Source organism: Stenotrophomonas ginsengisoli, from assembly GCF_001431485.1.
Classification (GTDB): domain Bacteria; phylum Pseudomonadota; class Gammaproteobacteria; order Xanthomonadales; family Xanthomonadaceae; genus Stenotrophomonas; species Stenotrophomonas ginsengisoli.
In genome coordinates this window covers 113,760-171,430 of the sequence record NZ_LDJM01000018.1, presented here as the reverse complement: position 1 = coordinate 171,430, position 57,671 = coordinate 113,760, and the positions used below count along the sequence as shown (strand labels likewise).

General features: G+C 64.7%; 42 protein-coding genes and 6 tRNA genes (2 of these 48 cut by a window edge). 29 read left to right on the top strand and 19 right to left on the bottom strand.

Features of this window, described 5'->3' with window-relative positions:
• The 4 genes from pstA to rnt form a co-directional block, all read left to right on the top strand.
• On the top strand, positions 1-215 hold the final stretch of the coding sequence (gene pstA, locus ABB30_RS07945) for a phosphate ABC transporter permease PstA (protein ID WP_057637762.1). It extends 643 nt beyond the left edge of the window; 215 of the gene's 858 nt are visible here — the last part of the coding sequence; its start codon lies beyond the left edge, outside the window; the stop codon is at positions 213-215.
• Positions 216-232: 17 nt separating this feature from the next.
• Positions 233-1,063 (top strand): phosphate ABC transporter ATP-binding protein PstB, encoded by an 831-nt coding sequence (gene pstB / locus ABB30_RS07940; RefSeq protein ID WP_057637761.1) that lies wholly within the window; start codon positions 233-235, stop codon positions 1,061-1,063.
• A gap of 173 nt (positions 1,064-1,236) precedes the next feature.
• Positions 1,237-1,950: a phosphate signaling complex protein PhoU gene (gene phoU, locus ABB30_RS07935; protein WP_057637760.1), complete on the top strand. Its 714-nt coding sequence runs from the start codon at positions 1,237-1,239 to the stop codon at positions 1,948-1,950.
• 76 nt (positions 1,951-2,026) lie between these two features.
• Positions 2,027-2,677, top strand: a complete 651-nt coding sequence (gene rnt / locus ABB30_RS07930; protein ID WP_425477385.1) for a ribonuclease T — start codon at positions 2,027-2,029, stop codon at positions 2,675-2,677.
• A gap of 90 nt (positions 2,678-2,767) precedes the next feature.
• On the opposite strand, the gene ABB30_RS07925 is transcribed toward rnt, so the two are convergent.
• The 3 genes from ABB30_RS07925 to ABB30_RS07915 form a co-directional block, all read right to left on the bottom strand.
• The gene (locus tag ABB30_RS07925; protein WP_245626453.1) at positions 2,768-5,650 is read right to left on the bottom strand and encodes a ligand-binding sensor domain-containing diguanylate cyclase; all 2,883 of its coding nucleotides are present in this window, start codon (positions 5,648-5,650) and stop codon (positions 2,768-2,770) included.
• Positions 5,651-5,931: 281 nt separating this feature from the next.
• On the bottom strand, positions 5,932-7,311 hold the full coding sequence (locus ABB30_RS07920; RefSeq protein ID WP_057637757.1) for an ATP-binding protein: 1,380 nt from the start codon (positions 7,309-7,311) through the stop codon (positions 5,932-5,934).
• A complete protein-coding gene (locus tag ABB30_RS07915; protein ID WP_057637756.1) occupies positions 7,308-8,030 on the bottom strand; it encodes a response regulator in 723 nt (240 codons plus the stop codon). Before ABB30_RS07915 ends, ABB30_RS07920 begins: the two co-directional genes overlap by 4 nt.
• Before the next feature lie 198 nt (positions 8,031-8,228).
• Between ABB30_RS07915 and ABB30_RS07910 the strand changes: the two genes are divergently transcribed.
• The 9 genes from ABB30_RS07910 to ABB30_RS16200 all read left to right on the top strand — a co-directional run bounded on the left by ABB30_RS07910 (position 8,229) and on the right by ABB30_RS16200 (position 19,736).
• On the top strand, positions 8,229-9,623 hold the full coding sequence (locus tag ABB30_RS07910; RefSeq protein ID WP_425477384.1) for an efflux RND transporter periplasmic adaptor subunit: 1,395 nt from the start codon (positions 8,229-8,231) through the stop codon (positions 9,621-9,623).
• Positions 9,620-11,575 (top strand): MacB family efflux pump subunit, encoded by a 1,956-nt coding sequence (locus tag ABB30_RS07905; protein WP_057637755.1) that lies wholly within the window; start codon positions 9,620-9,622, stop codon positions 11,573-11,575. The genes ABB30_RS07910 and ABB30_RS07905 overlap by 4 nt, the downstream gene beginning before the upstream one ends.
• An 8-nt stretch (positions 11,576-11,583) precedes the next feature.
• Positions 11,584-12,993, top strand: coding sequence for a TolC family protein (locus ABB30_RS07900; protein WP_083489762.1), 1,410 nt, complete (start codon positions 11,584-11,586; stop codon positions 12,991-12,993).
• A 102-nt stretch (positions 12,994-13,095) separates the two neighbouring features.
• On the top strand, positions 13,096-15,801 hold the full coding sequence (locus ABB30_RS07895) for a UvrD-helicase domain-containing protein (protein WP_057637753.1): 2,706 nt from the start codon (positions 13,096-13,098) through the stop codon (positions 15,799-15,801).
• A gap of 139 nt (positions 15,802-15,940) precedes the next feature.
• A complete protein-coding gene (locus ABB30_RS07890) occupies positions 15,941-16,546 on the top strand; it encodes a hypothetical protein (RefSeq protein WP_152980638.1) in 606 nt (201 codons plus the stop codon).
• Entirely contained in the window at positions 16,546-16,713 is a 168-nt protein-coding gene (locus ABB30_RS16500) for a hypothetical protein (protein WP_161808846.1), read from the top strand. Before ABB30_RS07890 ends, ABB30_RS16500 begins: the two co-directional genes overlap by 1 nt.
• 140 nt (positions 16,714-16,853) lie before the next feature.
• Entirely contained in the window at positions 16,854-17,459 is a 606-nt protein-coding gene (locus ABB30_RS07885; protein WP_057637751.1) for a hypothetical protein, read from the top strand.
• Positions 17,460-17,766: 307 nt separating this feature from the next.
• Positions 17,767-18,372 carry a hypothetical protein gene (locus tag ABB30_RS07880; protein WP_152980637.1) on the top strand — a complete coding sequence of 202 codons (606 nt, stop codon included), beginning with the start codon at positions 17,767-17,769 and terminating at the stop codon, positions 18,370-18,372.
• Complete coding sequence (locus ABB30_RS16200) at positions 18,372-19,736, top strand: XVIPCD domain-containing protein (protein WP_152980636.1); 1,365 nt, start codon at positions 18,372-18,374, stop codon at positions 19,734-19,736. The genes ABB30_RS07880 and ABB30_RS16200 overlap by 1 nt, the downstream gene beginning before the upstream one ends.
• Positions 19,737-19,942: 206 nt before the next feature.
• Here ABB30_RS16200 and ABB30_RS07865 read toward each other — a convergent pair whose 3' ends face one another.
• From ABB30_RS07865 to rnr, 4 genes are all read right to left on the bottom strand, one after another.
• A complete protein-coding gene (locus ABB30_RS07865) occupies positions 19,943-21,001 on the bottom strand; it encodes a 6-phosphofructokinase (protein ID WP_057637747.1) in 1,059 nt (352 codons plus the stop codon).
• A 115-nt stretch (positions 21,002-21,116) separates the two neighbouring features.
• On the bottom strand, positions 21,117-22,265 hold the full coding sequence (locus ABB30_RS07860) for a P1 family peptidase (protein WP_211263468.1): 1,149 nt from the start codon (positions 22,263-22,265) through the stop codon (positions 21,117-21,119).
• A gap of 189 nt (positions 22,266-22,454) precedes the next feature.
• The gene (gene rlmB / locus ABB30_RS07855) at positions 22,455-23,198 is read right to left on the bottom strand and encodes a 23S rRNA (guanosine(2251)-2'-O)-methyltransferase RlmB (RefSeq protein ID WP_057637745.1); all 744 of its coding nucleotides are present in this window, start codon (positions 23,196-23,198) and stop codon (positions 22,455-22,457) included.
• 116 nt (positions 23,199-23,314) lie between these two features.
• Complete coding sequence (rnr, locus tag ABB30_RS07850) at positions 23,315-25,891, bottom strand: ribonuclease R (protein WP_083489757.1); 2,577 nt, start codon at positions 25,889-25,891, stop codon at positions 23,315-23,317.
• A gap of 119 nt (positions 25,892-26,010) precedes the next feature.
• On the opposite strand from rnr, the gene ABB30_RS07845 reads away from it, so the two are divergent.
• From ABB30_RS07845 to parC, 8 genes are all read left to right on the top strand, one after another.
• A tRNA-Leu gene (locus ABB30_RS07845) sits at positions 26,011-26,097 on the top strand.
• A gap of 150 nt (positions 26,098-26,247) precedes the next feature.
• Positions 26,248-26,334 (top strand) — tRNA-Leu (locus ABB30_RS07840).
• Between the two features lie 138 nt (positions 26,335-26,472).
• Positions 26,473-26,559 (top strand) — tRNA-Leu (locus ABB30_RS07835).
• Between the two features lie 138 nt (positions 26,560-26,697).
• Positions 26,698-26,784: transfer RNA gene (locus tag ABB30_RS07830), tRNA-Leu, on the top strand.
• A gap of 155 nt (positions 26,785-26,939) precedes the next feature.
• A tRNA-Leu gene (locus ABB30_RS07825) sits at positions 26,940-27,026 on the top strand.
• Positions 27,027-27,192: 166 nt separating this feature from the next.
• Positions 27,193-27,279 (top strand) — tRNA-Leu (locus tag ABB30_RS07820).
• Between the two features lie 109 nt (positions 27,280-27,388).
• Entirely contained in the window at positions 27,389-29,257 is a 1,869-nt protein-coding gene (locus tag ABB30_RS07815; protein ID WP_057637789.1) for a chorismate-binding protein, read from the top strand.
• A 110-nt stretch (positions 29,258-29,367) separates the two neighbouring features.
• Complete coding sequence (parC, locus tag ABB30_RS07810) at positions 29,368-31,611, top strand: DNA topoisomerase IV subunit A (protein ID WP_057637744.1); 2,244 nt, start codon at positions 29,368-29,370, stop codon at positions 31,609-31,611.
• A gap of 400 nt (positions 31,612-32,011) precedes the next feature.
• On the opposite strand, the gene ABB30_RS16195 is transcribed toward parC, so the two are convergent.
• The 4 genes from ABB30_RS16195 to ABB30_RS07795 form a co-directional block, all read right to left on the bottom strand.
• Positions 32,012-32,947, bottom strand: coding sequence for a hypothetical protein (locus ABB30_RS16195; RefSeq protein ID WP_152980635.1), 936 nt, complete (start codon positions 32,945-32,947; stop codon positions 32,012-32,014).
• Positions 32,944-33,822 (bottom strand): hypothetical protein, encoded by an 879-nt coding sequence (locus tag ABB30_RS07800; protein WP_152980634.1) that lies wholly within the window; start codon positions 33,820-33,822, stop codon positions 32,944-32,946. Before ABB30_RS07800 ends, ABB30_RS16195 begins: the two co-directional genes overlap by 4 nt.
• Before the next feature lie 120 nt (positions 33,823-33,942).
• The gene (locus ABB30_RS16190; protein WP_152980633.1) at positions 33,943-34,800 is read right to left on the bottom strand and encodes a hypothetical protein; all 858 of its coding nucleotides are present in this window, start codon (positions 34,798-34,800) and stop codon (positions 33,943-33,945) included.
• A gap of 164 nt (positions 34,801-34,964) precedes the next feature.
• Positions 34,965-35,453 carry a ferritin-like domain-containing protein gene (locus tag ABB30_RS07795; protein WP_057637741.1) on the bottom strand — a complete coding sequence of 163 codons (489 nt, stop codon included), beginning with the start codon at positions 35,451-35,453 and terminating at the stop codon, positions 34,965-34,967.
• A 159-nt stretch (positions 35,454-35,612) separates the two neighbouring features.
• Here ABB30_RS07795 and ABB30_RS07790 point away from each other — a divergent pair, with 159 nt between their 5' ends.
• Together ABB30_RS07790 and ABB30_RS07785 are read left to right on the top strand one after the other, a co-directional pair.
• Complete coding sequence (locus tag ABB30_RS07790; protein WP_057637788.1) at positions 35,613-37,967, top strand: penicillin acylase family protein; 2,355 nt, start codon at positions 35,613-35,615, stop codon at positions 37,965-37,967.
• A 136-nt stretch (positions 37,968-38,103) separates the two neighbouring features.
• On the top strand, positions 38,104-39,222 hold the full coding sequence (locus tag ABB30_RS07785; RefSeq protein ID WP_057637740.1) for an alkene reductase: 1,119 nt from the start codon (positions 38,104-38,106) through the stop codon (positions 39,220-39,222).
• 82 nt (positions 39,223-39,304) lie between these two features.
• On the opposite strand, the gene asnB is transcribed toward ABB30_RS07785, so the two are convergent.
• From asnB to map, 8 genes are all read right to left on the bottom strand, one after another.
• Positions 39,305-41,002 carry an asparagine synthase B gene (asnB, locus tag ABB30_RS07780; protein WP_057637739.1) on the bottom strand — a complete coding sequence of 566 codons (1,698 nt, stop codon included), beginning with the start codon at positions 41,000-41,002 and terminating at the stop codon, positions 39,305-39,307.
• A gap of 355 nt (positions 41,003-41,357) precedes the next feature.
• Positions 41,358-43,316 carry a UvrD-helicase domain-containing protein gene (locus ABB30_RS07775; protein ID WP_057637738.1) on the bottom strand — a complete coding sequence of 653 codons (1,959 nt, stop codon included), beginning with the start codon at positions 43,314-43,316 and terminating at the stop codon, positions 41,358-41,360.
• Complete coding sequence (locus ABB30_RS07770; RefSeq protein ID WP_275452398.1) at positions 43,313-45,583, bottom strand: AAA family ATPase; 2,271 nt, start codon at positions 45,581-45,583, stop codon at positions 43,313-43,315. Before ABB30_RS07770 ends, ABB30_RS07775 begins: the two co-directional genes overlap by 4 nt.
• Before the next feature lie 134 nt (positions 45,584-45,717).
• Entirely contained in the window at positions 45,718-46,845 is a 1,128-nt protein-coding gene (gene dapE, locus ABB30_RS07765; RefSeq protein WP_057637736.1) for a succinyl-diaminopimelate desuccinylase, read from the bottom strand.
• 1 nt (position 46,846) lies between these two features.
• Positions 46,847-47,206 (bottom strand): Spx/MgsR family RNA polymerase-binding regulatory protein, encoded by a 360-nt coding sequence (locus ABB30_RS07760; protein ID WP_057637735.1) that lies wholly within the window; start codon positions 47,204-47,206, stop codon positions 46,847-46,849.
• A 50-nt stretch (positions 47,207-47,256) separates the two neighbouring features.
• Positions 47,257-48,456, bottom strand: a complete 1,200-nt coding sequence (gene dapD, locus ABB30_RS07755; RefSeq protein WP_057637787.1) for a 2,3,4,5-tetrahydropyridine-2,6-dicarboxylate N-succinyltransferase — start codon at positions 48,454-48,456, stop codon at positions 47,257-47,259.
• 248 nt (positions 48,457-48,704) lie between these two features.
• Positions 48,705-51,326, bottom strand: coding sequence for a [protein-PII] uridylyltransferase (glnD, locus tag ABB30_RS07750; RefSeq protein WP_057637734.1), 2,622 nt, complete (start codon positions 51,324-51,326; stop codon positions 48,705-48,707).
• On the bottom strand, positions 51,323-52,099 hold the full coding sequence (gene map, locus ABB30_RS07745) for a type I methionyl aminopeptidase (RefSeq protein ID WP_057637733.1): 777 nt from the start codon (positions 52,097-52,099) through the stop codon (positions 51,323-51,325). The genes glnD and map overlap by 4 nt, the downstream gene beginning before the upstream one ends.
• A gap of 321 nt (positions 52,100-52,420) precedes the next feature.
• Here map and rpsB point away from each other — a divergent pair, with 321 nt between their 5' ends.
• The 6 genes from rpsB to uppS all read left to right on the top strand — a co-directional run.
• Positions 52,421-53,224, top strand: a complete 804-nt coding sequence (gene rpsB / locus ABB30_RS07740) for a 30S ribosomal protein S2 (RefSeq protein ID WP_057637732.1) — start codon at positions 52,421-52,423, stop codon at positions 53,222-53,224.
• A 139-nt stretch (positions 53,225-53,363) separates the two neighbouring features.
• Entirely contained in the window at positions 53,364-54,248 is an 885-nt protein-coding gene (tsf, locus tag ABB30_RS07735) for a translation elongation factor Ts (RefSeq protein WP_057637731.1), read from the top strand.
• 143 nt (positions 54,249-54,391) lie between these two features.
• Positions 54,392-55,906, top strand: a complete 1,515-nt coding sequence (locus tag ABB30_RS07730) for a GGDEF domain-containing protein (protein ID WP_057637730.1) — start codon at positions 54,392-54,394, stop codon at positions 55,904-55,906.
• A gap of 110 nt (positions 55,907-56,016) precedes the next feature.
• On the top strand, positions 56,017-56,745 hold the full coding sequence (gene pyrH, locus ABB30_RS07725) for a UMP kinase (RefSeq protein WP_057637729.1): 729 nt from the start codon (positions 56,017-56,019) through the stop codon (positions 56,743-56,745).
• Positions 56,746-56,826: 81 nt separating this feature from the next.
• Complete coding sequence (gene frr / locus ABB30_RS07720) at positions 56,827-57,381, top strand: ribosome recycling factor (protein WP_057637728.1); 555 nt, start codon at positions 56,827-56,829, stop codon at positions 57,379-57,381.
• 14 nt (positions 57,382-57,395) lie between these two features.
• Positions 57,396-57,671, top strand: partial view of a polyprenyl diphosphate synthase gene (uppS, locus tag ABB30_RS07715; protein ID WP_057637727.1) — the 5' portion only. The gene runs 471 nt beyond the window's last position; 276 of the gene's 747 nt are visible here — the first part of the coding sequence; the start codon lies at positions 57,396-57,398; its stop codon lies off the right edge, out of view.

Sequence of the window (57,671 nt, the reverse complement as noted above, 5' to 3'; positions counted from 1 at the left end):
TGCTGTTCACCGCCTTCGGCAACCAGTACTGGAACAGCGATGTGTTCGCACCGATGGCCTCGGTGCCGGTGGTGATGAACCAGTTCGCCGGCAGCCCGTATGAATCCTGGCAGGTACTGGCCTGGGCCGGCGCCCTGGTGCTGACCCTGTTCGTCCTGCTGATCAGCCTGACCGCCCGTGGCCTGCTGCTGCGCAACCGCATCTCCAACGATTGAATCCTCTCGAGCCCACCATGACCACCACTTCCCACAGTGTGCCGATGCAGCGCATCAACGTCCCCACCGGCAACGGCATTGTCCTGCCTGACGCACCGGTCAAACTGGCCGCGCGTGAGCTGAACTTCTACTACAACGGCTTCCATGCCCTGAAGGACATCAACCTGGAAGTGCCGGAAAAGCGCGTCACCGCGCTGATCGGCCCGTCCGGCTGCGGCAAGTCCACCCTGCTGCGCACCTTCAACCGCATCTACAACCTGTACCCCAAGCTGGAAGCCCGCGGGCAGGTGCTGCTGGACGGTGAGAACATCCTCTCGCCCAAGTACCCGATGAGCCGCCTGCGCTCCAAGGTGGGCATGGTGTTCCAGAAGCCGGTGCCGTTCCCGATGACCATCTTCGAGAACGTGGCCTACGGCATCCGCCATCATGAAAAGCTCTCCAAGGGCGAGATGGCCGACCGCGTCGAGCATGCCCTGCGTCAGGGCGCATTGTGGGACGAGGTCAAGGACAAGCTGGGCCAGAGCGCGCTGGGCCTGTCCGGCGGCCAGCAGCAGCGCCTGTGCATTGCGCGCGCGGTGGCATTGAAGCCGGACGTGCTGCTGCTGGACGAGCCGACCTCGGCGCTGGATCCGATCTCCACCAGCCGCATCGAGCAGCTGGTGGAAGAGCTGAAGAAGGACTACACCATCGTCATCGTCACCCACAACATGCAGCAGGCCGCCCGTGTGTCCGACTACACCGCCTTCATGTACCTGGGCGACCTGATCGAGCATGACCGCACCGAAGTGATCTTCTCCCAGCCGTCCAAGCAGCAGACCGAGGACTACATCACCGGCCGCTTTGGATGAGATACCGCGTTTGACCGATGCCCCGCCGGCATCGGTCGCGGTAGCGAACGCCTGACCATGGATGGTCAGGCCGGCAGTTCCGGAGCCGAGGCTGCTACGCCACGGATGGCAACCCCCATCGTCGAGTGCATGCGCCCCCTGCGCCATTCAACCATCAGACCAACGAGCACGCCATGACCCAGCCCAACGACCATATCGTCAAGAGCTTCGATGACGAACTGCAGCGCCTGACCGCCGAAATCTCCCGCATGGGCCGCATGGCCGTGGCCCAGCTGGAATCGGCCATGGATGTGATCGAACGTTTCGACCCGGCCGCGGCCGAACGCATCATTGCCAATGATGTGGAGATCGACGCCCTGGAGCAGTCCATTGCCCATGACGTGATGCGTCTGGCCCTGCGTGGACCGATGGCCCGCGACCTGCGCGAGATCCTGGTCGGGGTGCGGGTACCGGCGGAAATCGAACGCATCGGCGACCATGCCGCCAACGTGGCCAAGCGCTCGCGTGTGCTGGCGCAGATGCCGCCGGCCCACCAGCCCACCCCGCCGCAGATCGCCGGCCTGCGCGCGGTGGGCAAGCTGGCTGCCAGCCAGGTGCTGCGTGCCATCCAGGCCTACGAGGCCCGCGATGTGGATGCGGCCATGGCCATGCGCGAGGATGATGCCCGCCTGGATGCGCAGTACACCGCCCTGTTCCGCGAGCTGCTGACCTACATGATGGAGGATGCACGCAACATCACCGCCTGCACCCACCTGTTGTTCATGGCCAAGAACCTGGAGCGCGTGGGCGACCATGCCACCAACATTGCCGAGAACCTGTGGTTCCTGGTCCACGGTGACACCCCGTTGCCGGCACGCGAGAAGGCCGACCGCACCAGCGGCAATTGAGCTGTCCCGCCACGCACCGGCCTGCCGGTGCCGGTGCGCGCTGCGGCGGCCCAGCCAGTGACGGCTCTGTTAGGCTATGGCAATGGATACTCCCACTGATTGCGCGCCGCAGGCCCCTGCGTTCGCGCCGATGTCCCGCCGTTTCCGTGGCTACCTGCCGGTGGTCGTGGATGTGGAGACCGGCGGTTTTGACAGCACCCGCCACGCCCTGCTCGAACTGGCCGCCGTGCCGCTGGATCTGGACGATGCCGGCCGTCTGGTCCCCGGCAATACCCATGCCGCGCATGTGATTCCGGCCGAAGGCACCGAGATTGATCCCAAGTCACTGGAAGTGACCGGCATCCGTCTGGACCATCCGTTCCGTCTGGCCAAGGCCGAGAAGGAAGCGCTGGAACACGTGTTCGCGCCGATCCGCGCAGCCTTGAAGAAGCACAACTGCCAGCGCGCGATCCTGGTTGGGCACAACGCCCATTTCGACCTGGGTTTCATCAATGCGGCGGTGGCCCGCAGCGGCCACAAGCGCAACCCGTTCCACCCCTTCAGCGTGTTCGACACCGTGACCCTGGCCGGGGTGGCCTTCGGCCAGACGGTGCTGGCCCGCTCGGTGGCCGCAGCCGGCATCGAATGGGATGCCAGCTGCGCCCACAGCGCGGTGTATGACACCGAAAAGACCGCCGAACTGTTCTGCCACATTGCCAACCAGTGGCCGCGTCAGGATCACGCCTGACCCATTGGTTGCACAGGTGAGGCAATGAAAAAAGCAGGCCGATGGCCTGCTTTTTTCATGCTGGCGGGGCAACGGTGCAAGCGCGCCGGCTCATTCCACGCAAGTCACATCGCGCCCGCTGCTCTTGGCGCTGTACAGCGCGTGGTCGGCACGCCGGTACAGGTCGGTGGCCTGCTTGTCATCTGCCTGGGCCTGGACCAGGCCGGCACTGAAGGTCACGCTCAGGCCCTGCACACCGCCCCAGTCCTGACGGGCATGGAACAGCGCCTGCAGGCGGCTGCACAGCTGCTCGGCTTCCACCGCGGTGGTGTCATCCAGCAACAAGGCAAACTCCTCCCCGCCCAGACGGGCCGGCAGGTCACCATCACGACAGGCCTGCTGCAGCAGCTTGCCGACCTCGGTCAGCACACGGTCGCCGACGCTGTGGCTGAAACGGTCATTGACCGTCTTGAAGTGATCAATATCCAGCACCACCAGGCACAAGGGATGCCCACTGCGCTGGTGGCGGGAGAACTCGCGTGCCAGGGCCTCATCGAACACACGGCGGTTGGGCAGTCCGGTCAGCGCATCCTGACGCGCCTGGCGCTGGAAGGCCTCGGACTGTTCGCGCAGGCGGTCCAGCAGGCGGGTCTTTTCCTGGTTGGCGGCCAGCAGGCTTTCGGCCTGCAGCTGCAGGTCATAGGTGCGTTGGTCCACCAGCCGTGCCAGGCGCTGGCTGCGCGCCTTGTAGCGGTAGACGCCGTAGCGGTACAGGCCGGCCCACAGCAACAGCAGGGCCAGCACCGCACCGAACCACACCCACGGGCTCTGCCACCACAGCGGGGCAACAGTGAAGTGCAGCTCGGCCACCTGCAGGCTCCAGCGCCCGCCCGGATGCATCGAGGACACCTGCAGGGTGTAACGCCCCGGCGGCAAGCTGATGTATTCCACGCTGCGCTGGCGCCCGCGTTCGATCCACTCCTCGTCCAGGCCAACCAGACGGGTGCGGTAACGGATCCGGTCGCTGATCAGGTAGCTCAGGCCGACATAACTGATCGACACCCGCGCCCCGCCCGGTACTTCCACCCGGCTGTTGCGCCAGTCCTGCAGCTGGCCGTTGACCCGCACCTGTTCGAGCATCGGCCGCGGCGAGGGGCGCTCGCGCAGCTGGCGCAGGTGTTGCGGATCGACCACGCTCAGGCCACCGGCGGTGACCACCCAGTAACGTCCGCGATGGTCGAGCATCGAACCCGGCCCGCTGCTGCCGTTGGCCTGGGAATTGCTCATGCCGTCAATCTCGGCATAGCGCTCCACCCCGTCCAGCTGGGAGCGCCGGCCATCGGCCACCTCATTGAGGCTGACCATGTCGGTGCGCAGCACGCCCCGGTTGGAAGACAGCCAGACATTGCCCAGGCGGTCCGGTACGAGCTGGAACACCGCATCCACCGGCAGCCCCTGCTCCAGCCCGACATGGCCCAGCTTGCCGTCCTGGTAGCGGTACAGGCCGCGATCGGTACTGATCCACATCGCCTTGCCGATGCTCTGCAGACCCAGCACGGTGCGTGCCCCGCCCAGCTGGCTCAGCTCCACCCGCTCCACCCGATCGGGATGGACAATACGCACCCCTTCGGTACTGCCCACCCACAACTGGCCTTCATGCTGGCCCAGGGCGGTGACCAGTTCCTGCTTGGGCAGACCGTGGATTTCCGGACGCTCCACCTTGCCGTCGCGGATGCGCAGCAGGCCGCCCTGGGTGCCGACCCACAACCAGTTGTTGGCATCCACCACCAGCGCGCGCACATTGCCCGAAGACAACTGCTGGACCTGGTCAAACCGGGTCAGGCGGCCATCGCGGCCGATGCCGATCACCCCATCGGCAAACGTACCGACCCAGATCGTGCCGTCGCGGCCCTCGGCCAGGCTCAGCACCGACACCACGTTCTCGTTGCCACGGGCCAGGTCGATGCTGTGGATGCTGCCGTCGGCGTCCATCCGGTCCAGGCCCTGGGCACTGCCGATCCAGATCCGCCGCTGGCTGTCTTCCAGCACACTGCGCACGTAGTCGCCACTGAGCCCGTCACTGATGCCGTAACTGGTGAACAAGGCCTCGCGCAGACGGAACAGGCCACCGTTGGCGCCCACCCAGATGCTGCCTTCGTTGTCCTCGAACAGGCTCAGGATGCGCCCGCCGGGCAGCTTCTTGCCTTCAGGCATGCGTTCCAGCCCGCCCGGGCCCAGACGCATCAGGCCATCGCTTTCGGTACCCAGCCAGATCAGGCCCTTGCTGTCGATCAGCATCGAAGTCAGGAAGGTCTGCGCATCCAGGCTGTAATGCAGCACCGGCTTGCCATCGCGCATGCGGTACAGGCTGTTGCCCACCACCAGCCAGAGCACCCCGTCCGGTGCAAGGTAAGGCCAGGAAGGTGCCCGTGGCAGGCCGAAACTGGCCGGCGCACGCTGCAGCACGCCCTGGCCATCACGCAGCAGGATGCCGTCCATGCTGCCCATCCAGACCTGGCCGATGCTGTCCACCACCAGGCCCGGATAGGTCAGCAGCACCGACAGGTCATCCGGCGGCGGGGTGAAGTTGAAACGCCCCCCCGGGTCCAGATGGCCCAGGCCCTTGCCTTCGTGCTGCAGCCACAGCCGGCCCTGTGCATCACTGGCCATGGCCTGGACCAGCACGCCCGGTGCGGGCAGTTCGCGCGGGAAATGCTGCCAATGGCCGCGGGTATCGTAGCGGCTCAGGTTGCCGCGGGAATCACTGATCCACAGCGACCCCTGGCGGTCCACATGCAGCGAGCCGACCGCATTGTCGAGCAGGCCCGGGGTGCTGCCACGATCAAAGGTGGTGAACTCCTGGCCGTTGTAGCGCACCAGGCCTTCCCAGGTCGCCAGCCAGATCAATCCATCGGGGGTCTGCACGATCTTGCGCAGCGAGTTGTGCGGCAAGCCTTCGCGGGTGGTCCAGATGTCCACCGCGTAATCGCGCATTGGCCGGATCACCGGCAGGATCGCGCCCGCCGTCGAGCCGGCGTCGTACCCGTCTGCCGCTGGCTGCGTCTGCGCAGGTGGTGTCTGCGCCGGCAGCAGCGGTGCCGCCAGCAGGCTGATCAGCAGGCAAATGCAGGCCAGCGTTGGATGCCACGCGCCGGCCCGTTGCATACAGGCTCGACCATCAGGTACTGGCTTGACCACAATCCCTCTGACCCCGCGCGTTCACAAGCGCTGATTTTAGGCATATCCGGCAGGCCATGCCCACCTTGTGCCGCAGCTCAGGCCCAACGCACAACCGCTTCCAGCCCGCCTTCGGGGTGGTTGTGCAGGCTCAGCTGCGCCCCGTCCCGGTCAGCCAGCGCCTTGGCAATGGCCAGGCCCAGTCCTGCTCCGCCGGTATCGCGTGATCGCGAATCCTCCAGCCGGACGAACGGATCAAACACACTGTCCATCGCCGACTCGGGAATCCCGGGGCCGGCATCGCGCACATGCACACTGACCCGGCCCTGCTCGAACCGGGCCTGGACCCGGGCCGATCCGCCATATTTGAGTGCGTTGTCGATCAGGTTGGAAAACAGCCTGCGCATGGCCATCGGGCGCAGCGCCAGCACCTGGCCGCAGCCCCCCTCGAAGGTCACGTCCGCACCGGCCTCCACGGCATCCTCGACCAGGCTTTCCAGCAGCGAGTCCAGCTCCAGCGGTACCGGCTTCTCGCTGCCATGTTCACTGCGGGCCAGGTCCAGGCCTTCGCGGATCAAGGCCTGCATCGCGGCCAGGTCGGCGATCAGGCGGGTCCTGAGGCCTTCGTCATCGACATTTTCAAGACGCAGGCGCAAGCGGGTCAGCGGGGTCTGCAGGTCATGGGTGATGGCGGCCAGCATTTGCGTGCGCTGGGCCAGGTGATGCTTGAGCTGCTGCTGCATGGCATTGAAGGCCTGGGCGGCATGGCGCACCTCGCTGGGCCCGGTTTCGGCCATCGGGGTGCGGTCAAGATCACGCCCCAGGCCGGTGGCGGCGGCGGCCAGACCGCGCAGCGGTGCACTGGCCATGCGCGCCACCCCATAGGCCAGGCCGGCCAGGGCCAGTACCAGCAACACGATGTAGGCAGGGTCCGATGCGGTCAGGCGGTCACGCAGCACCGGGGTGCTTTCCATGGTCAGGCGCATCTGGGTGCCATCGGACAGGTCAACGCTGATCACCCGGCAGCGCGGCGGACCTGGCTCGCCACTGTGGCCACCGCGCGGATGCATGCGTGGCGGCCTGGGCCGATCATTGTCCGGCAGCAGGTCACGCAGCTCGGCCAGGCAGGTGCCGAAGCTGGCGACCTCGACCCGGGCCGTGGCCAGGGGGCCACTACGCTGGGCCAACAGGGCCATCAGCGCCTGGTCCTGACGCACCACCCGCACCTGTTCCGGGGCACGCCGCACCCCGGTGCTGGCCGCCAGCAGGCGTTCGCGGATCTCCGGGTTGCTGTCCAGCAGCTGCACAAAGCCCTGCAGGCGGTCAGCAGCGCGCACCAGTTGCTGGCGCTCGAACTCCTGCTGCCGGCTGGCATTGGCCAGCGCCGCCACCACGATCGCCGACCCGCCCATGCCCAGCAGCAGGATCACGAACAGGCGCCCGGCCATCGAGCCGAAGAACTGGCGCAGACGCCTCATTGGCTGGTCACGGCAAGCGAGAGCACATAGCCTTCGTTGCGCACGGTCTTGATCAGGCTGCCGCCGGTATCACCGAGCTTGGCGCGCAGGCGGCTGACCTGCAGGTCGATGGCCCGCTCCTGGGCATCGAACGGTTTGCCGCTGGACAGGGTCACCAGCTGCTCGCGCGACAGCACCCGCTGGGCATGCTCGACAAACACCTTGAGCAGGCGGAACTCGGCACCGGAGAGCATCAGCACGCGTCCATCGGCCGCCACCAGATGGCGCTGTTCCAGATCGAACAACCAGTCACCGAAACCGGCCCGACGCAGCGGTGGCGGCTCCAGGTTGACCGGCAAGGCCTCGGTGCGGCGCAATACATTGCGGATGCGTGCCAGCAGTTCGCGCGGCTCGAACGGCTTGGCCAGGTAATCATCGGCCCCCATTTCCAGGCCCAGCACGCGGTCGATGGGCTCGGCCCGGGCGGTGAGCATGATCACCGGCAGGCTGGAGTGCGCACGCAGGTCCCGGCACAGGGTCAGGCCGTCCTCGCGCGGCAGGTTCAGATCCAGCACCACCAGGTCGATGCGCTCGTTGTGCAGCTGCTGGCGCATCTGCACGCCATCGGCGGCAGTGAAGACCTGATAGCCGGCACGGCCGAGCTGTTCGGCCAGCAGGGTACGGATGTCCAGGTCGTCATCGACGACCAGGAGGCGATGGGGCGTGGTGTCCTGGCTCATGCGGCCATCATCGCTGCTTGTGGCGTGTTGCGCACGTACCGGGATGTGGCAAAACCTGTCCACAGCCCCTGTAGACACATAGCGATACATTGGCCTGGGCCGTGGACACATCGCGATACACGGCAAGGCTTGCCGCCGCCGGCAGGGCTGGCACACTGGCCACATCGCCGCAGCCTGCGGCCATGACGAGTTGCCATTGTGAAGCTGCCCCTGCCCAAGTCCCGCTCTGCCCGTGTCGCCCTGGCCGTTGCCGTGATCGCTGCCATCGGTGGTGGCTACTACTGGTTCACCCGCGGCGAGGCGGCTCCGCAACTGGCCACCGCTGCGGTGGTCCGCGGCGATCTGGAACAGACGGTGGATGCCACCGGTGTGATCGATGCCTACCAGCTGGTCAACGTCGGTGCCCAGGCCTCTGGCCAGATCAAGAAGCTTTATGTGGAACTGGGCGACGAGGTCAAGGCCGGCGACCTGATCGCCGAGATCGACTCGACCACCCAGACCAACAGCCTGACCAATGCCGAAGCGGCGATGGAAAACATCCAGGCCCAGCGTTCGGTGCAGCTGGCCAACCTGCGCGAGGCCGAACTGGCCTTTGACCGGCAAAAGATGATGTATGCCGAACAGGCCAGCTCCAAGGCCGAGTACGACAGCGCCGAAGCCAAGCTGGCCACCACCCGCGCCCAGATCCGGGCCCTGGATGCCCAGGTCAAGCAGCGTCAGGCCGAGCTGCAGACCGCCCGCGCCAACCTGGGCTACACCCGCATCACCGCGCCTATCGACGGCACCGTGGTCGCCGTGGTGGCCGAGGAAGGCCGTACCGTCAACGCCAACCAGTCCGCGCCGACCATCGTCAAACTGGCCAAGCTGGACACGGTCACCGTCAATGCCGAGATCTCCGAGGCCGACGTGGTCAAGGTCAAGCCGGGCATGCCGGTCTACTTCACCATCCTGGGCAACAGCGAGCACAAGTACCACGCCACCCTGCGCGTGGTGAACCCGGCCCCGGCCTCGATCGCCAACGAATCCAGCAGCAGCGCCAGCAGCTCCAGTTCCAGCTCGGCGGTGTACTACAACGCCCTGTTCGACGTGGAAAACCCCGACGGCACCCTGCGCATCGACATGACCGCCCAGGTCTCGGTGCTGCTGCAGCAGGCCAAGGACGCGCTGCTGATCCCATCGGTGGCACTGGGCCCGAAGATGGGCGAAGGCCGTGGCCAGCACCAGGCCGGCGCAGCGGCCGACAACAGCGCCGGCGACGATGCGTCCGCACAGGGCCAACGCCCGGCCGATGGCCAAGGTCGCCAGGCCTCTGGCCGTGGCCCGCGTCCGGACGGAGCGCCCGGCGGCCAGCGCCCGGCCCGTCGCGATGACTGCACCGCCTACATGGTGCGGGTGGTCGGCGCCGATGGTCAGCCCGCGCCCAAGCCGGTATGCATTGGCTTGAACAACGGCTCGATGGCCCAGGTCGTGGATGGACTGGCCGAAGGTGACAAGGTCGTGGTCGGCGAAGTCACCGATGCCGAGCGCGCCGCCGCCGGCTCGCGCAACAACATGCGTGGCGGCCCGATGATGATGGGTGGCCCGCGTCGATGAACCAGCCACTGCTGCAGTTGCGCGACCTGCGTCGCGAGTTCCCGGCCGGCGAGGACACCATCGCCGTGCTCAAGGACGTCAACCTGGACATTGCCGCCGGCGAAATGGTGGCCATCGTCGGCCAGTCCGGCTCGGGCAAGTCCACCCTGATGAACATCCTGGGCTGTCTGGACCGCCCCACCAGCGGTTCCTACCAGGTGGCCGGGCGCGAGACCGGGCGCATGGCGCCTGACGAGCTGGCCCAGCTTCGCCGCGAGCATTTCGGCTTCATCTTCCAGCGCTATCACCTGCTCGGCGACCTGGATGCCCTGGGCAACGTGGCCGTGCCGGCGGTGTATGCCGGCACACCCGGCCCGGCCCGCAGCGAACGCGCCCAGGCCCTGCTGCAGCGCCTGGGCCTGGGCGAGCGCATGGGCCACAAGCCTGGCCAGCTCTCCGGTGGCCAGCAGCAGCGCGTGTCCATTGCCCGTGCCCTGATGAACGGTGGCGAGGTGATCCTGGCCGATGAACCCACCGGCGCGCTGGACACCGCCTCGGGCGAGGAAGTGATGAAGATCCTCGGCGAGCTGCATGCCGAGGGCCACACCATCATCATCGTCACCCACGACATGCAGGTGGCCCAGCACTGCCAGCGCATCATCGAGATCCGCGATGGCGTGATCATTGCCGACCGCCGCAATGAGCAGATCCCGGCAACCCCGACAACGCCCAGGCCGGCGCGCGCCAGCAATGGTGGCAATGCCTTCCAGGCCGCCCGCGACCGCTTCACCGAAGCCTTCCGCATGGCCGTGCTGGCCATGAACGCGCACCGCCTGCGTACCTTCCTGACCATGCTGGGCATCATCATCGGCATCGCCTCGGTGGTGTCGGTGGTGGCCATGGGCAATGGCTCGCAGCAGCAGATCATGCAGAACATCGCCGCACTGGGCACCAACACCATCGATGTCTACCCAGGCCGTGGCTTTGGCGACATGCGCTCGGGACGGGTGCAATCGCTCAAGGCCTCCGATGCCCAGGCCCTGGCCGAGCAGAGCTATGTGGACAGCGCCACGCCGTCGGTGTCCTCCTCGGTCACGGCACGGGTCGGCAACAAGGCCGCCAATGCCCAGGTCAATGGCGTGGGCGAGCAGTTCTTCCGGGTCAAGGGTGTCAACCTGGTCTCCGGCCGCCTGTTCGATGCCGATGACGTCAAGTCACTGGCCCAGGTCGCGGTGATCGACGAGAACACCCGCAACCAGCTGTTCGGCAGCGTGGATCCGATTGGCCAGGTGGTGTTGCTGGGCAATGTGCCGGCGCGCGTGATCGGCATCGCCAAGCGCCAGTCGATGGGTTTTGGTGGCAGCACCAACCTCAGCGTCTGGGCCCCGCACACCACGGTGATGGCGCGGATGCTCGGCCAGAGCCACATCAACTCGATCACCGTGCGGGTCAAGGACGACACCCCGATGCCGGCCGCGCAGGCGGCCATCAGCAAGCTGTTGCTGATGCGTCACAACGGCAACGAGGACTTCTTCCTCAACAACACCGCCGAGATCCGCGAAACCATCGAATCCACCAGCAAGACCATGACCCTGCTGATCGGCGCGATTGCCGCCATCGCCCTGATCGTCGGCGGCATCGGGGTGATGAACATCATGCTGGTCTCGGTAACCGAGCGTACCCGCGAGATCGGCGTGCGCATGGCCGTGGGCGCACGCCAGAGTGACATCCGCCAGCAGTTCCTGATCGAGGCGGTGCTGGTGTGCCTGCTCGGCGGCCTGCTCGGCATCGCTCTGGCCCTGGCCATCGGCTGGGCCTTCAGTGCCTTCGGCGCCAGCTTCAACCTGATCTTCTCCACCGGCTCGATCGTGGCGGCCTTTGCCTGCTCGACCCTGATCGGCATCGCCTTCGGTTTCCTGCCGGCCCGCAATGCGGCCCAGCTGGACCCGGTCGATGCCCTGGCCCGCGAATGATGACTGCCATGACCACTTACCGTTCCCTGCTCCTGCCCGCCGCCCTGGCCGCCATCCTGACCGGCTGTGCCACCCCCGGCGCCAACCCGGCCGCCGACATTCGCGTGCCCACCGGCTGGGGCCAGCACACCACCCCGACCGAGCAGCAATCGCTGCAGGTCACCGCGCCGGCCACCGAGATTGCCGCCGATGCGTGGTGGACCGGTTTCAACGATGCCGGGCTCAACGCCCTGATCGACCAGGTCCTGGCCAGCAACAACGACTGGGCCGTGGCCGGCCTGCGCCTGCAGCGCGCCCGCCTGCAGGCTGGCCTGGCCAGTGCTGACCTGTGGCCCAGTGCCAATGGCTCGGTCGGGGTTTCGGGCAACCGCCGGATCGACAGCAGCGATGACTGGAGCGAGAACTACAGCGCCAGTGTGTCCATCGGCTGGGAGCTGGACCTGTGGGGCAAGCTGCGCGGCCAGCGCGACATCGCCCGCTGGGAAGCACAAGCCACCGCGGCCGATCTGCAGAACACCGCCCTGCTGCTGGTCGGCCAGGCCAGTGAGCTGTACTGGCAGCTGGGCTACCTCAACCTGGCCATCAGCAGCGGCCAGGCCAACCTGGAACGCCTGCAGCGCATCAACGACCTGGTCGGCGTGCAGTACCGTGCCGGCGCGGTGTCGATGCTGGAAGTCCGCCAGGCCGCACAGAACCTGGAAGCACAGAAAAGCGCCCAGTCGCAGCTGGAACAGCAGCGGGTGGAGGCACGCAATGCCCTGACCGTGCTGCTCGATGGCCAGCCCTGGCCGGTCGAACGCGAGCCGCAGAACCTGGACGGCTACAGCGTGCCGGCCATCGACGCCGGGCTGCCGGCACAGCTGCTGGCCCGGCGCCCGGACCTGCGTGCGGCCGAACTGCGCCTGCGCCAGTCGCTGCAGAACATCCAGGTCACGGCCACCAGCTATTACCCGTCCTTGAGCCTGAGCGGCTCGGTGGGCGGCTCCAGTACAGACCTGGCCGATGTACTGTCCAACCCGGTAGCCAGCCTCGGTGCCGGCCTGAGCCTGCCGTTTCTGAAGTTCCGGCAGATGCAGCTGAACATTGAATCGGCCGATCTGGCCTACCAGATTGCCGCCAACCAGTTCCGCAGCACGCTGTACAGCGCCCTGGCCGAGGCCGACAACGCCCTGTCGGCACGCGAAAAGCTGGCCATCCAGCTGGCTGCCAGCCAGGCCTCCTACGCGCATGCGCTGGAGATCGAGCGTCTGTACGAGGTGCGCTACCGCGCCGGTGCCACCGACCTGCGCAACTGGCTGGACGCCCAGCAGACCCGGCGCAGTGCCGAGCTGGCCCTGGCCCAGGCCCGGCGCAGCGTGCTGGTCAACCAGGTCAGCCTGTACAAGGCCCTGGGCGGTTCGGCCAGCAACCAACCCTGAGCCACAGCCGCGCACTTGCCAACAAAGGCCCCATCACTTGATGGGGCCTTTTTGCTGGCCGCTGGCCTAAGATGCCTGCTGTCTTTTGTTTGGTCGTGCTGGATGCAACACCGCTGGCTTCCCACTGCCCTTGGCCTGCGCCTGCACCGCTGCGCGCCCTGGTCGCTGCATCTGGATGATGCCCACCTCACCGCCATCACCCCCACCGCCCGCTGCAGCGTGCCACTGGCCAGTGAAGGGGTGCGGCTGGATCAGGGCTGGCTGTGGGCATCGCTGCACCTGCACAGCGAGGATGGCCGGGAGCTGAGCCTGGCCGGGCTGTCGCGCCGCGATGCACACCAGCTGCAGCAGCTGCTCGACCAGGCCCGGGCCAATGCCCGGCAAGTGCACCGCCAGGCCGCCATGCGTGCGTGGATCGATGCCGCCGACGCCCTGTGCGACCAGGCCGTGCAGCAGCGCCGCTGGATCAGCCACGAGCAGCAACTGGCCCTGCTGCAGCAGCGTCAGGCCATCGATGCGCAGCAGCAGGCACTGCGCGCGCCATCCTCGCCCCTGCCTGCCGGTGCAGATGCCAGCTGCGCCGAAGACTGGCAGGCCGACTGGCCGGCGCTGTGGGAGCAGGCCAACCAGCACCTGGCCGGTGCCGAGCTGGTGCACAGCCGTGCCCTGTTCGAACAGGTGGAAAGCCGCCCCTTGAGCGAGGAACAGGCCCGCGCGGTGATCTGCTTTGACAACCGGGTGCAGGTGGTGGCCGCGGCCGGCTCGGGCAAGACCTCGACCATGGTGGCCAAGGCCGCCTATGCCATTGAGCGCGGCATCGCCCAGCCCGGGCAGATCGTGATGCTGGCCTTCAACAAGGAGGCAGCCAACGAACTGCAGCAGCGCGCCCAGCGTGCCTTCGCCCGTCTCGGCCAGCCGCACTGGCAGGTCCAGGCGGCCACCTTCCATGCCCTGGGCCTGCAGATCATTGGCCAGGCCAGAGGGCGCAGGCCGCATGTGCCGGCCTGGGCCATCGACGCCCAGGCCGGGGTCGAAAAGCTGGCCGAACTGGTGGATACACTGAAGGATCGTTCGGAAGATTTCCGCACCCGCTGGGACATGTTCCGCCTGGTGTTCGGCCATGCCCTGCCCGCACCCGGCACCGCGCTGGACCATGCCGACGGCCATGACCGTGACGGGCAGCCCTATGCACGTACCCTGCGCGGCGAACAGCTACGCAGCCAGGAGCAATGCCTGATCGCCAACTGGCTGTTCTACAACGGTGTGGACTACCAGTGTGCTGGCGCGGCGGGCGCCGATTTCCACTACCCGCAGGCCGGGCTGTACCACGCCCATCTGCAGCTGGATGCCGATGGCCAGCGGCCCCTGCATTTTTCCGCCCGCGAGCAGTCACTGGACTGGCAGCATCTGGGCCAGCACCGGCAGGGCAAGGCCTGGCTGGAAACCGACTCGCAGCAGCTGCGCAGCGGCCAGGCCTTCCACATGATGGCCAATGCCCTGCAGGCGGCCGGCATCGAACTGGACCCCCATCCGGACCGTGAGCTGCCAGCCGATGGCCAGGCCCCGCTCAGCGATGACGCCCTGATCGCGTTGATGCGTTGCTTCATCACCCATGCCAAGAGCAACGCCCTGGACCGCGCCGCCCTGCAACAGCGCCTGTCCGCGCTGCCGGGCGATGACTTTGCAGAGCGCCACCGCCGCTTCCTCGAACTGGCCGGCAGCGTGATCCAGGCCTGGGATGAGGCCCTGGCCGCCGAACACGGTATCGATTTCGAGGACATGCTCAACCAGGCCGCCACCCTGCTGGAAAGTGGCCAGGCCAGCACGCCGTGGACCCTGGTGATGGCCGATGAGTTCCAGGATGCCTCGCGTGCCCGCGCCCGCCTGTGTCGCGCCCTGGCTGCCGCGCCACATCGGTACCTGTTTGCGGTGGGCGATGACTGGCAGTCGATCAACCGCTTTGCCGGTGCCGACATCAGCGTGATGACCCGTTTTGCCGACTACTTCGGCCACGGCCGGGTACTGCAGCTGCAACGCACCTTCCGCTGCCCGCAGGCCCTGTGCGATGTGGCCAGCCGCTTTGTCAGCAAGAACCCGGCCCAGCTGACCAAGCAGGTGCACTCGTCCACGCCCGAGCATGGCCCGGTGCTGCAGGCGGTGCAGGTAGCCCGGCGCGAACAGCTGGCCGATGCGGTGGGCCAGTTGCTCACGCGTCTGGTCATGCAACTGCGCAGTGGCCAGCAGGCGCCCGGGCGCGCGGGCAAGCTGCAGGTGTTCGTACTGGGCCGCTACAACCACGAGCGCACCTGCATCCCGGCTGATTGGCAGGCACGTTTCGGTGCATGGCTGGAGCTGCGCTTTGCCACCATCCACCGCTCCAAGGGCGCCGAAGCCGATGTGGTGATCGTGCCCGGGCTGCTGGCCGGCAGCTTCCCCAGCCAGCGCGCCGATGACCCGGCCCTGGCCCTGGCCATGCCCGATGGCGACACCTTCCCGCTGGCCGAGGAACGCCGCTTGTTCTACGTCGCCCTGACCCGCGCCCGCCGCCAGGTGGTGCTGCTCAGCGTGCAGGGCCGCAACTCGCCGTTCCTGGACGAACTGGTTGCCGATGGCGCCGTGCAGCTGACCCAACTCGATGGCCAGGCGGTGAACGAGCAACGCTGCCCGGCCTGTGGCACCGGGGTGCTCATCCTGCGCAGCGGCCCCTTTGGTGAGTTCCATTCCTGCTCAAGCTACCCGCGCTGCGCCTACAAGCCAGCGCAAGCCCGAGCCAGTACATACCCGCACAGCGCCCAGGCACTGCCCTGATCAATCATGGGTCCATCACCCATCCAGGGTGATGGCTCGCACGGTTCCTGCCCTGTCGCACCGATGGCGCCCTGACAGGCCTTGTCCTCGCCCCCTGTGTACTCGTAGCGTGGAGTCGGGACATCCAACGGGACCCACCATGACCGCAACCATCTCATCGCCTGTCACCTGGCTCAGCCTGCTGCTGGGTGTACCACTGCTGTTGGTGGGGTGCCGCCATGCCGAGGCCATTGCCACCCCACCAACCACACCTTCGTCTCAAGCCCAAGCCATGGCCGACGTGTCCCGGCCAGAACTGCTCGGTGCACTGACCCGGATGATCCGCGGCGCCCAGCATGTCCGCCATTTTTCTGCTGACGAAGTTGCCGCCCAATTGGGCCACCCGCTGCAGTCAAACGCAGAAGGCCCTGAGTATTTCGTCACCAGCCTGCCACTGGCCGATGGCAGCAAATTCCTGGTGTTCGGCGTCGGCTTGTCCTCACCACAGGTAGACCGACTGGACCTGGAGTTCGAGCCTGCCCCCGGGCAGTGCCCTCTCAGCGTGGCCGCACTGCAACCGGTGCTGACCGCTGCCGGTGCCACGCCCGCCCAATGGCAAGCACCCATACGCTTTGGCAGCGTGGCTGAATGGGACAGTAGGGCTGGCTCGCTACTGATCACTGCCATAGTGGACGGCAAATATGGCGCGGCCGACACCGATGCCTGCATCCAGCGCATCAGTCTTCAGATACTCGGAGAGCACTGATGGCTGAGGAAAGCCCGCGCCACCGAGTACACGAGAAAAGGCGGATTACGCCGTGGTACGAAGCGTGGCCGCTGCTCGACACTGACGACCTCGCGGCCACGCAACCGGCGCAAGGCGTTGGCAATGCATCGACGATGCAGGAACTGCGCTGCAAGGGTTACAGGTGATGAACCACGCAAGCCATCACATATCCAACGTGATGATTTGCCCCCATCCTGTCGCACCACAGCAACAGCGCCTTCTCTGGGCTTGCCCGCGTGCGCCATCATCAATAGCGTCAAGCACGGATATTGGAGCGGGATAAACAATGAAAGCACCGCCATCATCGCCTGTCACCTGGCTCAGCCTGCTGCTGGGTGTACCGCTGCTGTTGGTGGGGTGCCGCCATGCCGAGGCCATTGCCACGCCGCCAAGCACGCCCTTGCCACAAGCCCAAGCCATGGCCGGCATGTCCCGGCCAGAACTGCTCGGTGCACTGACCAAGATGATCCGCGGTGCGCAGCATGTACGCCATTTTTCTGCCGATGAAGTTGCCGCCCAATTGGGCCACCCGCTGCAGTCAAACGCAGAAGGCCCGGTGTACTTCGGCACCGAGCTGGCTCTGGCCGATGGCAGCAAGTTCATGGTCCTTGGCGTAGGAGCCATTTCACCGCCAGCAAACCGGCTGGACCTGGAGTTCGAGCCTGCTCCCGGGCAGTGCCCACTCAGCGTAGCCGCACTGCAGCCGGTGCTTGCCGATGCCGGTGCCACACCTGCCCAGTGGCAGGGCCCCATACGGTTTGGCAGTGTCGCTGAATGGGACAGCAGAGCTGGCTCGTTACTGATCACTGCCACGGTGGATGGCAAATATGGCGCGGCCGACACCGATGCCTGCATCCAGCGCATCAGTCTTCAGATACTCGGAGAGCACTGATGGCTGAGGAAAGGCCGCGCCACCGAGTACACGAGAAAAGGTGGATCACCCCGTGGCACGAAGCGTGGCCGCTGCTCGACACTGACGACCTCGCGGCCACGCAACCGGCGCAAGGCGTTGGCAATGCATCGAGGATGCAGGAACCACGCTGCAAGGGTTACCGGTGATAAACCACACAAGCCATCACACATCCAATGTGATGATTTGCACCAATCCTGCCCCACCACAGCAACAGCGCCTTCTCTGGGCTTGCCCGCGTGCGCCATCACCAGTAGCGTCAAGCACGGATAGTGGAGCGGGATAAACAATGAAAGCACCGCCATCATCGCCTGTCGCCTTGCTCAGCCTGTTGCTGAGCACATCATTTTTGCTGTTTGGCTGTCGCCACACCGATGCCATCGCCTCCCCAAAAATCATTCACCTGCCGGAAACCGAAGCCATGACCGAATTGTCCCAGCCAGAACTGCTCTCTGCACTGACCCGGATGATCCGTGGTGCCCAGCATGTCCGTCATTTTTCTGCCGACGAGGTTGCCACCCAATTGGGCTACCCTTTGCAGTCACGTTCGAAAGGTCCAGTGTATTTCGGAACCGATATACCACTGTCGGACGGCAGCAATTTTGGGGTCATTGGCGTTGGGGTAGGCTCACCGCAGGCAATACGACTTGATCTGGAGTTCGAGCCTGCCCCTGGGCAGTGCCCTCTCAGCGTGGCCGCACTGCAACCGGTGCTGACCGCTGCCGGTGCCACACCTGCCCAGTGGTTGGGGCCAATCCGGTTTGGCAGCGATGCCCGATGGCGCAGCCGGGCTGGCTCTATCGTAATCACCGCTACGGTGGATGGTAAATATGGCGAAGCAGACACCGACGCGTGCATCCAGTACATCTCAATAGAGATCACCGGAGAAAATTAATGTCAACCAACAAGACCAAGCTCGAACAAATGTTGGATGCATTTGATGCCGCCTACCCAGGCCAGGGCAAAGCACTGGCGGCCATCCTGGACGACACACCGCAGCTGAAGGCACGTTTCAACCAAGCCGCCGAAGCTGGGCAGTTGACTGGATTTGACAGCACCGGGGCTGGTGGAGATGGGCTCTACAACAGCAGATCCGGCGTCATCAGCCTGCCCAGCGACGGACTTCTCGGTGGCAGTTTGGCAGCTCCTGCCGATAGAAACTACATACGTATCGTTGCTGGCCATGAAATCGGCCACGCATTGAATCGTGAAAGTATCCGGGCCACCAACAATCAATTCCAACAAGATGTTGATGCCCTGGCACAGAGCAGTGGCAACCACGACTATACCGATACGATGGCGCAACGCGGCCAGCTGCAGCGCACCCGCGAAGCCATTGATGAAATCCATGGTGTAAATGCACTGGCTGAATATGTGCGCGGCCAGAACAAACAAGCCACATTGGAAGATCTGTACGAAGCCAACCCTCGCGAGATGAAATCGTACATTGATCGTAGCGGCACCCGACCAAATTACAGCTATCTAGCCCGCGACAACCTTGTCTTCGATCAAAACCTGCAAATTGACCCGAGCAAGCCAGAGAACGTGGAGGCAATGGGCAAGCTGTTTTATGACGAACGCGGCTATCCACATCACTATGGTCAGATCGGACTTCGCATCATTGCCAATGCCGAAGCCCAGGCCCAGAAGGACAACCCGGGCAGAGCGGCACCCGCCGTGTATGTCGACCTTCCTGCCTTGGGGATAGATCCCAGCGCGTTGGCGCCGGACGCCATACCGGCCAACTTCATCCCCACCAAGGCGCCTGCGGTCAGCCACGCCCCCGCCAACACCCAGGAAACCAGCGCAACGGGCAATCAGCGTCTCAGCGCCCAGGATCAAGCCCTGGACCAGCACCTGCGCAGTGAGCTGGCCCAGCTGGAAGCCCGCCTGGGCAAACCTTGGGATGCCGACAGCGAGCGCATGAGTGCCAGCCTGAGCCTGTTGGCCGCCCGCAGTGGCTTTACCGCAGACGACGCCCCCTCCATCTGCTTCAGCAACGCCAGTGGGCAACAGCCTGCCGGCGCACTGGTCTTCCTCAGCCGCGAGGCAGAAGGCAGCCACTGCGACCCGTACCTCAACCGTGCGCATATGAGTACCGCACAAGCACTGTCTGCCCCGGCCGAACAAAGTTATGACCAACTGCAGGCCCATCGCGAGCAGGAACAGCGCCAGGCCAACCAGCAACAGCCCAACGACAACCCGGCACACACGCAGCAGGCCGAACAGGCTCAATACGGCCAGTCCCCCGCACTCTGAAGCCTGCTCGAGCCAGTTGCAGAAAAGATCAAAAATCACGGCGCTCAGGCCCGGCGCGCCCGCGCGTACACCGGGCTACTCCAGCATCACCACTACCTGACCAACACCGCGACCAGGCTTGCAGATGACACCGTGGGAGCGACCCCGGTCGCGACAGCCGTTGCCGAACAGGCGGCTCAACAGCCCGCCTGTAGCGACAGCCGTACTCAGGCCTCGCCCAGACAGATACCGATATCGCGGGCCATCACCATCAGCGGGTGATGCAGGTCGATGCGGCGCTGGCTGTTGGCCACGCTGGCAATCGGCACGCTGGTGATGCGCCCGTGCTGCAGGGTGACCATGCGCCCGAACTGGCCGGACAACACCAACTGCGCGGCATGGTGGCCGAACTGGGTGGCCAGCACGCGGTCAAACGGGGTGGGCTCACCGCCGCGCTGCACATGCCCCAGCACGGTGGCACGCACTTCGCTTTTCAGGTGCGGCTGCAGGCGTTCGCGCAGCACGTGGGCCACGCCGCCCAGGCGCACCGGGTCGGTGCTGCCGGCAATGGTCTGGCGCACGGTCTGGCTGTGGCCACTTTCCTTGGCCCCTTCACCGATGCAGATGATGGTGTAGCGCTGGCGCTGTTCGCGCGCCTTGCAGACATCAATGATGGCCTGCAGGTCATAGTCGATTTCCGGTACCAGGATCACATCGGCGGCACCGGCAATCCCGGCCTCCAGCGCCAGCCAGCCGGCATGGCGGCCCATGGTCTCCACGATCATCACCCGGTGATGGCTGCTGGCGGTGCTCTCGATCCGGCGCAAGGCCTCGCTGGCGGTGGCCACCGCCGTATCAAAGCCAAAGCTGCGCTCGCAGTTGGCGATGTCGTTGTCGATCGTCTTGGGCACACCCACGCACTGCATGCCCACCGCCTGTGCCAGTGCATGAGCCAGGCTCTGGGTGCCGTCGCCGCCGATGGACACCACCACCTCCAGGCCCAGCGCCTGCACGTTGGCCTTGACCTGGGCCACGGTGGCCTCGTTGGCCAAGGGGTTGGCGCTGTTGCTGGTACCCAGGATGGTGCCGCCGGCATGCAGGATGCCCGACACGCGCTCCCAATCCAGCGGCATCACCCGCGGCGTGGCGCCCATCAGGCCTTCAAAGCCATCCTCGATCCCGATGACCTCGCAATCGCCTTGGCGGATCAGCGACTTGGTCACCGCACGGATCACCGCATTCAAGCCCGGGCAGTCACCACCGCCGGTCAACACACCTACACGCATTGGATTCTCCTGGACAACGCTGCCGGTTCGGTCCGGCATCTGCTGATCATCCCATGCAAGGCCGCTGATGGTCAGCCCGCCAACAGCGCCTTGCTGCTGCGGTACGCCGCACAGCTCAGGGCTGCGGATTGATCCCATGCCGGCGCAGCACCTGACGCACGCGCTGCAGGTCGATCGCCTCCACCGTGATGCCATTGCCGCTCACCGTGGTGGCCATGAACAAGGCGTTGTAGATCGCCTCCTCCACCGCGTCCACGCCGGCCTGGAATACCGCGCTCATCGATTCATTGGCCAGCTCGGTGGTGCTGTGGCGCGGCGCATCGAACGCGCGACGTACCGATTCGTTGGTAGAGAAGGCCAGGATGTAGTCGCCACTGCCATTGGAGGCCGAACTGCCGGTGCGGCCCAGGCCCATCATCCCGCGCGAGGCCAGACGCCTGAGGTTGCGGTCCGACAGTGGCGCATCGGTGGCAATGACGATGATGATCGAGCCATCGCCGCTGTCATCGGCCAGGCCCTTGCCTGCGTCGGTGGCTGCCACCGCGTGCTGGAACGCGTACTGGTTCAAGGCCTGGCCAACCGGGGCCCCGGCCACCTGCAGCACGCCGCCGTAGTTGCCCTGCACCAGCACGCCCACGGTCCAGCCACCCAGGCTGTCGGGCAGCTTGCGCGAAGAGGTGCCGATACCACCCTTCCAACCGAACATCTCGGTACCGGTGCCGGCGCCGACACTGCCCTCGGCCACCGGGCCGTCACTGGCGCTTTCCAGCGCCTGGCGTACGGCAGCGGCGCTCACCGGGCGGGCGCGGATGTCATTGAGGCCGCCGTCATTGGTTTCGCCCACCAGCGCATTGAGCGAGCGCACGCTGGCCATCTCCGGCTTGGCCAGCATCCACTCGGCCATCGCATCGGCGGCCTTCCACACGCACAGAGTGCAGGTCAGCACGATCGGGGTTTCCAGTTCGCCCAGTTCGTTGACCTGGCTCAGGCCGACAAACTTGCCGTAGCCATTGCCCACATGCACCGCGGCCGGTACCCGCGAGCGGTAGGCATTGCCGGCATGCGGCAGGATCGCGGTGACCCCGGTGCGCACGCTCTCGCCCTCGATCAGGCTGACCTGGCCCACGCGTACCCCGGCCACATCGGTAATGGCGTTGTGGGTGCCGGTGGCGAAGATGCCCGGTGCCACGCCCAGATCACGCGCGCGCACCCGCTCGCCCTGCGCCGCCTGCAGCGGCCCGGCCGCCAGCATCGTCAATGCCACGGCCCACCCGGCCCACCCGGCCCACCCGTGCTTGCCTGCTGCCATGTTTCTTCCCCGATTGGTGATCGCCACACTGTGTGCGATGCCCGGCCCGCCAGCAAGCGCCAAACGGCACCCCGGCCGGGCAGGTATCCGCGGCAACAAAAAACCCCGCACCAGGCGGGGTTCTTGATCCGTTGCAGGCGCCGCTTACAGTCGCTGGCGCACGGCCTCGAACAGGGCGATACCGGTAGCCACCGACACATTGAGGCTTTCAATGTCGCCGGGCATCGGAATCTTGACCAGGCCGTCGCAGGTCTCGCGGGTCAGGCGGCGCAGGCCATCGCCCTCACCGCCCATCACCAGGGCCACGTTGCCGGTCAGGTCCAGCTGGTGGATGGTCTGGGTGGCCTCACCGGCCAGGCCGTAGGCCCACACGCCCAGCTTCTGCATTTCCTTCAGGCTCCGCGACAGGTTGGTCACCGCGATCACCGGGATGGTGTCGGCAGCGCCGGCACTGACCTTGCGCACGGTGGCGTTGACCTGTGCGCTCTTGTCCTTGGGAATGATCACTGCGGTGACCCCGGCAGCGGCGGCGCTGCGCAGGCAGGCGCCCAGGTTGTGCGGATCCTGCACCTCGTCCAGCACCAGCAGCAGGGCCTTGCCTTCGGCCGCCTCGATCAGGCCCGGCAGCTCCGATTCCTCGGTCAGCTTGGCTGCGGCGTAACGCGCGGCCACGCCCTGATGACGCAGCTGGCCGGCCACGCCGCCCAGTGCCTGGGCATTGACCTTGCGCACGGAGATGTCCTTGCGCAGGGCTTCTTCTTCGATCTCGACCAGGCGGGCATTCTTGTTGCCGGCTTCGATCAGCACTTCACGGACGTTCTCGGCGTCCTTTTCGATGGCGGACGCGACGGCGTTGACGCCGACGATCCATTGGTTCTGCTTGCTCATGGGCGCCACGGGAAAAATTCAGGGGCTAATGGTACGGCCTGCGGCCGCTGCTGGGTGAAGCCGGTCTTAAGAGGCCGGGGCGTTGCTGCCCCGGCGATCAGGCTGATCACGCCAGATCAGTACTTCTTCTTGCCACCGCGCTTGGGCGCACCGCCACGGCCGGGCGGCAGGGGCATGCCGCTGCCCTGCTCCTCCTCGCCGAGGTGGCTGACCAGGCGGAAGTCGATCTTGCGCTCTTCCATGCTGGCCTTGAGCACCAGGATCGACACCCGGTCACCCAGGCGGTATTCGTGGCCGCGGCGTTCGCCGGTGAGCACCTTGCGGGTGGCATCGAAGTGGTAGAAGTCGTGCGGCAGCTGGGTCACATGGACCAGGCCATTGACCTTGGACTGGTCCAGCTCGACGAACAGGCCAAAGCTGGTCACCCCGCTGATCACGCCGTCAAATTCCTTGCCGACGTGCTTTTCCATCCACGCCGCACGGTAGCGCTCGTCGACCTCGCGCTCGGCCTCGTCGGCCCGGCGCGAACGCTCGGAACACTGCAGCGACAGCGCTGCCATCTCGCGGCCGCCGTACGGGAACTCGCCGCGCTTGGCCCGGCCCAGCGCCTGCTTGATCGCCCGGTGCACCAGCAGGTCCGGATAACGGCGGATCGGTGAGGTGAAGTGGGCGTAGAACTCCAGCGCCAGGCCGAAATGGCCAACGTTGTCCGGGCTGTACACCGCCAGTGACTGGCTGCGCAGCAGCACCGACTCGATCAGGGCCGCATCCGGGCGCTCGCGGATCTTGCCCAGCAGCTTGGTGAAATCACCCGGGCGCACCTTGGGCCAGGCCGGCAGGCTGAGCTGGAATTCCTTCAGGAACTCCAGCAGGTCCTCGTACTTGGACTCCGGCGGCTTCTCATGGATGCGGTACGGTGCCGGCACCCCGGAAGCGAGCAGGAAGCGCGCCGCCTCGACGTTGGCCGCAATCATGCATTCCTCGATCAGCTTGTGCGCGTCGTTGCGTACCAGCATCCCGGCCTGGGTCACCTGGCCGGTGTTGTCGAGCACGAAGCGCACTTCGCTGGATTCAAACTCGATCGCGCCACGCTTGGCGCGCGCCTTGGCCAGCACCTTGTACAGCTGGTGCAGGCGCTGCACCGCCTCCAGGTTGTCGCCCAGCACCGCAATGGCAGCCGGGTCGCCCTCGCCCACCGCCTGCCACACCTGGGTGTAGGTCAGGCGCGCATGCGAATGCATCACCGCTTCATAGAATTTGGATTCGATGACCTGGCCGCTGCGGTCGATCTGCATGTCGCAGACAAAGCACATGCGGTCCACCTTCGGCTTGAGCGAGCAGATGCCGTTGGACAGGGTCTCCGGCAGCATCGGCACCACGAAGCCAGGGAAATACACCGAGGTCGCACGCGTCTGCGCCTCGTCATCCAGCGGCTGGCCCGGACGCACGTAATAGGACACATCGGCAATGGCCACCACCAGGCGGAAGCCGTCACGGGTGGCTTCGCAGTACACCGCGTCATCGAAGTCCTTGGCGTCCTCACCGTCGATGGTCACCAGCGGCAGCGAACGCAGGTCCACCCGGTCGCTGATCTCGGCCGGAGCCACGTCCACCGGCACCGCAGCCGCCTCGTCGATCACCTCGCGCGGGAACTCGAACGGCAGCTCATGGCCGTGGATGGCCGCTTCCACCACCAGCGACGGGGTGAGCTTGTCACCGAGCACGGTGAGGATCTTGCCGATCGGCGGGCGCTTGGTGTCCGGCGCCTGGGTGATCTCGCACACCACCAGCTGGCCATCACGTGCCTCGCCGATGGCAGCGGGCGGGATCTGGATATTGCGGCCGATGCGCTTGTCATCGGGCACCACATAATTGATGCCGAACTCGGTGATGAAACGGCCGATCAGGCGGGTCATGCCGCGCTCGACCACGCGCGCGATGCTGCCCTCGCGGCGGCCACGGCGATCAATACCGGTCACATTGGCCAGCACGCGGTCGCCATGCATGACCTTGCGCATTTCATACGGCGGCAGGAACAGGTCGTCACCGCCACTGTCCGGGCGCAGGAAGCCGAAGCCTTCCGGGTTGGCAATCACCACGCCGGCAACCAGGCTGAGCTGGGCCACCGGAGCAAAGCCGCCACGGCGGTTCTGCACCAGCTGGCCATCGCGCACCATCGCACCGAGGCGACGGCTCAGGGCCTCGAAACGGTCCGGCGCGGTCAGGTTCAACTGCGCGGCCAGTTCCATCGCATTGCGCGGACCGCCGGCCTGGGCCAGCACATCCAGCAAAGCCTCGCGGCTGGCGATCGGGTTTTCGTAACGCTCTGCTTCGCGCCCGGCCTGGGGGTCAACGAAACCGCCTGCGCCCGCCTTGGCGGCACGCTTGCCCGCCACCGGCGCACTGCCCGGGGTCAGCTTGCGGCCCTTCGGCCCACGCGGTGACGGCGGCGATTCCAGCTCCGGCAACCAGCCCGGCAGCCCCTTGGGTGCCGGCACTTGCGGCGGGCGGCTGCTGCGGGAGGTGGGCGACTTGGCCGCCCGTGCCGGGCGCGGGGCCTCGCTTGTCGGCAGCCAGTCCGGCTGCTTGTGGCCCTTGTCGGTGGCTGCGGCCTTGCCCGACGAGCGCTTGGAGGAATTGCCGCCGGCGGCGGTGCGACGGGCCTTGGGCCCTGAAGGAGTCTTCTTTGTCATTGCCTGCCATGGTAGCGCCTGCAGCCGGCAAGCTGATGTCTACAGCACAAACCGCAGGCCATGAAACAAAACTGTTGACAGCCTGCATCAACATCCCCACAATGCGCACCTCCTGAAGTGCCCAGATGGCGGAATTGGTAGACGCACTAGCTTCAGGTGCTAGCGGGGGCAACTCCGTGGAGGTTCGAGTCCTCTTCTGGGCACCATCTGATCAAACCGGCGAAAGCCGGTTTTTTCATGCCTGAAATCCCGCGTGACAGCGCGGTACAGCCACGCCATGCGCGTGTCCCGAAAAATATCTTTCACAACCTCTTGACCTCTCCGCGACACCCACCCATAATCCTCGCTCCTGAAGTGCCCAGGTGGCGGAATTGGTAGACGCACTAGCTTCAGGTGCTAGCGGGGGCAACTCCGTGGAGGTTCGAGTCCTCTTCTGGGCACCATATGATCAGACCGGCGAAAGCCGGTTTTTTCATGCCTGCAATCCTAGGCGCAGCCACCCCGTCATCCCAGGCTGCAAAAAGTTTTTGCAAAGTCTTGACCAAGGCAAATGTTGTACGCATAATCGCTGCTCCTGAAGTGCCCAGGTGGCGGAATTGGTAGACGCACTAGCTTCAGGTGCTAGCGGGGGCAACTCCGTGGAGGTTCGAGTCCTCTTCTGGGCACCATCTGATCAAGCCGGCGAAAGCCGGTTTTTTCATGCCTGCAATCCTAGGCACGGCCACCCCGCCATTCCGGCCTGCAAAAAGTTTTTGCAAAGCCTTGACCAAGGCGAAAGTTGTACGCATAATCGCTGCTCCTGAAGTGCCCAGGTGGCGGAATTGGTAGACGCACTAGCTTCAGGTGCTAGCGGGGGCAACTCCGTGGAGGTTCGAGTCCTCTTCTGGGCACCATCTGATCAAGCCGGCGCAAGCCGGTTTTTTCATGTCTGAAATCCAGAAAATCCCCTGGCCAATCAATACTTTGCAGAGTCTGCCCAAAGCAATAAGTCGCGTGAAAACCTATTGACGGCAGCGCTGCCGCACCACACAATTCATCTCGTCAAGTCGCCCAGGTGGCGGAATTGGTAGACGCACTAGCTTCAGGTGCTAGCGGGGGCAACTCCGTGGAGGTTCGAGTCCTCTCCTGGGCACCATGACTTGATCAGATCAAACCGGCGAAAGCCGGTTTTTTCATGCCTGCGCGGCGGCGGATGGGCGCCTGAGACGGTAGCGAAGGCGCACACAATAGCGCCTCTTCATAAAAGTGAAATAATCGTTGACAACGGCAACAACGCACCGCACAATTCACCTCGTCAAGTCGCCCAGGTGGCGGAATTGGTAGACGCACTAGCTTCAGGTGCTAGCGGGGGCAACTCCGTGGAGGTTCGAGTCCTCTCCTGGGCACCATGACTTGATCAGACAAAACCGGCGAAAGCCGGTTTTTTCGTATCTGCGCTTCCCATTGCGGGCAATTTGCGGTCTGCTCGCCTGCTCCAGGTCCACCACCATGCCGCACATGCCTGCCTGCCCCACCCTCGCCCAGCTGCTGGCCAGCCATGCGCCGTTCGCCTTGCTTGATGATGCCCAAGCCACGGCGGGGCCGGCGCGCAGCCGCTTGTTGCATGACTTCGTCGGCCAGCTGCGCTGCACCGCCAATGACAGCCTGGACATCTGGCAGCAGCAAGTGCAGGCCGCACTGGACGCGGGCATGCATGCCCTGCTGCTGGCCGACTATCAATGGGGCCTGCATCTGCACGGGCTTGCCAGCCCGGCAGACGAGCACGGCCCGGCGCCGGCACTGCGCGCACTGCTGTTTGCGCGGCAACAGCGACTGGATGGCGACCAGGTCGATGCCTGGCTGGCCGACGCGGCCGCGCAACCGGCCGGCCTGCTGCGCTGGCAGCCCGGCCATGACCAGGCCCGCTTCACCCGTTCCATCGAGCAGATCCAGGCCGCTATCCGGCGTGGTGATACCTATCAGGTCAACCACACCTTCCCTTTGCACGGGCTGGCCCACGGCTGCCCGGCCAGCCTGTATGCCCGTCTGCGCCAGCGCCAGCGCGCCCCGTATGCCGCCCTGATCCATCTGCCGCAGGGCGAGTGGGTGCTGTCCTTGTCACCGGAGCTGTTCGTGCGCGTGGAGAACGGCCGCATCAGCGCCGCGCCGATGAAGGGCACCGTGGCCGCCGGCGATGACCCGGCCGCTGCGGCGCAATGGCTGCGCAGCGATGCCAAGAACCGCGCCGAGAACCTGATGATCGTTGACCTGCTGCGCAACGACCTGGCCCAGGTGGCGCTGCCCGGCTCGGTGCAGGTGCCGGCCTTGTTCGACGTGCAGCACACCGGCCGGGTGCTGGGCATGACCAGTACGGTGCAGGCGCAGCTGCAGCCCGGCGCCGACCTGGCCGCACTGCTGCGCGCCGTATTCCCCTGCGGCTCGATCACCGGTGCGCCCAAGCGCAGCACCATGGCCTTGATCCAGCAGCTGGAAACCGCCGCACCCGCCCCGCACCTACGCGGCCTGTATACCGGCGCGATCGGCTGGCTGGATGGCGGCACCGATGCGGCGCGCATGCAGCTGTGCCTGTCGGTGCCGATCCGCACCATCGAACTGCGGCCCCACGCCGATGGTGGCTTCCACGCCCGCCTGCCGGTGGGTGCCGGCATCACCATTGATTCGGACGCGGCGGCCGAATGGGCCGAATGCCAGCTCAAGGCCGATTTCGCCCGCCACGACATGGCCGGGCTGGAACTGATCGAAACCCTCCGTGTGGAGGCTGGCCAGGCCGCACTGTGGCCGCAACACCGGGCGCGCCTGTGTGCCAGTGCCGCGCAGTTGGGCCTGCCGCTGGACACCGCGCAGCTCGATACCGCCCTTGCCGCCCAACTGGCCGCACTGGACCCGGCCCGGACCTGGCGCCTGCGCCTGGCCCTGGCCGCCGATGGCCAGCTGCACTGGCGCAGCGCCCTGCTGCCCGCCCTGCCTGGCAATGGCCCGGTGCAGGTGCTGCTGGCAGACACACCAGTAACCACACCGACCTGGCTGCTGGGCCACAAGACCAGCCTGCGCCAGGCCTACGATGCGGCCATTGCCCGGGCCGAGGCCGCCGGCGCCTTCGACATGCTGTTTTTCGACACCGATGGCTGGCTCACCGAAGGGGCGCGCAGCAATGTCTTCGTCCAGCTCGACGGCCACTGGTTCACCCCGCCGGCCAACGGCAAGCTACTGCCCGGGGTGATGCGCGCCCAGTTGCTCGCCGATTCCCGGCTGGGCGCACGGCAACGGCCCATCCACCGCGACGAGTTGGCCAAGGCCAGCCAGCTGTTGCTGTGCAACGCGCTGCGCGGGGCAATCCCGGCCGTTCTGGCCGCTGCCACGGCCTGATTGCACGCTGCGGCCAAGCACAGTGCTTGGCATCGGCCGCGTCATGCGGATAATCAGCAGGCTGTGCCGGCGCCTGGCGCCGCCTTTCCTGGCTACTGGTAACTTTCCGCATGACCGACCTTGCCCGCTCCTCGTTCCACGGTTTTGAGCAGCTGCCGCTGCGCGAATACGCCGAACGCGCCTACCTGGACTACTCCATGTACGTCGTTCTGGACCGCGCTCTGCCGTTCATCGGCGACGGCCTGAAGCCGGTGCAACGCCGCATCATCTATTCGATGAGCGAGCTGGGCCTGAATGCCGCCTCCAAGCACAAGAAGTCCGCACGTACCGTCGGTGACGTGATCGGTAAGTACCACCCGCACGGTGACAGCGCCTGTTATGAAGCGCTGGTGCTGATGGCCCAGCCGTTCTCCTACCGCTACCCGCTGATCGACGGCCAGGGCAACTTCGGCTCCTCCGATGACCCCAAGTCGTTTGCGGCCATGCGTTACACCGAGTCCAAGCTCAGCCCGCTGGCCGAAGTGCTGCTGGGTGAGCTGGGCCACGGCACCACCGACTGGAACCCCAACTTCGACGGCACCCTGGAAGAGCCGACCTGGATGCCGGCGCGCCTGCCGCACCTGCTGCTCAACGGCACCACCGGCATCGCCGTGGGCATGGCCACCGACGTGCCGCCGCACAATCTCAACGAGATCGTGTCGGCCCTGATCCGCCTGATCGACGCCCCGGACACCACCCTGGACGAGCTGTGCGAGCACGTGCGCGGCCCGGATTACCCGACCGCCGCCGAGATCATCACCCCGGCCGCCGACCTGCGCCAGATGTATGCCACCGGCCACGGCTCGGTGCGCGCGCGCGCGATCTGGGCCAAGGAAGCCAACAACCTGGTGGTCACCGCGCTGCCCTACCAGGTGTCGCCGTCCAAGGTGATCGAGCAGATCGCCGCGCAGATGCGGGCCAAGAAGCTGCCGTGGCTGGAAGACATCCGCGACGAATCCGACCACGCCAACCCGACCCGCATCGTGCTGGTGCCGCGCTCGGCCCGCGTGGATGGTGAGCAGCTGATGGGCCACCTGTTCGCCACCACCGACCTGGAGCGCAGCTACCGGGTCAACATGAACGTGATTGGCCTGGACGGCCGGCCGCAGGTCAAGAACCTCAAGCAGCTGCTGTCCGAATGGCTGCGCTTCCGCACCGACACCGTCACCCGCCGCCTCAACCACCGCCTGGGCAAGGTCGAGCGTCGCCTGCACCTGCTCGACGGCCTGCTGGTGGCCTTCCTCAACCTGGACGAGGTGATCACCATCATCCGTACCGAGGACGAGCCCAAGCCGGTGTTGATGGAGCGTTTCGGCCTGACCGAAGACCAGACCGACTACATCCTGGAAACCCGCCTGCGCCAGCTGGCCCGCCTGGAAGAAATGAAGATCCGGGGCGAGCAGGATGCGCTGAGCAAGGAACGCAACAAGATCATCGCCACCCTGGAAAGCCCGGCCAAGCTGAAGAAGCTGATCAAGGACGAGCTGCTGGCCGATGCCAAGAAGTTCGGTGACGAGCGCCGCTCGCCGCTGGTCGCCCGCCAGGCGGCCCAGGCCATCGATGAAACCGAGCTGGTGCCCAGCGAAGCGATGACCGTGGTGCTGTCGGAAAAGGGCTGGATCCGTGCGGCCAAGGGCCACGACATCGACGCGGCCGGCCTGTCCTACCGCGATGGCGACAAGCTGCAGGCCGCCGCGCGTGCGCGCAGCAACTGGCAGGTGGCCTTCCTGGACAACACCGGGCGCAGCTATTCCACCCCGGTGCACGGCCTGCCCTCGGCCCGTGGCAACGGCGAGCCGCTGACCGGGCGCTTCTCCCCGGCCGCCGGCACCCGCTTTGTCACCGCGACCAGTGCCGAGCCGAGCCAGCACTTCCTGCTGCTGTCCAGCCACGGCTATGGCTTCATCACCAAGTTCGAGAACCTGATCGGCCGCAACAAGGCCGGCAAGGCACTGCTCAACCTGGCCGATGGCGCCGATGTGCTGGCCCCGGCCCCGGTCAGCGCCATCGACAGCGACCGCCTGGTTGCCGTGACCAGCTCGGGCAACCTGCTGGCCATTGCCGCCACCGAACTGCCGGAACTGGACAAGGGCAAGGGCAACAAGCTGATCGAAATCCCCAAGGCCAAGCTGGCCACCGAACGGGTGATCGCCATCGCCGCCGTCAGCCCCGGCCAGAACCTGCAGGTGCTGTGCGGCGCCCGCACCATGACCCTGGCCTACAAGGACCTGGAAACCTACCTCGGCACCCGCGGCACCCGCGGGCAGTTGCTGCCGCGTGGTTGGCAGAAGGTTGACGGGTTGGCGGTGGAGTAAGTCCACAAGCCCGGCACATCACTGCCCGGGCGCGTGGCGACGCGTTCGTCATTCCTGCCGCTCATGGATGTACATGGCGCGGCAGAAGGTGGATGGTCTGGCGGTGGAATAAGCGCAAGCCCACTGCGCACTGCATCGGCGCGCGGCGAGGCGCTTAAACAACAAAAGGCCCCACTTGGTGGGGCCTTTTGCTTTCCTGCACCAATGCCTCCGCGCCTTGTGGGAGCGGCTCAAGCCGCGACAACTCAACCTCACCTGTTGCCCGATCGCGACCGGAGGTCGCTCCTACAACCCCGGCCAGCGTTGCCGGCAGCCGCCAACCTTTGACATTGATTGCCACCTCGGGCGCAGCGCCTGAACTTGTGCCTACTGAGCGGAATCGGGGCGCGGGGACGGTCAGTCATGCCGCCGGCCCTTCCCCAGGGCAGCCCACCCGGATGGCGCGCGCGGCCTCGATCATTGACGCCACCACTTCCTGCAGCATGCCCAGTGCTTCGTAGTTCACATCAATCGTGGCCACCTCGTCGTCGCCCAGCAGGATCAACCCCATGCAGCTCGGATTGGGCTTGTTGTAGTTCTGATAGCAGTGCACACCCGCCCGCTGGGCCGGGTTGATGATCACCAAGGGCGATTTATCACTCAGATAGTCCGGGCCGTCTGCATAGACCCAGAAGCCATCACTGACCGGGAACGGCGCTTGCATCGGCACGTAAACCCGCTCCTCCCCCGAACTGGTCGTGTATGGAATCTGTTGCTGCGTACGCCAACCGGGCTCCACCCCAGAAAGAACCTCCAGGATGATCGCGTGTACCCAGTGTGCATGTTCATCCAGTGGCCGTCCCAGCGACAGCACTGCAACATCCTGCAGCAAGCCCCCCCGGCGAATGGTACCGGGCAGCGTGTTGGCGGGCGGCACTCCCAACTGCGCATATTCGGCCTCCAGGCGCACCTCCGTGGTGGAGCTAGGATATTTGGTCACCGAACTGTAGCCCGGTGGAAATCGTCCCCATGGCCCCGGTTTTTCGTAGCGCTGATGAACCAGCTTCCGCCATGGAGCAGGCAGCTTGCCCAGTTCACGACAGGTGCCACTGCCATAGCGATAGAGCTGGCGCGCTGGGTCAAGCAGCTCTTCGTAATAAAAATCCTTGCTGCCAGTCTCAGCTTCAGCAGACATTGCTGTCTGCTCGGAATACGATTTTTCAGGCGTGCAGGCCGCCAGCACGGCCGCCAGGCTCAACCACGCTGCGAAGGCCGGCGTGCCTGCAAAGCAGGTATGCATGTCAAAACCTCCTGTCTTGGCAGCATCATCGGCGCCGCTACCGATACGGCAGGTCATTGCACCCGTCCTTGCACAGGACAGTCCACGCGGATGGCGCGTGCGGCGTCGATCATTGACGCCACCACTTCCTGCAGCATGCCGAGCGCTTCGTAGTTTATATTCATCGTCGCGACCTCACCCTCTCCCAGCGTGATCACGCCCATGCAACTCCGATTAGGCCAGTTGTAATCCTGTTTGCAATACACACCCGCACCCTGGATCGGGTTAATGATCACCAGCGACGACTTATCGCTAAGGTGGTCCGGACCTTCAGCATAGACCCCGTACTGAGCGCTGACCGGAAACGGGGCCTTCATGGGCACGTACACCCGGTCCTTCCCCAAAGGGCTCTTGAACGGAAGCGGTTGCTGCGGGCTCCAATCAGGCAGCGCCACAGACAGTGCCTGCTGAACCACTCTCATTTCTCGGAAAGAACTCCTGTCGATGCGCCCTCCAAGTCCCAGCAACGCAACATCCTGTTGCAATCCTGATCGGCGTATCGTGCCGGGCAACGTATTGGCAGGCGGCACCCCTAACTGCGCATACTCTGCCTCCAGAATCAGCTCGGTGGCGGTAACGCTGACCATCGGCCCCCAATCATACCCCGGTGTGAATCGCCCCCAAGGCCCCGGTTTTTCATAACGCCTGCTGTCGTACTTCCGCCATGGCGCAGGCAGCTTGCCCAGTTCGCGACAGGTGCCACTGCGATAGCGATAGAGCTGGCGCGCTGGGTCAAGCAGCTCTTCGTAATAAAAATCCTTGCTGCCAGTCTCAGCTTCAGCAGACATTGCTGTCTGCTCGGAATACGATTTTTCAGGCGTGCAGGCCGCCAGCACGGCCGCCAGGCTCAACCACGCTGCGAAGGCCGGCGTGCCTGCAAAGCAGGTATGCATGTCAAAACCTCCTGTCTTGGCAGCATCTACGGAGCCGCATTCACTCAGTCAAGAATGCAACGCACGGATATTGCCATCGCTGAGCGATGAATATCGTGACCGGGCTTCCGATACGGTCAGTCATGCTGCCGGCCCTTCCACAGGACAATCCACGCGGATGGTGCGCGCGGCCTCGATCATTGACGCCACCACTTCCTGCAGCATGCCCAGCGCTTCGTAGTTCACATCAATCGTGGCAACCTCGTCGTCGCTCAACAGGATCACCCCCATGCAGGTGGGGTTCGGCATGTTGTAGTTCTGGTAGCAATGCACACCCGCCCGCTGAGATGGGCTGATTATCACAAGTGGAGACAATTCATCTTCGTTGGGACCCGCTGCATACACCCAGAAGCCATCACTGACTGGGAACGGCGCCTTCATCGGCACGTAAGCAAGCTCCTCCCCCCAACTGGTTTTGAATGGAATCGCTTGCTGTGTCCGCCAACCTGGCTGTATACCCGAAAGCACCTCCAGTATTTTCGAGTGTATCCAGTGCGGACTATCTTCCAGTGATGGCCCCAGCGACAGGACTGCAACGTCCTGCAGCAAACCACCCCGGCGAATGGTACCGGGCAGCGTATTGGCGGGCGGCACTCCCAACTGCGCATATTCGGCCTCCAGGCGCACCTCCGTGGTGGAGCTGGGATATTTGGTCACCGTACTGTAGCCCGGTGGAAATCGTCCCCATGGCCCCGGTTTTTCGTAGCGCTGGTGAACCAGCTCCCGCCATGGCGCAGGCAGCTTGCCCAGTTCACGACAGGTGCCACTGCCATAGCGATAGAGCTGGCGCGCTGGGTCAAGCAGCGCCGTTGAATCACGATTGCTGGCGCGCCCCATGGCGTTGGAACCTGCTTTCCCCGGAGCGTCGCTTGCGGTGCAGGCGGCAAGCAGCATCAAGGACGCTGCAAGGGCAAACGTATGTGGAAACCTGGCGGACATGTCACGACCTCCTGTCATCGCAGCCTGGGATACAGCACTGTATTCCAACCAGCACACAGCGTAGGCATGGCCATGGCGATGCAGCCGGCCTTGATAGCGCCAGTGCGGCACAAAAAAACCCGGGCAGTGCCCGGGTTCTTGTTTGTTGCCTGAAACCGCTGCGCTCAGTGGCCGACGCTGGTGCCACCGGCCAGCTTGCTGGCCTGGTACAGCTCCAGGCCGATGCGCTTGATCAGGCTCAGCTGCTGCTCCAGCCACCAGGCGTGGTCCTGTTCGGTGTCCTTGAGCTGGGCCAGCAGGATGTCGCGGCTGACGTAGTCGCCCTGCTCTTCACACAGCTTCATGCCGGCGGCCAGGTTGTTGCGCACCAGGTACTCAGTTTCCAGGTCCTTCTGCAGCATGGACACCACGTCCACGCCCGGCTCGAAGGCCACCGGGCTCATGTCCGGGTTGCCACCCAGGAACAGGATGCGGCGCAGCAGGGCGTCGGCGTGCTGGGTTTCTTCTTCCATCTCGTGGTTCAGGCGCTCGTACAGCGCCATCAGGCCTTGGTCCTCGTAGCGACGGGAATGGATGAAATATTGGTCGCGCGCGGCCAGCTCGCCACGCAGCAGGGCCTTGAGGCAATCGATAACGGCGGTGTTGCCTTTCATGTCGGGGGCTCCCTTGCAGTGATGGCGGGCATCATGCCCGATCTTTTCCGGCCATGTTCAAAAGCCAATCAGTCGCACTTGCACTTCGTTTGCAGGTGGCCGGGGTGACGTGCTGCAATCGCCGTATTCATCCTCTGGGGAAACACCATGGCCCACCCGCTGCGCCGTTGGTCACGCTGGTTGTTGTGGGCCGTAGTGGCCGTGCTGGCCCTGCTCGCCATCACCCTGCTGGCCGCGGTGTTGGCCCTGCGCGGCAGCCTGCCGCAGCTGGATGGGCAGCAGGCGCTGGCCGGCCTGGGCAGCAGCGTGAGCGTGCAACGCGACCCACTGGGCGTGGTCAGCCTCCAGGCCGACAACGAACAGGACATGGCCCGGGCACTGGGCTTCATCCATGCCCAGGAACGCTACTTTGAAATGGACCTGATGCGCCGCTCTGCCGCCGGCGAGCTGGCCGAGTTGTTCGGCCCGGCCGCCCTGCCGATGGACCGCAAGATGCGCGTGCACCGCCTGCGCGCACGCACCCAGGACAACCTGGCCCTGGCACTGGGCGACAAGCGCGCGGTGATGGAGGCCTACCGCGATGGCGTCAATGCCGGCTTGGCCGCGCTCGAAGTGCGCCCCTGGCCCTACCTGCTGCTGCGCCAGCAGCCGCGCCCGTGGACGCTGGAGGATTCGGTGCTGACCGGCCTGGCCATGTATGCCGACCTGCAGGACAGCAACAACGGCCGCGAACTGGGCCTGGCCCAGCTGCAGGCGCACCTGCCACCGGCCTTGTTCGCCCTGCTCAGCCACCCTGGCAGCAGCTCCGATGCCCCCCTGTTCGGCGCAGCCTTGGGCGATGCCACGCTGCCGGATGTGCAGCAGCTGGACCTGCGCCAGGGCCCGACCGCAGCACCCGCACACTCCTCGCCCTCGCAGGACGAGGTCAAGGGCAGCAACAACTTCGCCGTGGCCGGGGCACTCACCGCCGATGGCCGGGCGATTCTGGCCGATGACATGCACCTAGGCCTGCGTGCGCCCAACATCTGGTTCCGCGTGCGCCTGCGTTATGCCGATGCGCTGGCGGCCGATGGCCAGGTGGATGTCAGCGGTTTCAGCCTGCCCGGCCTGCCGGCGGTGATCGTGGGCAGCAACGGCCATGTGGCCTGGGGCTTCACCAACAGCTATATCGACACCGCCGATTTCGCCCCGCTCAGCGCCGCCCAGCTGGCTGGCGTGCGCCGCCATCAGGAGACCCTGCGGGTGGCCGGCGCCGCACCACAGACCTTGACCGTGGAAGAAAGCGATTGGGGCCCGGTGCTGCACAAGCGCCCCGATGGCGGCGCCCTGGCCCTGCGCTGGACCGCACATCTGCCCGGCGCGGTGCGCCTGGATTTTGCCGACATGGCCCGCGCCACCGACATCGACAGTGCCCAGGCCATCGCCGACCGCTCCGGCATCCCGGCACAGAACCTGCTGCTGGCCGACCGCCACGGACGCATCGGCTGGCGCCTGATCGGCACCCGCCCGGCACGCGATCCTCGCTGCCCGGCAGCGGCCATGAACACCGGGCAGACAGCCGCCAACTGCCCGGCCTGGGACAACCGCACCGACCAGGCCCCCAGCCTGATCGACCCGGCCGAGCACCGCCTGTGGACCGCCAATGGCCGTGTGGTGGGCAGTGAAGACCTGGCCGTCGTCGGTGATGGCGGATATGACCTGGGCGCACGCGGGCTGCAGATCCGCGATGGTTTGTTCGCCCGGCAACAGTTCGACGAAGCCGACCTGCTGGCCATCCAGCTCGATGACCGCGCCCTGCTGATGCAGCGCTGGTGGCAGCTGCTGCGGCAGACCGTCAGTGGCAGCGATGACCCCGCCCTGCAGCGGCTGGAAGCGGCCAGCCGGCAATGGGAAGGCCGCGCCTCGGTGGATTCGGTGAGCTACCGGCTGGCCCGTGGCTTCCGCGGCATCACCCTGGACACGCTGGAAAGCGCCTACACCGCGCCGGCCCGCGCCGCCCTGGGCAATGACTACGTGGCTCCGCGCCTGCCGCAGCTGGAAGGCGTGGTCTGGCCGCTGCTGCAGCAACGCCCGGCCCACCTGCTGCCGCCCGGTCATGCCAGCTGGGACGCCCTGCTGGCCGATGTGGCGCGGCAACTGGAAACCGACCTGTCCACCCAGGGGCCGGACCTGAGCCAACGCAGCTGGGGTGAGCGCAACACCACGGCCATCTGCCACCCGGTATCGCGGGCACTGCCGGCACTGGCCAAGCGCTGGCTGTGCATGCCCGCCCACGCCCTGCCCGGGGATGCGCACCTGCCGCGCGTGCAGGGCCCGGCCTTTGGCGCCTCGCAGCGCATGGTGGTCTCGCCCGGGCACGAGGCCGACGGCATCGTGCACATGCCCGGCGGCCAGAGCGGCCACCCGCTCTCGCCCTACTGGGGCACCGGCCATGACGACTGGGAAGCCGGCCGCCCCACCCCGTTCCTGCCCGGCCCGGCGCAGCACACCCTGCAACTGCAGCCAGCGCGCTGAATCCGGCTACCTGCGGTGGCCCCCGCCCATGGGGCCATCGGCGGCGCAAGCAAGTCAAACACAGCATTGCAGGAGCGATGACAGACAGCTCCCGGGGCCTGTGCAACCCTGTCATGCCGATCAACAGGATGCCCCCATGACCGAACTGTTCGCCCCCTATGACCTGGCCGGCACCACGCTGGCCAACCGCATCGTGATGGCACCGATGACCCGCTCGCGCAACCCGGACCTGATCGCCAACGCGCTGACCGCGCAGTACTACGCCCAGCGGGCCAGCGCCGGCTTGATCGTCACCGAAGGCACCCCGGTAACCCCGGCCGGCCAGGGCTATATCGGCGTGCCGGGCATCTGGTCGGCGCAGCAGACCGCCGGCTGGCAGTTGGTCACCGATGCCGTGCATGCCAAGGGCGGGCGCATATTCGCCCAGATCTGGCACGTGGGCCGCATGTCGCACAGCTCGCTGCAACCCGATGGTGGCGCCCCGGTGAGCGCCAGCGCGGTGCCGGTGGCCGAGAGCCCGTACAGCTTTGCCTTCATCACCCTGCCCGATGGCACCCCGGGCCGCGCACCGCCCACCCCGCCACGCGCAATGCAGACCGATGAGGTCGCCCAGCTGGTACAGACCTTCGCCGATGCCGGTGCCAATGCTGTGGCGGCCGGTTTTGACGGGGTGGAAATCCACGCCGCCAATGGCTATCTGTTCGAGCAGTTCCTCAACCCCAACGTCAACCAACGCCAGGATCAATACGGCGGCAGCCGCGACAACCGCCTGCGCTTCACCCTGGAAGTGGTGGACGCGCTGGTGGCACGCATCGGCGCGGACAAGGTCGGCATCCGCCTGGCTCCCAACGGTTTCGTGTTCGACATGCAGCCCTATCCGGACAACCGCGAAACCTACCTGCAACTGGCACGCGAGCTGGATGCACGTGGCATCGCCTACCTGCACCTGTCCGACAACGGCACCGGCGATGGCCAGCCGCACGCGATTGACCAGGCCCTGCTGGCCGATTTCCGTGCCGCCTTCCGCCCCAGCATCATCCTGGCCGGCAAGATGACCAAGGCCCGCGCCCAGGCCCTGCTCGATGCCGGCCTGATCGATCTGGCCGCCTTCGGCCAGCCCTTCATTTCCAACCCGGATTTGGTGGCCCGCCTACGCGATGACCTGCCGCTGGCCGAGCCGGACCGCAATACGTATTACGGTGGCGATACACACGGCTATACCGATTACCCCACCGCCGACGGCTCCCCCGCCTGAGCCTGCACACATCGCCATACAGACAACGGGCCGCATGCTGCGGCCCGTTGTCTGTCACCCACTGGGATCAAGCCAGCACGGATCAGATGGCGCTCACCGCCTGGTCATGCACACCGGCCACGGCGCGTCCCGAAGGGTCGGCCATGGACGCAAAGCTGGCATCCCAGGCAATCGCGGCCGGGGTGGAGCAGGCAATGGACTTGCCGCCCGGCACGGTCTCGGCGGCGGCCGGTGTGGGGAAGAACTGCTCGAACAGGGTGCGGTAGTAATAGCCTTCCTTGGTCTGCGGCGGGTTGACCGGGAAGCGCTTGTCGGCGGCGGCCAGTTCGCGATCACTCACCTGCGCCTCGGCATGGGCCTTCAGGCCATCAATCCAGCCGTAACCCACGCCATCGGAGAACTGCTCCTTCTGCCGCCACAGGATTTCATCCGGCAGATAGCCTTCGAAGGCCGCACGCAGGATGCCCTTCTCCATGCGCTGCGCCCCGCCGCTGGCTTTGTCCACCATCTTGTACTTGGCATCAAACGCCATGGCCACATCCATGAACTCCCGGTCCAGGAACGGCACACGCGGCTCCACGCCCCAGGCCATCATCGACTTGTTGGCGCGTAGGCAATCGTAGTTGTTGAGCGCGTCGAGCTTGCGGATCAGCTCCTCGTGGAACTCGCGCGCGTTGGGCGCCTTGTGGAAGTACAGGTAGCCGCCAAAGATCTCATCCGAACCTTCGCCGGAGAGCACCATCTTCACCCCCATCGCCTTGATCCGGCGTGCGAGCAGGAACATCGGGGTCGAGGCGCGGATCGAGGTGACGTCATAGGTTTCGATATGACGGATGACCTCGGGCAGTGCATCCAGGCCTTCCTCGAAGGTGTATTCGAAGCCGTGGTGGACGGTGCCCAGATGATCGGCGGCGACCTGGGCGGCAGCCAGGTCCGGCGAACCCTTCAGGCCAATGGCAAAGCTGTGCAGGCGCGGCCACCAGGCCTCGGTCTGGTCGCCATCCTCGATGCGGTGACGGGCATAACGCGCGGCCACCGCAGCCACCAGCGAGGAATCCAGGCCACCGGAGAGCAGCACGCCATAGGGCACGTCGGTCATCAGCTGGCGGTGCACGGCGGCCTCGAAGGCCTCGCGCAGTTTGGCCGTATCGGCGGCAACACCCTCCACCGCCTCGTACGCGCGCCAGGGGCGGTTGTAGTACTTGGTCAGCTGGCCGGTGGCACTGTCATACCAGTGGCCGGGTGGGAACTGGGCCACGTCGGCGCAGGTATCGACCAGCGACTTCATTTCCGAAGCCACGCGCAGGCGGCCCTGGCTGTCATGGCCCCAGTACAGCGGCACCACACCGATGGTGTCACGCGCAATCAGCACGCGGCCCTTGGCCTTGTCCCACAGGGCGAAGGCAAAGATGCCGTTGAGGCGGTTGAGAAAACTGCCCGGCTCGTCTTCGCGGTACAGCGCGTTGATCACCTCGCAATCCGATTCGGTCTGGAAGGCATAGGGCTGTTTCAATTCGGCCTTCAGCGCCTTGTGGTTGTAAATCTCCCCGTTCACCGCCAGGGCAAGTTCGCCATCATCGGAGAGCAGCGGCTGCGAACCGCCGGCAGGGTCCACGATGGCCAGGCGCTCGTGCACCAGGATCGCCCCGTCATCCACATACACGCCGCTCCAGTCCGGCCCGCGGTGACGCTGGCGCTGGGAATGCTCAAGGGACTGGCGGCGCAGCGCGGCCAGGTCGTCGCCGGGTTGCAGGCCGAAGATGCCGAAGATCGAACACATGGGTAGTACTCCAAAACATGGGGGAAGACGGAGATACGGCGGTGTTGCGATGAAGCGTGTGACGGTGGTGCAGGCCCCAGCCGGGCCCAACAAAAAACCCGCATCCTTCGATGCGGGTTTTGTTGGTCTGGCTGAGTGTCTCAAGCCAGTGCGCGGGTCCGCATCCTGCCCACGCGATCGTTCCCAATCGCATTGTTGCGATTGTTCGGATTGTTCACGTTGGCGTTGAGGACGGCGTGCATGGCAACGACACTAACCCGGAAGATCAGGCGGCTGCAACGGTTTCATTGGCAACAGATACATTTATCATTATTAGACCTCACGCCTGTATCCGATAATGAAGCAATCTTACAGATCAAACTTGAAAATTAATTTCGATAATTTCCTCGTTCGAAAACCACTCACTCTCCTTGATACGATTCAGCGCGGCCGAAGGATCGGAGGACCAAAGAACTAGCGCTAGCGACTCCTTGGCTCTGCTGCAGGTGACGTACAGGAGGCGCAAGCTACGATCGATAGTCGTCTCCTTACCTTTTCCCGCATTATCCAAGTCCGATTTGCTTAGCCGGACACCACCAAAAATCTTGTCGTACGAGAACCGATTGCCGCCGGCCAGCTTATCGTCCATCACAACCATGACATGAAGAAACTCTGATCCTTTTACCACTTGGTGAGTGGCAAGCACCGAATTTCCCGCGAGATAAGTACAGTATTTCTGTAGCTGACTCCATGGGGTAGCGAACAACGCACACCAACCCCGACGTATCCGGTCCTTCTTGGACTCCTCTTCGCCCCTACCTGGAGCTGGTGGCGCAGGAGACTTGTCGGCAAATGCCGCTGAAAGACGAGGATCGACTTCGAACAGTTTTGCATTCAAGACCGATGTGAGAACTTGTTCGACTGTAGCTTCAGGATTTGCACAGGCAGCAGCGAAATCTGAGATACCTTGAAGTATTTCCTCGAAACGCTTCGCGCGCTCGACCTCGCTCTCCGGCATGTTATCGAGACGACCGAAACAACGAAAGACTTCGGTGGCCTTGAACTCGTCGATGGCACCATCCTCACCAACACATGCCTCCAACCGTGAAAGCTCATTCAAAAGCATCTGCACAGCTGCGGGCCCCTTGTTCTCGCCGCTTCCCGTAGGCGCGGCCGAATTCGGGTCGATCAAAGCCATTGCACTGTACGCATCGAGAAAAGAACCACGAGTTGCCACGAGTTTATGCTCCAGAGCAAGCAACTGATACTGATCCTCACTCCAGGCATCAGACCCGCTCGCTTGTCGCATCTGATCTGCGCACCAACGTTCGGCCTTGACTTTTTCCTCCGGCGAGAGGGAAGTATCACCGATGAAGATTCGGACCACCCCGCCAGCTTTCTCCATTCGCGGGTGCTGTTCGACGCCATTGGCTGGCTGCGTTCGACCTTCGAGCTCCGCCTCCCAGATTCTGTTAATGAGCGTCACGATTCGACGCTGACTGCGATGGTTCATTTGCAGCTCTGGCGTCGCCCAGCTCACCGGGACTAGGCTTGGAAGGTCAGAATGACCGTCGGTATAGATGCGTTGCCGATGATCGCCAAGCAGTCCAAGGGTGAGCCCACTCCCCCTCGGCTCTGCAAGGCTCATCAAGGCATCCAGCATGCCCTTCATCGTGTCTTGCGACTCATCAATAAGAATGATGGGGTGACGGTCTTTCAGAATGGTCTGCAGCGTAGGCCTGTGCAGCAGCAGCCAAGCTGTAGCGTCCAGCACGTGATTGTGGGCGAGTGCGCCGGCACCATGTGTCTCCCGGTCTGGATGATAGATGAACACATCTGTCAGCTTGAATGCCTCGATGTCTGCCTTAATTTCATCCAAGTCTCGCTGCTTAGCTGGAGTGATTCCCCTCGGCTTGGCCGCCGCTTCTGCCGTTTCCTTTTCAAGCTGAGCTTGCTTGATGGCGACGAGCGCTGCTCGAATGTCATCATTAAATCCGCTGACGAGCTCCCAGCAGAACGCATGAATTGTGGAGACGCTCACAAGATCGTTGTCTCCGAGACGTCCATTGATGACCGCGACCGCGTTCTTCGTGTATGTGACCACACGTATCGAACGGCCATACGTTCGCAGTCGTCGGGCAAGCTGCCCGCCCTTTTCGTGCCGCACAACACCTGTCATTCGACGCAGAACCTCGACTAAAGTACGCGTCTTTCCGGAGCCAGCACCAGCAAAGAGGAAGTAGTTACGCGGCGGCTCCTCAGTAAGATATCCGCATATTTCCTCGACGACCCCTGCATCGCGCTCGTTATCGGCAAAGATGGGGATAGCATTCATGCCACCGATTCCTTGCTGGGCTCAAGCTGAGCCTGTAGCCAGGCCAAGGCATCTGCGATGTACTTTGGGCAGACAACTGATTCATCAGAGGCCAGTTTCTCGAAGATGCTCGCGGCAAGCTCGCCTTTGTTGAGCGATCCGTGCATTACCTTATGAAGCGCAGCGACCATCTCAGCAACACTTCCAGCATTGGCGACAGCTTTAGCTACAGAACCAAGCGCCCCAGTTGGCGGCTCTATCTCCAGGCCATCATCACCTACCTTCTCATCCATGAGACCCTTGAACCAAGAAATGTTCGAAAGAACGAGAGAGTCCTCAAAAGAGCTAGGCCAGCTGCCGTCTGCTTCAGCAACAGGCAGCTGCCAGGCGAATCGAACGAGGCACTCTGCAGTCTCACTCCATACCAACTGAGCGTCGGTCGGACTCTTGAAGTCATCTAGCTTCTGAAGCTTCGGGTGCCAACCTCGGAGCGTCGGGTTGCCACATTGGAGGCCTGCTTGGCCCGTGTTTGCAACAGCGACCAACTTCTTAGTTGGCTCACCGTTCTTCTTGGGTTTGCCGACCTCTTCCTCGCAAGGATCTACGTCTGTGATGATGACGGTAGGAATCCGGAGCTTCTCGACTAGAGGCTTGAGTCGATGGGCATGGCTCCCTCCAATATCAAGAAAGGATACATACCGACTGCTCAAATCCTTGAAATCCCGTTCCATAAAGAGGGGGACAAGCATGCGCTCGGCAACGCCTTCAACGAAGATGGCCGCATTCGCGAATAGCAGGTCGGTGTGTTGAACACGGAAGTAGCGCTCTGCAAACTGACGTGTTTTCTTGTCGTCACCAAAGACCTGACCAAGATTGACCACTTCGGTTGTCGGCATTGGACTCGCGGAACTCTTAGCAATGCGCCGGACATACCGGAGACGATCAAAGTTCTCGGCGTGTGCAAGATGGCTCGAGTGGGTACTAATGAGTAGCTGGCTGTTGAGGGCGGAAACGTCCGCCCCCACCGGGCTGATGAGTTTGTGTGCCTTGTCGGAAAAGATGCGCTGCACCTGGACGTGAAGATGCGCTTCAGGCTCCTCAATCATCACTAGGTGAACGGGTGCAGGAGATTCCTTATCCGGCTTGAGCCGTGCTGCCTTGAATGACACCAGCTGATAGCTGAGTGACTGGAGGTTCTGGTAGCCAAGTCCTATAGAGTATTCAGGGAGTAACTCCTCGAGCGACTCCTTCTGCATGCTGTACTGGACTGCAGTTCCGTGGTCTAGCAGATCAGCCGTCTGAATGCGTGTGCGAAAACGAATCTCTTGAGGATCGTGCAGACCGGGATAGCCGAGCTCCTTCACTTCTTCAACTGAATCAGCAATTGCTTCGTGAATCTTCTTATCGAGGTCTCTCTGCGCGTCCGCCACAGCTTTGATTAGATCCGCTCGTTGACTATGCCCTGAACTGGAGACGTTCAAGTGCTGACGGGCGAACTTAAGGAGCTGGTTTGAGAACATACCTACTCGATGAGGGCCGGAGGCGGATCGCGACTCAGCCTCTTCGCTGCCCAGCCCACGTTGTGCGGCAACAAAGTCCACCCGTATGACCCTGGAAAGATGCTTGCGCTCAATATGAATGGCATTTGCAGCAAGTGTCGGGGTGACGTAGGTCTTGAAGCCAGCTATAGGATTGTTTTCTGCATCGAGCTTGTATGCACGAACCTGGCCAAGCCTTGAGGGCTCACGGAGCCAAAAGTCTAGAAGGTCGATAGGCCAGGCCAGCGAGTCAGCGCCCATATCCTTCACTGGCTCGCGTGCCGCGCGATATACCCAAGCGAGTTGCTTCAGCTCTTCAGCTGTTGATGCCGGCTCCAGGCGCAGGCGGATACCCACGGCACCGCCCTTCCAGCTGAACTTAGATAGAAATGGAGCAACGTAGTGGTACATACCCGCCTCCGCATCGAACCAGAGGTCCAGCGTTGGCATGGCCGAGAGAAGGCTTTGAAGCTGCTGCTCCCAATGTTCCTCGTCACCACTCACGGTCAAAGGATCTTCCAACAACGCTTCCCATGCCTTTCCAAAAGCTCGCAGCTTTGGCCACTGCGAAAGGCTGATGTCGAATGCACCGAACGGAGATCCGTCCGCAAGGAAGTGCCGGAGAGCTGCGAGTATCGATGTTTTTCCACTATTATTTGCGCCGACCAGAATAGTAGTCTTCTGATCAATTTCCATCTGAATCATTTCCAGACGACGAAACCCAGTCAGCTCAATAAATCTTAGCGACATACCCCCTGTCGCACTGCGAGATACCATCCAATCGCCCCCTGAGAAAATCAGCCTTAAGCCAAGTAAAGAAAAACCCCCACAATAAATATCAATCCAATCACGCCGAGACAATAAAATCAAATGATATTTGCTATCTAAACCAACAACCGCTCAATCAACTGCCGGTACAGTTCCGGCAGCCGCTCCAGCTCCTCCACCCGCACACACTCATCCACCTGGTGGATGGTGGCGTTGACCGGGCCGACCTCGATGCACTGCGCGCCCAGTGGGGCGATGAAGCGGGCATCGGATGTGCCGCCGCCGGTGCTCTCGATCGGCGCCTTGCCGGCAAACTGGCCCAAGACGTCGCGGGCGACCGAACGCAGGCGGCCTTCGGGGGTGTAGAACGGCTCACCGCTGCGGTGCCACTTGATCGAATAATCCAGCCCGTGTGCATCGAACAGGGCGTGGATTTCAGTTTCCAGCTTCTGCGCATTCCACAGCGGGGTGTAGCGCAGATTGAACATCACCTCCAGCGTGCCGGGAATGACGTTCGAGGCGCCGGTGCCGGCGTTGATGTTGGAGACCTGCAGGCTGGTCGGCGGGAAGGTTTCATAACCCTCGTCCCAGCGGCGGGCGGTCAGCTCGGCCAGCGCCGGTGCGGCCAGGTGGATGGGGTTTCTGGCCTTGTCCGGATAGGCGACATGGCCCTGCACGCCGCGCACGGTAAGCGTGCCGGTGAGCGAGCCGCGACGGCCCACACGCAGCAGGTCGCCCAGCACCGCGGTCGATGAGGGCTCGCCGGTGATGCACCAGTCGATGCGCTGGCCGCGCTCGGCAAACAGGCGCGCAACATGGCGCACGCCATCAATCGCATCACCCTCCTCGTCCGAGGTCACCAGTACGGCCAGGGTACCGGGATGCTCCGGATGGGCGGCCACGAACTGTTCGGCGGCCACGACAAAGGCGGCGACGCTGCCCTTCATGTCGGCCGCGCCACGGCCATAGAGCACGCCATCTCGGATTTCCGGGGTGAACGGGTCGCTGGTCCAATCCTGCCGCGGGCCGGGCGGCACCACGTCGGTATGGCCGAGCAGCACCAGCACCGGCTCGCCCTGCCCGTGCGTGGCCCAGAGGTTGTCGACCTCGCCAAAGCGCAGGTGTTCGATGGTGAAACCCGCAGTGGCCAGGCGGGAGGCGATCAGCTGCTGGCAACCGGCATCGATCGGGGTGATGGACGGGCGGGCGATGAGATCGCAGGTCAGATCAAGAACAGAGGACATGTCAGTCGATGTTGAAGCGCTTCTTGAAACCGTTATCAGAGAAGCCCTGGCTGACCACGCCGTCGGCGGTGACCACGACCGGGCGCTTGATCAGCTGCGGGTATTCGCGCAGCAGCAGCTTCCATTCGGCATCCGAATCGGCCGCCTTGCGGTTTTCCGGCAACTGGCGCCAGGTGGTGGAGGACTTGTTGACCATCGCGGCCAGGCCGCCGAGCTGGGCGGCCCATTCCAGCAGGGTTTCCGGGGAAGGCTTGTTGTCGCGGTAATCGACGAAGCTGTATTCCACACCGAAACGGTCCAGCCACTTGGTGGCTTTCTTGCAGGTGTCGCAGTTCTTCAGGCCATGGATGGTGGCAGTCATGTGTGTTCCTTCAATACAAAACGGCCGGGACAAGCCCGGCCGTGGTTGGATCAGTCGGCCAGGCCGCGCAGCAGTTCGTTGATGCTGGTCTTGCCGATGGTCTTTTCGTCCACCTGCTTGACGATCACCGCGCAGTACAGCGAGTGGCTGCCGTCCTTGCTCGGCAGCGAGCCGGAAACAACCACGCTGTACGGCGGGATGTAACCGTAGCTGATCTCGCCGGTGGCGCGGTTGTAGATGCGGGTGGACTGGCCCAGGAACACGCCCATGCCGATCACCGAGTGGTGGCCGACGATCACGCCCTCCACCACTTCCGAGCGCGCACCGATGAAGCAGTGGTCCTCGATGATGGTGGGGCTGGCCTGCAGCGGCTCGAGCACGCCGCCGATACCGGCACCGCCGGACAGGTGGCAGTGCTTGCCGATCTGCGCGCAGGAACCCACGGTGGCCCAGGTGTCCACCATGGTGCCCTCGCCCACATGGGCGCCGATATTGGTGAAGCTGGGCATCAGCACCACGTCACGCCCGAAGTGGGTACCACGGCGGGCAATCGCACCGGGAACCACGCGCACGCCGGCTTCGCGGAACTGCTTGGCGGTGTAGCCGGCAAAGCGGGCTTCCACCTTGTCCCAGAACGGTGCCGGGCTGGCGCTGGTCACTGCCATGTCGTTGATGCGGAAGTACAGCAGCACGGCCTTCTTGAGCCATTCGTTGACCTGCCAGCCACCGTCAGCCAGCGGCTGGGCCACGCGGAACTGCCCGCTTTCCAGGCCATTGACCACGCGGTTGACCAGCGGGGCCACCTCGGCCTTGATCTGCGCGACGGTCAGCTCGGCGCGGGCATCGAAGACCACGTCGATACGGGCCTTGAGCTGCTCCACGCTCATGGCGTTGAACTGTGCGGCCAGCTTGCGTGCAGCGGTGTTGCGCGGCGCGGACTTGGCGGCCGGCAACTTGGCCGGACGTGCCGACGGCTTGGCAGCCGGCTTGCGCAGCGCGGCCACCTTGGCAACGGGCTTGCTGGCAGCACCCTTGCTGGCAACTGCCTTGGTGGCAACAGCCTTCTTGGCAGCTGCCTTGCCGGCAACAGCCTGCGGCTTGCCAGCTGCGGCCTTCTTGCCGGCCGGCTTGTTGGCTGCAGCGGTCTTGGCCACAACCTTCTTGGCCACAGCCTTCTTTGCCACAGCCGGCTTGGCTACAACCTGCGGCTTGCTGGCAGCGGCCTGCTTGCCGGCCGGCTTCCTGGCCACAACCTTCTTGGCATCTGCCTTCTTGGCCACGACGGCCTTGCCGGCAGCCTTGCGCACGGCCGGCTTGGCGGCGGGCTGGGCAACAGCCGGCTTGGCGGCGTCGGCCTTGGCTGCTGCCGGGGTTTTTACTGCGGTGTTGCGCGCAGCAACCTTTTTCGCCACGGGCGCTTTTTTCGCGGCCGCCTTCGGGGTGGCGGTCTTGGTCACAGTGGCGGTCTTGCGGGTTGCCATGGGGGATGGGCTCCAGTTCAACGGGGGGCCAGCGCGGCCTGCAGCGCTTCGCGCAGGGCCTGGCGGGCGGTTTCGTCCAGCGGACGGTCTTGATGGTCGGTGAGCAGGAACTGGTCCTCGCCCCGCTCACCGAAAGTGGCAATGCGCGCGTCGTGCACGCGCAGGTTCTGGTCGCGCACCACTTCGGCCACATCAGCCAGCAGGCCGGGGCGGTCGGGCGCCACAAGGTTGAGCAGGGTGCACTGGCTTTCGCCGGCCTCGGGGAAATCAATGCGCGGGGCAAAGCGGAAATGGCGCAGCTGGCGCGGCACCACCCGGCGCACCGGGCGCAGGCCTTCCAGCGGCGCGGACAGCACACGCTGCAGGCTGGCCACCAGGGCCTGCGGGTCCGGGTCGGCAAAGCTGTCGGCCGGGCTGACCTCGAAGGTATCCAGCACGGTGTCATCCGGGCCATCGAGAATGCGCGCCCGGTGGATGGCAAAGCCGAGGCGGTCCAGGCTGATCACGATGGCCGCAAACAGGCCGTCGCGGTCGGGCGAATGCACCAGCAGCTCCAGCGCATTGGCGCCGTGCTGGATCGGCCGCGCCCGCACCAGCAGCTCGCCCTGCCCCACTTCAGCCAGGGCCTGGGCCTGCCACATCAGTTGTTCGATACGGAAGCGCACAAAGGCTTCGTCGGGCATGCGGGCCAGCAGGCCGGCCACCTGGTCGGCGCTGTAGCCACCTTCGTGCAGCCAGGCACCGACCTCGCGCCGGGCCGCGGCCACGCGTGCGGTCTCGGGCAAGGGCGGCTCCAGGCCTTCGCGCAGGGCGCGGCGGGTGGCGAAGTACAGGTCGGCCAGCAGCCGGTCCTTCCACGCATTCCACAGCTTGGGGCTGGTGCCGGCGATGTCGGCACAGGTAAGCAGATACAGGTAATCCAGGCGCTCGCGGCTGCCGACCAGGCGGGCAAAGCCGTGCACCACATCCGGGTCGGTGATGTCCTGCTTCTGCGCGGTGACCGACATGCGCAGGTGCTGTTCCACCAGCCAGGCCACCAAATCGGTGTCGTGCGCATCCAGGCCATGGGCCTGGCAGAACGCGCGCGCATCCACCGCACCCAGCTCGGAATGGTCGCCGCCGCGGCCCTTGGCGATGTCATGGAACAGGCCAGCCAGCAGCAGCAACTCCGGCTGGCTCAGGCGCGGCCACACCTGGTGGGCAATGGAAAAGCGCTCATCGGCCGCGCCAGCGGCGAACTGGCCGATATTGCGCAACACCATCAGCGTGTGCTGGTCCACGGTGTAGGCATGGAACAGGTCGAACTGCATGCGCCCGGACACCTGGGCAAAGGCCGGGATCCACTGCCCCAGCACGCCCAGGCGGCCCATCCGGGCCAGGGTCTGGGCACCGTCGCCGGCGCGCATCAGGCGCATGAACTTGTCGCGCGTAGTCTGGTCCACGGCGGTGTACGGCACCATTTCATCCAGGTATTCGGCCACCGCACGCGCAGTGAGCGAATGCAGGCCGCGTGCCTGCGGGGTTACCGCCCAGGCTGCGAACAGGTCGAACAGGTCGCCCATGCGGCCATACGGCCAGGCCGGGTCATCGGCATTGAGGTAGCCGTTGCGCAGGCTGAAACCCGCCTGCACCGGCAGCGGCTCGCCACTGCCGTCAAACTGCTCCTCGAAACGCTGCAGCATGCGGTCGGAGACACGGCGGATCACCGCGGCAGAGCGGTAGAAGCCCTGCATCATCTTTTCCACGGCCAGGCTGCCGTCGTCATCGGCATAGCCCAGGCGTGCGGCCAGGGCCTTTTGATGGTCAAAACGCAGGCGCTCCTCGCCGCGCCGGGCCACCAGATGCAGGCCGTAACGCAGGCGCGAGAGCACGATGCGCTCGCGCTTGAGCGCGGCCGCCTCGTCAAGGCCCACATGGCCCAGCCCCACCAGCGCCTCGATGTCACGCACGCCGAAGGCACGCAGCGACATCCAGCCCAGGGTATGCAGGTCACGCAGGCCACCCGGGCCGTCCTTGATGTCCGGCTCCAGGTTGTCGGCGGTATCGCCAAAGCGCTTGTGCCGGGCCTGCAGCTCGGCGCGCTTGGCCTGGAAGAACTCGCGTGCCGGCCACATCACCTCCGGGGCGATGGCCCCGGCCAAAGCCTTGCGCGTGGCGCTGTCGGCCACCACCGGGCGCGCTTCGATCAGCGCGGTCATCACGGTCTGTTCGGCCGCCGCCGCTTCGGCGCACTGGGCCAGCGAACGCACCGCATGGCTCACCGCCAGCCCGGCATCCCAGAGCATGGCAAACAGGCGCGCAATGGCCTCGGCATGGGCCGCCTGGGCGGCCGGCTCGCCGAGCACCAGCACATCGATATCCGAACGCGGGAACAATTCACCGCGCCCGTAGCCGCCCACCGCAAACAGGCTCAGGCCGCTGTCATTGGCAATGCACTGGACCCAGGCATTGCGCAGCAACTGATCCACTGCGCGGGCGCGCAGTGCAATCAGTTTTTCAGGGTTTTCGGTCTGGCCGAAGCGACGATCCAGGCGCGCTTCGGCTTCCACCAGCACTTCACGTGCACGTGCTGACCAGGCCCCGTCACCGGCAGGGTCGACCTGGGCGTCGGCCCGCGTGGCAACGAGGTCTTGGGTCATACGCGGGATGCTTCCCCGTCAGCCAGGGTCAGCACTTCCACACCGGTCTCGGTCACGGCAACCATGTGCTCCCACTGTGCGGAGAGCTTGCGGTCCTTGGTGACCACGGTCCAGCCGTCCGGCAGCACCTTGGTATAGCGGGTGCCTTCGTTGATCATCGGCTCGATGGTGAAGGTCATGCCCGGCTTGAGCACCAGGCCGGTGCCCGGCTTGCCGTAATGCAGCACCTGCGGCTCGTCGTGGTAGACCTTGCCGATGCCGTGGCCGCAGTATTCACGCACCACAGAGAAACGCTCGGATTCGGCGTATTCCTGGATGGCATGGCCGACGTCACCCAGGGTGGCGCCCGGCTTGACTGCGGCAATGCCGCGCCACATGGCTTCGTAGGTCACTTCGCACAGACGCCTGGCCATCACCGACGGGGTGCCGACGTAGTACATGCGCGAGGTGTCGCCATGCCAGCCGTCCTTGATCACGGTGACGTCGATGTTGACGATGTCGCCGTCCTTCAGGACCTTGGTTTCGCTGGGGATACCGTGGCAGATGACGTTGTTGACAGATGCGCACACGGTCTTCGGGAAGCCGTGGTAGCCGACATTGGCCGGGATGGTCTTCTGCACGTTCACGATGTGTTCGTTGCAGATCCGGTCCAGCTCTTCGGTGGTCACGCCAGGCTTGACGAACGGACCGATCATGTCCAGCACTTCGGCGGCCAGGCGGCCGGCGATGCGCATCAGCTCGATTTCTTCTGGGGTTTTAAGGTTCACGCTCATGACCCCCATTATCACCCATCCAGCGCACACTGGCGGCATTGATCGATCCAATCGCCAGCCCCGGCTCAGGCAATGACTTGCCAGCACCCGGCAAGGCTGCCATACTCGGCAAGTTTTCACGGCCCCATGACCGTCAGAGACCGCCAACACCGGGCGACATCGGTGAATACACACCTGCTGCCCAAACCCGTGCCGGGGTGCCTCTTCAATGGGGTTCGGCCACGGCGCGGCAGGGAAGCCCAACCCCGGAACCTTGCGCCGCGTCGCGGCCTGCCCATCACTCAAACCCGGGCAGAGGGTTCCCATTCTAGGAGTTTTGCAATGCCCCAGGTCACCATGCGTCAGATGCTGGAAGCCGGCGTCCATTTCGGTCACCAGACCCGTTACTGGAACCCGAAGATGGGCCCGTACATCTTCGGCGCCCGCGGCAAGATCCACATCATCAACCTGGAAAAGACCGTCCCGCTGTTCAACGACGCGATGAACTTCATCTCGTCGATCGCACAGAAGCGCGGCACCATCCTGTTCCTGGGCACCAAGCGTTCGGCCCGTGAGTCGATCAAGGAAGAAGCCGAGCGTTGCGGCATGCCGTTCATGAACCAGCGTTGGCTGGGCGGCACCCTGACCAACTTCCGTACCGTCAAGCAGTCGGTTGCCCGCCTGAAGGAACTGGAAGCCGGCGAAACCGACGGCACCTTCGAAAAGCTGGTCAAGCACGAAGTGCTGGGCCTGCGCCGCGAGCGTGACAAGCTGGAAGCCTCGCTGGGCGGCATCAAGGAAATGGGCCGTCTGCCGGACGCCATCTTCGTCATCGATATCGGCCACGAAGACATCGCCATCAAGGAAGCCAAGAAGCTGGGCATTCCGGTGATCGCCGTTGTCGACACCAACTACAACCCGGAACTGGTTGACTACGCCATCCCGGGCAACGACGACGCCATCCGCGCTGTGCAGCTGTACGCCCGCGCCGCTGCCGACGCCGTGCTGGAAGGCAAGGCTGCTGCTCCGCACGCCGCCACCGTCACCGAAGAAGAGTTCGCTGACGCCGCTGGCGACGACGAAGCCAAGCCGGCCCGCCGCGCTCCGGCCAAGAAGGGCAAGAAGGGCGACGACGCCGCTGCCTGATCTGGCCATCCGCCGGGCGTGAACTCCACGCCCGGCTCCGTTTCCGGCCTGCGCCGGTGATGGAGCAAGGAAACCGCAACATGGGCCGGCGACACTTACTGACGCCGGCCCGCCCTTTTCTATACGTGAGGTAATCCCCATGGCTGAAATCACCGCATCCCTGGTCAAGGAACTGCGCGAGCGCACCGGCGCCGGCATGATGGAGTGCAAGAAGGCACTGGCTGAAAACGGCGGCGACATCGACGCTGCTGCTGAAGCCCTGCGCAAGTCCGGCGCCGCCAAGGCCGACAAGAAGGCTGACCGCGTGACTGCCGAAGGCCGCGTTGGCGTGGCTTCGGAGGGCGGCAAGGCCGTCCTGGTCGAGATCAACTCGGAAACCGACTTCGTTGCCAACGACGTCAACTTCAAGCACTTCGTCGACACCGTTGCCAAGGCCGCCTTGGTCTCCGGCGCCACCGACGTGGAAGCCCTGAAGGCTGCTGCTTTTGCCGACGGCCAGACCGTCGAGGAAGCCCGCGCTGCTGCCATCCAGAAGCTGGGTGAGAACATGCAGATCCGTCGCCTGGTCAAGATCGAAAGCACCGGCACCATCGGCGCCTACATCCACACCAACGGCAAGATCGGCGTGCTGGTCGAACTGGCCAACGGTTCGGACGAGCTGGCTTCGGGCCTGGCCATGCACGTGGCTGCCATGAACCCGCCGTACAACAAGGCTGCTGACGTTCCGGCCGACTACATCGCCAAGGAAAAGGAAATCGAACTGGCCAAGATGTCCGAGAAGGACAAGTCCAAGCCGGCCGAAATCCTGGAAAAGATCATGGCCGGCAAGACCGCCAAGATCGTCAACGACGTGACCCTGTACGGCCAGAACTACGTTCTGGACAACGACGGCCGCACCGTTGAAGCCGTGGTCAAGGCTGCTGGCGCTGACGTGGTCAGCTTCACCCGCCTGGTCGTCGGCGAAGGCATCGAAAAGGTCCAGGAAGACTACCTGGCCGAAGTTGCCAAGGCCATGCAGGTCTGATCGACCCGCACTGCTGCAAGAAAGCCGCGAATCTTTCGCGGCTTTTTTGTTTGCGCAAAACCAAGTGTGATGAACGTCACAACAACTGCACTGACGTTCGCATTTTTGTATCCTCACAAGACAAACACATCCACGTCACGGCAATGTCGTCCGAGTTGATCACCGCAGCCCCGTTGTGCCGCAACCTCCCCAGCCCGCCGGGGATTGCCCTGCGCATCATTGCCCTGGCCCAGGACCCGGATGCCGACCTGGGCCGCGCGGCCGAACTGATCGCCCTGGACCCGGCCCTGAGCGCGCGCGTGCTGCGCCTGTCCAACTCGGCCCTGTTTGCCAGCCGCCGGCGCAGTGAAAACCTGCAACAGGCGATCAACAAGCTCGGCCTGCACCCCACCCTGCAGCTGGCCCTGGGCTTCAGCCTGCTCACCGACCTGCGCGGCGGCAACCCGCCGCATGCCGAGCACGAGCAGATCTGGCGCCGCAGCCTGATTGCGGCCATGGCCTGCCGCGCCCTGGGCGAGGCACTGGGGGTCAACAAGCCGGACGAACTGCTGCTGGCCGGCCTGATCCAGGACATCGGCGCCCTGCTGCTGATGCAGCACCACAGCGCACGCTACCTGCCCATCACCCACCAGGCCGGTGGCGACAACCAGCGCCTGCTGACCCTGGAGCGCAGCGAACTGGGTGCAGACCATGCGGCCATCGGCGCCGAGCTGGCGCGCCAGTGGGATCTTCCGGCCTATCTGGTCGATGCGATTGCCAACAGCGAAACCGCCCCGCAGGGCGCAGCCGACCCGATCCAGCAGTGCGTCCATGCCTCCGGCCTGCTGGCCGACATCTGGCTGGACAACACGCCCGAACAGGCCCACCAGTACGCACAACTGACCCTGGCCGACAGCCTGGGCCTGGACAGCGATGCACTGGCCGCGGTGATTGCCCGTACCAGCGAGCTGCTGCCCGAGGCGGCCAGCGCCTTTGACACCACCCTGTGCACCCCGGAGTACATACACGACCTGCTCGAACAGGCCCGCGAGGTCAGCCAGTTGCGCGAGCTGCTGGCCGCACAGGAGGCCGAAGTGCTGCGTGAGCGCTCCGACACCCTGGAGCGCCACGCCATCGAGTTGAGCAGCATGGCCAACCGCGACGCCCTGACCGGGGCGATCAACCGCGGCCATTTCGAGCAGGCCCTGGGCGCGGCATTTGACCTGGCCAACCTGCAGCAGCGTCCACTGGCCGTTGCCTTCATCGACCTGGATGATTTCAAGAAGATCAACGACCGCCACGGCCATCTGGTTGGCGACGACGTGCTCAAGGCCGTGGCCCGCCACCTCAAGGACAGCGTGCGCAGCGTGGACACGGTGGCCCGTTTCGGCGGCGAAGAGTTCGTGATCATCTTCCCGGACACCCCACTGGCCGGCGCCCGTGCCATCATCGAGCGGGTCCTGAGCGGGCTGTCGACCCAGCCAGCCACCCACATCGCCGGCCAGGCCCTGCATGTGACCTTCTCGGCCGGCATCGCCTGCCACCTGCCTGACCAGCCGTTTGCCAGCGCCCACGCCCTGCTCGATGCCGCCGACCGCGCTCTCTACCAGTGCAAGGACCAGGGCCGCAACCGGGTCGGCATCCACCAATGGCCAGGCGCCATCGCTACTGCTGGCTGAATGCGGCAAGCCGACGGCGCACGGACACGCATCCGCGCACGCCGACGAGCATCCGGCAGCGCATGGCTTCCGGTAGAATCTGCGGGTAATCCCGTCTTATAGAGATCGTCATGTCCAAGCTCGCCTATCAACGCATCCTGCTCAAACTTTCCGGGGAGGCGCTGATGGGAGATGAGGACTACGGCATCGACCCGAAGATCATCCACCGTATCGCCGCCGAGGTGATGGAAGCCCAGCAGGCCGGCTGCGAAATCGCCCTGGTCGTGGGCGGCGGCAACATCTTCCGCGGTGCCGGCCTGGCTGCCGGCGGCATGGACCGGGTCACCGGCGACCACATGGGCATGCTGGCCACCGTGATCAACGCCCTGGCCATGCAGGACGCGCTGGAAAAGCTCGGCGGCAAGGCCCGCGTGATGAGTGCGATCAAGATCAACGACGTGTGCGAGGACTACATCCGCCGCCGCGCCATCCGCCACCTGGAAAAGGGCCGTCTGGTCATTTTCGCCGCCGGCACCGGCAACCCGTTCTTCACCACCGATTCGGGCGCCGCCCTGCGTGCGATCGAAATCGGCGCCGACCTGCTGCTCAAGGCGACCAAGGTCGACGGCGTCTACGACAAGGACCCGAACAAGCACGCCGATGCGGTGCGCTTTGATTCGCTGACCTATGACGATGTGATCGGCCGCGGCCTGGAAGTGATGGACACCGCAGCCTTCGCCCTGGCCCGCGACAGCGACCTGCCGCTGCGCGTGTTTGACATGAGCCAGCCGGGCGAACTGCTGCGCATCCTGCAGGGCGAAGAGATCGGCACCCTGGTGCGCGGCCGCAACCAGGATTGACAAGACCCATGCTCCGGCGGCCCCCGGCCGCCGGCTTGACCTATAATCGTGCGCTTTCACGCACTGCCAGGAGCCAAGACAATGCTCAATGAAATCAAGCAAGACGCGCAGGCGCGCATGGCCAAGAGCATTGATGCCCTGCGCCAGATCCTGACCACCATCCGCACCGGCCGCGCTTCCCCGGCCCTGCTGGACCGCATCACCGTCAATGCCTACGGCAACCCCAGCACCCCGCTGCAGCAGGTTGCCTCGATCTCCAATGCCGATGCCCACTCGCTGCTGGTCACGCCCTTTGACAAGAGCATGATCAAGGAAATCGAAAAGGGCCTGTACAACGCCGAGCTGACCCCCAACACCATCGGCACCACCATCCGCATCAACCTGCCGCCGCCGACCGAAGAACGTCGCCGCGAACTGGGCAAGCAGGTGCAGAAGGAAGGTGAAGACGCCAAGGTTGCCGTGCGCAACATCCGCCGTGATGCCAACCAGTCGGTCAAGGACCTGCTCAAGAGCAAGGAACTGAGCGAGGACGACGTGCGTCGTGGCGAAGACGATATCCAGAAGTTGACCGACAAGGCGATCAAGGACATCGACGAAGTCGTGAAGAAGAAAGAAGCCGAGTTGATGGCCGTCTGAGCGCAGGCGTGCTCATGACTTCGCCGTTGCCCAAGCACGTTGCCATCATCATGGATGGCAACGGCCGCTGGGCCCAGCAGCGTTTCCGCCCACGGGTCATCGGCCACCGCGCCGGGGCCCGTGCGGTCAATGACTGCATTGATTTCTGCATCGAGCGTGGCATTGCCGCGTTGACCCTGTTTGCCTTTTCCAGCGAGAACTGGGGCCGGCCGAGCCAGGAGGTCGATGCGCTGATGAAGCTGTTCATGGGTGCACTGGAGCGCGAGGTGGCTGAACTGCACCGGCGCGGC

What these genes read in the sequence shown, in the direction of transcription:
- ABB30_RS07920 (WP_057637757.1), bottom strand. Translation starts at nt 7,311, where the DNA reads ATGAGGCGTCTGCGCCAGTTCTTCGGCTCGATGGCCGGGCGCCTGTTC.
- ABB30_RS07730 (WP_057637730.1), top strand. Translation starts at nt 54,392, where the DNA reads ATGTCGTCCGAGTTGATCACCGCAGCCCCGTTGTGCCGCAACCTCCCC.
- ABB30_RS07925 (WP_245626453.1), bottom strand. Translation starts at nt 5,650, where the DNA reads ATGCGCGATTACGCGGTGGACATCTGGACCACCCGCGAAGGCTTGCCG.
- ABB30_RS07915 (WP_057637756.1), bottom strand. Translation starts at nt 8,030, where the DNA reads ATGAGCCAGGACACCACGCCCCATCGCCTCCTGGTCGTCGATGACGAC.
- pstB (WP_057637761.1), top strand. Translation starts at nt 233, where the DNA reads ATGACCACCACTTCCCACAGTGTGCCGATGCAGCGCATCAACGTCCCC.
- dapE (WP_057637736.1), bottom strand. Translation starts at nt 46,845, where the DNA reads ATGTCCTCTGTTCTTGATCTGACCTGCGATCTCATCGCCCGCCCGTCC.
- ABB30_RS16200 (WP_152980636.1), top strand. Translation starts at nt 18,372, where the DNA reads ATGTCAACCAACAAGACCAAGCTCGAACAAATGTTGGATGCATTTGAT.
- rpsB (WP_057637732.1), top strand. Translation starts at nt 52,421, where the DNA reads ATGCCCCAGGTCACCATGCGTCAGATGCTGGAAGCCGGCGTCCATTTC.
- ABB30_RS07905 (WP_057637755.1), top strand. Translation starts at nt 9,620, where the DNA reads ATGAACCAGCCACTGCTGCAGTTGCGCGACCTGCGTCGCGAGTTCCCG.
- pyrH (WP_057637729.1), top strand. Translation starts at nt 56,017, where the DNA reads ATGTCCAAGCTCGCCTATCAACGCATCCTGCTCAAACTTTCCGGGGAG.
- ABB30_RS07880 (WP_152980637.1), top strand. Translation starts at nt 17,767, where the DNA reads ATGAAAGCACCGCCATCATCGCCTGTCGCCTTGCTCAGCCTGTTGCTG.
- ABB30_RS07800 (WP_152980634.1), bottom strand. Translation starts at nt 33,822, where the DNA reads ATGCATACCTGCTTTGCAGGCACGCCGGCCTTCGCAGCGTGGTTGAGC.
- ABB30_RS16195 (WP_152980635.1), bottom strand. Translation starts at nt 32,947, where the DNA reads ATGACCTGCCGTATCGGTAGCGGCGCCGATGATGCTGCCAAGACAGGA.
- ABB30_RS07885 (WP_057637751.1), top strand. Translation starts at nt 16,854, where the DNA reads ATGAAAGCACCGCCATCATCGCCTGTCACCTGGCTCAGCCTGCTGCTG.
- ABB30_RS07815 (WP_057637789.1), top strand. Translation starts at nt 27,389, where the DNA reads ATGCCTGCCTGCCCCACCCTCGCCCAGCTGCTGGCCAGCCATGCGCCG.
- ABB30_RS07890 (WP_152980638.1), top strand. Translation starts at nt 15,941, where the DNA reads ATGACCGCAACCATCTCATCGCCTGTCACCTGGCTCAGCCTGCTGCTG.
- ABB30_RS16190 (WP_152980633.1), bottom strand. Translation starts at nt 34,800, where the DNA reads ATGTCCGCCAGGTTTCCACATACGTTTGCCCTTGCAGCGTCCTTGATG.
- ABB30_RS07785 (WP_057637740.1), top strand. Translation starts at nt 38,104, where the DNA reads ATGACCGAACTGTTCGCCCCCTATGACCTGGCCGGCACCACGCTGGCC.
- ABB30_RS07865 (WP_057637747.1), bottom strand. Translation starts at nt 21,001, where the DNA reads ATGCGTGTAGGTGTGTTGACCGGCGGTGGTGACTGCCCGGGCTTGAAT.
- ABB30_RS07895 (WP_057637753.1), top strand. Translation starts at nt 13,096, where the DNA reads ATGCAACACCGCTGGCTTCCCACTGCCCTTGGCCTGCGCCTGCACCGC.
- rnr (WP_083489757.1), bottom strand. Translation starts at nt 25,891, where the DNA reads ATGACAAAGAAGACTCCTTCAGGGCCCAAGGCCCGTCGCACCGCCGCC.
- ABB30_RS07760 (WP_057637735.1), bottom strand. Translation starts at nt 47,206, where the DNA reads ATGACTGCCACCATCCATGGCCTGAAGAACTGCGACACCTGCAAGAAA.
- asnB (WP_057637739.1), bottom strand. Translation starts at nt 41,002, where the DNA reads ATGTGTTCGATCTTCGGCATCTTCGGCCTGCAACCCGGCGACGACCTG.
- rnt (WP_425477385.1), top strand. Translation starts at nt 2,027, where the DNA reads ATGGCAATGGATACTCCCACTGATTGCGCGCCGCAGGCCCCTGCGTTC.
- ABB30_RS16500 (WP_161808846.1), top strand. Translation starts at nt 16,546, where the DNA reads ATGGCTGAGGAAAGCCCGCGCCACCGAGTACACGAGAAAAGGCGGATT.
- tsf (WP_057637731.1), top strand. Translation starts at nt 53,364, where the DNA reads ATGGCTGAAATCACCGCATCCCTGGTCAAGGAACTGCGCGAGCGCACC.
- parC (WP_057637744.1), top strand. Translation starts at nt 29,368, where the DNA reads ATGACCGACCTTGCCCGCTCCTCGTTCCACGGTTTTGAGCAGCTGCCG.
- ABB30_RS07795 (WP_057637741.1), bottom strand. Translation starts at nt 35,453, where the DNA reads ATGAAAGGCAACACCGCCGTTATCGATTGCCTCAAGGCCCTGCTGCGT.
- map (WP_057637733.1), bottom strand. Translation starts at nt 52,099, where the DNA reads ATGAGCGTGAACCTTAAAACCCCAGAAGAAATCGAGCTGATGCGCATC.
- ABB30_RS07770 (WP_275452398.1), bottom strand. Translation starts at nt 45,583, where the DNA reads ATGTCGCTAAGATTTATTGAGCTGACTGGGTTTCGTCGTCTGGAAATG.
- phoU (WP_057637760.1), top strand. Translation starts at nt 1,237, where the DNA reads ATGACCCAGCCCAACGACCATATCGTCAAGAGCTTCGATGACGAACTG.
- ABB30_RS07775 (WP_057637738.1), bottom strand. Translation starts at nt 43,316, where the DNA reads ATGAATGCTATCCCCATCTTTGCCGATAACGAGCGCGATGCAGGGGTC.
- ABB30_RS07900 (WP_083489762.1), top strand. Translation starts at nt 11,584, where the DNA reads ATGACCACTTACCGTTCCCTGCTCCTGCCCGCCGCCCTGGCCGCCATC.
- glnD (WP_057637734.1), bottom strand. Translation starts at nt 51,326, where the DNA reads ATGACCCAAGACCTCGTTGCCACGCGGGCCGACGCCCAGGTCGACCCT.
- rlmB (WP_057637745.1), bottom strand. Translation starts at nt 23,198, where the DNA reads ATGAGCAAGCAGAACCAATGGATCGTCGGCGTCAACGCCGTCGCGTCC.
- frr (WP_057637728.1), top strand. Translation starts at nt 56,827, where the DNA reads ATGCTCAATGAAATCAAGCAAGACGCGCAGGCGCGCATGGCCAAGAGC.